This is a genomic window from Arthrobacter sp. 210 2 (genome assembly GCF_059093025.1).
This window is the reverse complement of sequence record NZ_JBNHIE010000003.1, coordinates 337,524-395,194: the sequence shown is the minus strand read 5'-3', so window position 1 is coordinate 395,194 and position 57,671 is coordinate 337,524. Positions and strand designations below refer to the sequence as shown.

Genomic DNA, 57,671 nt, shown 5'->3' with positions numbered 1-57,671 from the left:
GGCTGGACCCCGCCGTAATCGAAACGGGCACCAAAATCCAGGAACTCGTGACTGCGGAAGGCTTCATCAAGGGCTTCTCATCGATCACTGCAGACTCCAACGCGGACCAGGCACTGCTCTTCACGGGCAAGGCAGCCATGATGCTGCACGGGTCGTGGACCTACGGCGCCATGAAGAAGGGCGGCCAGAATTTCGTCCAGGACGGAAAGCTGGGCTTCGTCCAGTTCCCCACCGTTGCCGGCGGCAAGGGCGACGCCAAGAACGGCGTCGGGAACCCTGCCCAGTACATGTCGATCTCCTCGAAGGCGACAGAGGAGGAAAAGGAGTCCGCGAAGAAGTTCTTCAAGGACGGCATCCTGACCGAGACGGTCATCGACACCTACATCAACTCCGGATCCGTTCCCATCGTCAACGGCATCGAGGACAAGCTCAACACCTCTCCGGACAAGGACTTCCTGAACTTCGTGTACGACATGGCCAAGAACGCTCCCAGCTTCCAGCAGTCCTGGGACCAAGCCCTGAGCCCCACAGCTGCCGAGGCCCTGCTGAACAACATCGACCAGCTGTTCCTGAAGTCGATCACGCCGCAGCAGTTCGCCGAGAACATGAATGCCACCCTCGGAAATGAGTAACGCCGTCTCCACAGCTCCCACCACCGCCGCGGCCAGGACCGAGTCGAAGCAGACCGGGAAGCGCCGCGCCGCCCTCGCGTGGCTGACGCTGCCTGCGTTGTTCTTCTTCCTGGTCTTCGCCGTCGTGCCGCTGGCCGGCGTCTTCATTCTGAGCTTCACCAGCTGGGACGGCATCGGCGCCATCGGGGCGGCGGGCCTGGGCAACTGGTTCTCGGTACTTGCCGACCCCGGGCTGTACAACGCCCTGGGGCTGACCTTCCTGATCATGGCCGCCTCCTGGCTCGTCCAGACCCCGATCAGCCTCCTCCTGGGTGTCTTCACTGCGGGAAGCCAGCGCTACCGGGCCGCCCTGGCAGTGCTGTACTTCCTGCCCCTGCTGCTCTCGTCGGCTGCGGTGGCCATCGCCTTCAAGGCCCTGCTGGATCCGAACTTCGGCCTGGCAACCGGCCTGGGACTGCCCTTCCTTGCCCAGGACTGGCTGGGTGTCCCGCATCTGGCCCTTGGCCTGGCCATCTTTGTGATCGCCTGGCAGTTCGTACCGTTCCATACGCTCATCTACCAGGGCGGCGTGCGGCAGATCCCCAAATCACTCTACGAGGCGGCCGAGATCGACGGTGCCGGGACCATCAAGCAGTTCTTCCACATCACGCTCCCCCAGCTGAAGTACACCATCATCACCTCGTCCACCCTGATGGTGGTGGGGTCGCTGACGTACTTCGACCTGATCTTCGTCCTCACCGGCGGCGGCCCGGGTAACTCCACCCGGATCCTGGCGCTGGACATGTACCTGCGGGCCTTCCGGGCCAACCTGATGGGCCCGGCAAGCGTCATCGCCGTCATTCTCGTCCTCATCGGCCTTGCACTTGCCTTGTTCCTCCAACGCCTCGGAGGCAAGGACAAGCAGGGCAGCCAATTGGAAGGCCTGTAGCGTGAGTACCGTCCTGAGTAACAGCACGGAGGAGGCCCGGGTCGGCTCCCCCGCCAATATCGCCGCCCCGAAGCGGGGGTTCGGTTCCCGGCTGAGGCAGTTCAACATCCCGGCCGGCCTCGGCGGCTGGATCTGGCTCGCCATCATCATCATCCCGGTGTACTACGTGGTCATCACCAGCCTGAAGACGCAAGAAGGCTACTTCGGGCAGAATCCGCTGGCACTTCCCACATCACCGACCCTGGAAAACTACCAGCTGGTCCTGGAAGCCGACTTCGCCACCTACTTCATGAACAGCTCCATCGTCACGATCGGTTCGGTGGTTCCGGCGGTGCTGGTTTCCTTTATGGCCTCGTTCGCCATCGTCAGGGGCAGCGGCAGGTTCCTCAAACTGGTCAACGGCCTGTTCCTTATGGGACTGGCCATCCCGCTCCAGGCCACGATCATCCCGATCTACCTGATGATCATCCGCCTCAACCTGTACGACAGCCTGCTGGCGCTGATGCTGCCGTCCGTAGCCTTTGCCATCCCGCTGACGGTGCTGATTTTGTCCAACTTCATCCGCGACGTGCCGAACGAATTGTTCGAGTCAATGCGCCTGGACGGCTGCAGTGAGTGGCAGATCATGTGGCGGCTGGCCCTCCCGCTGACCCGTCCCGCCATCGTGACCGTCGCAATCTACAACGGCCTGCACGTCTGGAACGGATTCCTGCTTCCGCTGGTCCTTACCCAGAGCCCGGACCTGCGCGTCCTGCCCCTCGGGCTATGGACGTTCCAGGGTGAGTACAGCGTCAACATTCCGGCTGTTCTGGCTTCGGTGGTGCTCAGCACGCTGCCCATCCTCGTGCTCTACGTTGTGGGCCGCCGCCAGCTGCTCAGCGGCCTCACCGCCGGCTTCAGCAAGTAGGACCACGATCTTCACGAAAGGAAATCACATGACCACGGCAAAACCCCTGCGGGTCGGCATGGTGGGCTATGCCTTTATGGGTGCCGCGCACTCCCACGCCTGGCGAACGGCCCCACGGTTCTTCGACCTGCCGCTGCAGCCGGAGCTCACCGCGGTTGCCGGCCGGAACGCCGAGGGCGTCCGCCCCGCCGCGGACAAGCTGGGCTGGGAATCCGTCGAAACGGATTGGCGCCGCCTGATCGAGCGGGAGGACATCGACCTGATTGACATCTGCACGCCCGGCGACACCCACGCCGAAATTGCCATCGCCGCCCTTGAAGCCGGCAAGCATGTGCTGTGTGAAAAGCCGCTGGCGAACTCAGTGGAGGAGGCCGAGCGGATGACCCTTGCGGCGGAGACCGCCGCCAAGCAGGGCATCATGTCAATGTGCGGCTTCAGCTACCGCCGTACGCCCGCCCTGGCCCTGGCCAAGCGGTTCGTGGAACAAGGCCGGCTGGGCGACATCCGGCACGTCCGGGCACAGTATCTTCAGGACTGGCTCTCCGATGCCAACGCCCCCATGACGTGGCGGCTGGACAAGAGCAAGTCCGGGTCCGGCTCCCTGGGCGACATTGGAGCACACAGCATCGATGCGGCCCAGTGGGTCACTGGCCAAAACATCAGCGGTGTGTCTGCACTGCTCGAAACGTTTGTCACCGAGAGGCCGCTGGCCGGTGACCTGGTGGGCCTCGGCGGCCACGGGGACGCCGGCAGCGACGCGCCCCGGGGAGCGGTCACCGTGGATGACGCAGCGATTTTCAGCGCAAAGTTCGACGGCGGCGCTGGCGCCACGGGCACGATCGGCGTCTTCGAAGCCACGCGTTACGCGCTGGGCCGGAAGAACGCCATGCGCCTGGAAGTCAACGGCACCAAAGGTTCCCTGGCCTTCGACTTCGAGGACATGAACGCCCTGTCCTTCTACGACGCGGCCGAATCCCCGGACGCCGGCTTCCGCAAGATCTTCGTCACGGAGCCCGAGCACCCTTACGTCGGCAACTGGTGGCCCACAGGCCACGGCCTGGGCTACGAACACGGCTTCACCCACCAGGTAGTGGACCTGGTCACGGCGATCGGCGAGCGCCGCCAGCCCGAACCATCGTTTGCCGACGCCCTGCAGGTCCAGCGGGTACTCGCGGCCGTGGAAGCCAGCGCCGCCAACTCCAGCCAATGGCAAAAGGTCTAGGCATATGACGACAGGACAAGGAACGGCCATGACACGACCCATCACGCTTTTTACCGGCCAGTGGGCCGACCTGCCCTTTGAGGAGGTGGCCCGGCTCGCCGGCGAGTGGGGCTTCGACGGGCTCGAGATCGCCTGCTGGGGCGACCATCTGGACCCGCGCCGCGCCGCCGAGGACGACAACTACCTCCAGGACCGGCTGGACATCCTGGAGAAGAACCACCTGAAAGTCTTCGCCATTGCCAACCACCTCACCGGCCAGGCCGTGTGCGACGACCCCATCGACGAACGCCACCAGGGCATCCTGTCCGCTGGGATCTGGGGCGACGGCAATCCTGAAGGAGTGCGCCGCCGCGCCGCCGAGTCGATGAAGGACACAGCCCGCGCAGCCGCGCGCCTCGGCGTCAGGACCGTTACAGGTTTTACCGGTTCCTCCATCTGGAAGGCCGTCGCCATGTTCCCGCCCGCCTCCGAGGCAATGATCGACGCCGGCTACCAGGACTTCGCCGACCGCTGGAACCCCATCCTGGACGTCTTCGAGGAGGAGGGTGTCCGCTTCGCACTGGAGGTCCACCCCTCCGAAATCGCCTACGACTACTGGACCGCCAAGCGCACCCTGGAAGCCATCGGGCACCGCAAGAGCTTCGGACTGAACTTCGATCCGTCCCACTTCATCTGGCAGGACCTGGACCCGGTGATGTTCCTGCAGGACTTCGCCGAACACATCCTGCACGTGCATGTGAAGGAATCGGTCCGGCAGCTTGATGGCCGCAACGGCCGCCTGGGCTCCCACCTGGCGTGGGCGGACCCGCGGCGCGGCTGGGACTTTGTCACGGCCGGCCACGGCGACGTCCAGTGGAACCGGATCTTCAGGACCTTGAACGCCATCGGCTACGACGGCCCCACCAGCATCGAATGGGAGGACGCCGGAATGGACAGGCTCATCGGTGCACCGCAGGCGCTGGCCATGGTCCAGGAACTCGCCCGGATTGCCCCGCCCGCAGCGGCCTTCGACGCCGCGTTCGCCAGCCGCTGACCCGAACCTCCTGCCGGCCCTCAACGTGCCGGTGGATAAACAAAGGAACTCCTCAATGACAGATCGCAAGAATGCCCTGGTGGTCCGCGGCGGCTGGGACGGCCATCAGCCCTACGAGGCCACCGAGCTCTTCATTCCCTACCTCAAGGACAACGGCTACGACGTGCGCGTGGAGGAATCGCCCAAGGTCTACGCCGATGCAGGCTACATGGCAGGCGTGGACCTGATCATGCAGTGCATGACCATGAGCACCATCGAAAAGGACGAGTTCGCCGGGCTGCGGACCGCCGTGGAAAACGGCACCGGCCTGGCGGGCTGGCACGGCGGGATCGCCGATTCCTACCGGAACACCTCGGACTACCTGCACCTGATCGGCGGCCAGTTCGCCGGCCACCCCGGCAAGCATCCGGACGAGTGCGTTGGGGAGCAGTCCGACAACTATGTGCCCTACACGGTGAACATGCTGCCGGCGGCCGCGGAACACCCCATCACCAAGGGCATCCCGGACTTCGACCTGGTCACCGAACAGTACTGGGTTCTCGCGGATGACTACATCGACGTCCTGGCCACCACCACCCAGAAGGTCCGGGAGTGGGACCCGTGGAACCGCGAAGTCACCTCACCGGCCATCTGGACGCGCCAGTGGGGCAAGGGCCGCATCTTCGTCGCAACTCCCGGCCACCGTGTCGAAATCCTCCAGGACCAGAACGTCCGCACCATCATCGAAAGGGGCCTGCTGTGGGCAAGCCGTTGAAAGTAGGAATCATTGGCTGCGGAGCCATCATCGCGCAGTATCTGGCCAGTTTCCGGAAACTCGGGGACATCCAGCTGGTGGCGGTGGCGGACCTCGACCCCGCACGCGCCCAGGCCGTCGCGGAGCAGTACGAGGGCGTCCGGGCCGTTTCCGTTGAGTCGCTCCTCGCGGCGGACGACGTCGAACTGGTCCTGAACCTGACCATCCCCGCCGCGCACGCCGAGGTGGCGCTGAAGGCCATCGCCGCAGGCAAAAGCGTGTACGGCGAGAAACCCTTCGCCGCCACAACCGGCCAGGCACGCAAGGTGCTGGACGCAGCGCGTGAGGCGGGCGTCGTCGTCGGCTGTGCCCCGGACACGGTGCTTGGCACCGGCATCCAGACAGCGCGCAGGGCGATCGATGACGGACTGATCGGCGCACCCATCTCCGCGAGCGCCACCATGGTGACCCCGGGCCACGAACGCTGGCACCCCAATCCGGACTTCTACTACCAGCCCGGCGGCGGGCCCCTCCTGGACATGGGCCCCTATTACGTGACCGCCCTGGTCACCCTGCTGGGCCCCGTCGTCTCAGTCATCGGCGCCGCAAGCCACACCCGCGATGAGCGGACCATCGGCTCCGGGCCGCGCCAGGGCGAAAAGGTCCCCGTTAATATCGATTCCCACGTGACCGGCGTCCTGGTCCACGCCTCCGGCGCACTCTCCACCCTTGTGATGAGCTTCGATGCCGTGAAGTCCAAGTCGCCGAACATCGAGATCCACGGCGAGCGCGGATCCCTGGTGGTGCCGGACCCGAACCACTTTGACGGCGACGTCCAGCTGTTCGCCCTCGGCGCTGACGCCTGGGAAACCCTTCCCGTCTCCGCCGGATACGTTGACGCCGGACGCGGTTTCGGCATCGCCGACCTGGCCTCCACGCCGCAGGGCACCGAGCCCCGGGCCGGCGGAACCCTGGCCTACCACGTCCTGGAAGTCATGGAGTCGGTCCTCGAATCAGCCCACACCGGCTCGACCGTGCCCATCACCAGCACGGTTGGACGGCCGGAGAGCGTGGAACTGACTGTCCTGGCCGACGATGTGGATGCCCTCCAGCCCCAGGAAGCTTCCTAGGGCATGACCTATACAGCCAACACCTGGCCCATCGCCGCGGCCATGCTGCCGTTCCCGGGAACGAACGCCCAGGGAATGCACATCCACGACGCCGATCCCTCGGCCTGGGCGGAAGCGTTCACCGAGGTCAAGGACGCCGGGTTCGCCAACGCAGACCTGACGGACAGCTGGGTCCGTCCCGGTGACCTCAGCCGGGACCGCCTCGCGGAGTTCAGGCAGGCGGCGGAGAACGCCGGCATCGGCATCCCGGCCATCTCCGCCATCCGCCGCAGCGTCATTGACGAAGCCAACTGGGAAGCCAACCTGGCGTACAGCCACCGCACCATTGACGCGGCGGCCCAGCTGGGCTGCGAGGTTGTCTCCGTCGGACTCCACCAGGCCATCAGGCCGGAGCAGCAGAAACAGCTGTGGTTCTGGACGGTGGACGGCCACAAGGACCCGGTGGGAGACGAGGAAACCTGGACCAACGCCGTGGTCCGCCTCCAGGAACTGGGCCGGCATGCGGCCGAGGTGGGAGTCCTGCTCTCGCTTGAGATGTACGAGGATACGTACCTGGGAACCGCGGATTCATCGGTGCGCCTCGTCCAGGACATTGGCCTCCCGAACGTGGGACTGAACCCGGATCTCGGCAACCTGATCCGCCTTCACCGGCCGGTGGAGGACTGGCGGGAGCTGGTGACCAAGACCCTTCCCTACTCCAACTACTGGCACATGAAGAACTACTTCCGCGACGAGGACGTGGCGCGGGACATGTACGTCACCATGCCCGCTCCCATGGAGAGCGGCCTGATCAATTACCGCGAGGCCTTCAAGCTGGCCTTGTCCGTGGGGTTCCAGGGCATCCTCTGCACCGAACATTACGGCGGGGATGGCCTGAGCGTGGCGGCCAGCAACCAGGACTACCTGCGGCGCCACGTCCTCCCAAAGAAGGACGGCTATGTGCTCGGCAAGAGCCAGGTGGTCCAGGGCCGGCAACAGCCGGCTGCGGAACCCGCCCCCGTGTAACCGGCGCAGGCCCTCACGGCTTCATACCAAGGATTCAACGAGGAAACCATGACCCTGATCTTCGACAACCCTGCCGACTTTGAGCAGGAGGCGCTGGACGGATTTGTCGCAGCCAACCGCGGCTACGTGGCCCGCGTGGACGGCGGCGTGGTCCGCTCCACGGACGTTGCTGCCGGCCAGGTGGCCGTGGTGGCGGGCGGCGGTTCCGGCCACTATCCCGCCTTCGCCGGGCTGGTGGGGCCCGGCCTGGCAGCTGGAGCGGTGTGCGGCAACATCTTCACGTCGCCCTCTGCCGGGCAGGCCTACCGGGTGGCCAAGGCGGCGGACGCCGGCGGCGGAGTCCTGTTCAGCTACGGCAATTACGCCGGTGACCTGATCCATTTCGGCGAGGCGCAGCAGCGGCTGAATGCCGAAGGCATCGAGACCCGCACGGTGCTGGTCACGGACGACATCGCCAGCGCTCCCCTGGACCAGATGGACAAGCGCCGCGGCATTGCCGGTGACCTGACGGTCTTCAAAATTGCGGGCGCGGCGGCCGAAGCGGGACTGGACCTTGACGCCGTCGAACGGCTTGCTGTCCGCGCCAACTACCGCACCCGCTCCCTCGGCGTGGCCTTCGACGGCTGTACGCTGCCGGGCGCTGCGGAACCGCTGTTCCAGGTGCCGGCCGGCAAGATGGCTCTGGGCCTGGGTATCCACGGCGAACCGGGGATTTCCGAGCATCCAATGCCCACGGCCTCCGAGCTGGCCGAACTGCTCGTCTCCCGGCTGCTTTCCGACAAGCCCCAGGACGCCGGGAACCGCGTGGTGGCCATCCTCAACGGCCTGGGCCGGGTGAAGTACGAGGAATTGTTTGTGCTGTTCGGCAAGCTTGAGAAGCTCCTCACCGCCGCCGGCCTTACCGTCGTGGAGCCGGAGTGCGGCGAACTGGTCACCAGTTTGGACATGTCCGGCCTGTCCCTGACCCTGCTGTGGCTGGACGAGGAACTGGAGCACTACTGGGCCGCCCCCGCTGACACTCCGGGGTTCCGCAAGGGCACCATGGCACCGCGCGCACGGCGGGAACTAGCAGGGCCGGAAGATGCCGCGGCCGCCGACCTTGAAGAGACGACGGCGGCAGCGGCCGGGCTGGGCCGGCTGGCAGCCGCCGTGCTCGCGCAGGCGCGGGACGCCGTCGTCGAACATGTTGAGGAACTGGGCAGGCTGGACGCCATTGCCGGCGACGGCGACCATGGGATCGGCATGCGGCGGGGCGCGGTAGCGGCGGCAACTGCCGCGCGGGACGCCGCGGCAGCCGGAGCTTCCGTGCAGCGTGTCCTCTCGGCTGCGGGGGAAGCCTGGAGCGAACGCGCGGGAGGAACGTCGGGGGCGCTGTGGGGCTCCGCCGTGGCCGCTGCCGGCAGGACTCTCGGCACCAAGGACTCGTACCGCGGGGAGGACGCGGCGGCCGCCGTGGCAGCTTTCACGGACGCCGTCACCACCCTGGGCAAGGCGGAACCGGGCGATAAGACCATGGTGGACGCGCTGCTTCCCTTCCGGGAAGCCTTCCTGGCCGCGCTCGACGACGGCGCGCCGGTGACCGGGGCGCTGGCCTCCGCGGTAACCGCCGCACGGCAGGCAGCCGACGCCACGGCATCCCTGCGCCCGCTGAAGGGGAGGGCCCGGCCGCTGGCCGAGAAAAGCCTGGGGCACCCGGACCCCGGAGCGGTTTCCTTTGCCCTGATCGCGACACGGATTTCTGATTACCTCGACTTTTCGCAACCCCTGCCCGATTCCCAATTGGCCGCTTCGGTGGCCGGAACCGGAGCCCAGGAATGAGTGCGGGGGGCGCTGCAGGCTGGCGCATCGTTATCGGCAACGATGAGGCCGGCGTCGAATACAAGGAGGCGCTGAAGGCGCTGCTCGCAGCGGACAGCCGTGTCGCGTCCGTCGTGGATGTGGGGGTCGGTGCCGGCGACACGACCGCCTACCCGCATGTCGCCGTCGACGCCGCCCGCAAAGTGGCGCAGGGCGAGGCGGACCGTGCGCTGCTGATTTGCGGTACCGGACTGGGCGTGGCCATCGCGGCGAATAAGGTGCCGGGGATCCGCGCCGTCACCGCCCACGACGGCTACTCCGTCGAACGGTCCGTGCTCAGCAACAACGCGCAGGTCCTCACCATGGGCCAGCGGGTCATCGGCCTGGAACTGGCCAAGAAGCTGGTGGGCGAATGGCTCGGCTACCGCTTCGACGAAAATTCAGCCTCCGCCGCGAAGGTAGAGGCCATCTGCTCCTACGAGCCCGAATCCACGAAGGCAGTCTGATCATGACCGAAACAGCAACCATCCCAGCATCTGCGAGCGCCCGGAAATTCGCCATCGTCGGCTCGGGCTACATGGGCGGCGGGATCGCACAGGTCCTGGCGCTGGGAGGGGCGCGTGTGGCCCTCTCTGACGTGTCCGCAGAGGTGGCCCAAAGCAATTACGACCGCCTCTTAGTGGAGTCTGACCAGTTCGTGGCCGACGGGCTGTTCCCGGCAGGCTCCACCGAAATCCTGAAGCAGAATCTCTGGGCCGCAAAGGACATCGAGGAGGCCGTGGCCGACGCCGACTTCATTGAGGAAGCCGTCCCCGAGGTTATGGAGATCAAGCACCAGACGCTTTCGCGGATCAGTGCCGCTGCCCGGGCGGATGCCATCATCGGCTCCAACACCTCCACCATCTCCATAGCTGAGTTGTCCCGGCCGGTCAGCAATCCGGAGCGGTTCCTGGGCGTGCACTTCTCGAACCCGTCCCCGTTCATTCCGGGAGTCGAGATCATTCCGCACGCTGGCACGTCTGCCTCCACCGTGGGGGCGGTCCGCGAGCTGGTCCACGCCGCCGGCAAGCAGACCGCCGTGGTCAAGGACGTCACCGGTTTTGTGCTGAACCGCCTCCAGTACGCGCTGTTCCACGAGGCGGCGCAGCTGGTGGAGCAGGGCATCGCGACGGCGGACGACGTGGACACCCTGGTCCGCACCACCTTCGGTTTCCGGCTGCCGTTCTTCGGTCCGTTCGCCATCGCCGACATGGCCGGGCTGGACGTGTACAACTTCTGCTACGAGTCGCTGCAGAAGGATTTCCCGGCGCGGTTCGCCACACCTGCGATTCTGTCCGATCTGGTGGAGGCCGGGAAGCTCGGCACCAAGACCGGCGCCGGGTTCCTCAACGTCCCGGCCGATCGGATTCCCGAGCTGATCGCCTACCGCAACAAGGCCTACGTGGCCATGCAGAAACTGCTGGATGAGCTGGGCCCGGCGCCGCTGGGCTGAGACGGGCGGCTTCCGCTGGTGAAGTGCTCATGGGCCCACCGATCGACTTAGCATTGGAGTCGATTCGTACCCGCAAGAGTTAAAGTGAATGGTCCAACCCAAGGACGGAGGATTCCATGGCCGCCGAGAGTTCCGAAGAGTCCCAGCCTTTGCACGGTTCAATCTACGAAAACGATCAGGAAGTCATCGAAGAGGCGGTGCGGATGCTGCGCGAACTCGACGACACTCCCCTGCATCAGATGACCCCGCTTTTCTACCAACACGGGTACGAGGAGTTGCGCCTTCTGACCCTCGAGCTGCTTCGCATCTTGGGTAGTGACCCCAAGGCGTAGTGGCAAGGTCGGCGGATTCGCCGGGTTCAAGCAGCGAAGTCTTATCGAGCTGCGCCTGGACGTCACGCTTCACCTGAAGTCGGCCCACCAGTTGGTGCGCTTTCAAGTCGACAACGGACCTTATGTAAAGCTGGCGCCGCGAGGGGCTCCCGGAAGGTTTCCTGTGCCACCCCGGAACGACCCTCCAGGTCTTCGTCAACCACGCCAATTCAATTCACCATGTGTTCGGGCAGGGCCTGAACCGTGGCGATCTGAAATTGGCGAAGCTCCAGTCAAATAGCGGTTGACCGGAGCTCCGGTCCATTATGTGCCGGTAAACCTGAGGATTCCCTGTGAGTTCGGCATGGTGGTTGTTATGGTGGTGGCCGTTATGTAAAGCCGGAGCTCCGGCCTTCCCAGCAAAAACTAGGCCTCGATTATCAATCGATTCAACGGCTTCCACAAGCTCGGAGAGGCCGCGACGGAGGTTTCGCGTGACCCTGCCCACTAGCCTGCAGCCGAGGTGATCGTATTGCGACAGAGCCGCCTGCTGTCAGGACTCGCTTTTGATGCAGGCTACTAAATAATTTCGGGTCGGCCTGCTAGGTGAATACTTTAATCTTTCAGTTACTTGCTAATGTGAACGAAAACTGTATCTGGGGGTTTGATTTGGCACGGCGTCGTGGCTTTTTAGCGGAAATGCAGCACCAAGCGAGAGTGGCCGAACAGCGCCAGCGAGCCGCGGCACGGGAACAGGCGGCGTCGGCGCGCCGGGCCGAGCAGGCATGGAAAGCTGAGCAAAGGGCGCAGGCTGCACTGCAGCGTGCTTCCGAGGCGGACCGCAAACGCCTTGAGAAGGAAGCGCATGACGCCCACGTGGCCAGCCGCCAGGCCGAAGTCGAGCAGCTGAACGCCCAGCTTGCAAGCGTTTACGATCAGGTTGACAGCCTCCTTGAATCGACTCTGGCAGTGGATGATTACGTTGACCTTGCCAGCTTGCGCAGAAGGGCTGAGCATCCCCCGTTTGACCGGAAGCTCGAGACCCCAATTCCCGCGCCTGTACCCCTGCCCGATCCCCCGGCCCCGGTGTTCGAACCCCCCGCTCCCCCGACCGGGCTGTTTGGCCGCAAGAAGAAGCTTGCTGAGGCCCAAGCCCAAGCCGAGGCCGCGTTTGCCGAAGCTTATTCGTCTTGGGAGCATGAGATGGCCCAGTTGCCCGGGCGGCGGCAGGCGGTTGCTGATAGGTATGCGGCCGATGAGAACAACCGAAAGCAAAGGCTGGCGGCAGCACAAGCCCGGTACCAGGACGAATGCGCCGCGCGTGAGACCGAGGTTGCTGAGCACAACGCCTCGATCGACCAACTCATCACAAATCTCAGTTACGGTTCCGTGGAAGCGGTCCAGGAATACGTAGGCATCGTGCTCGCCAACTCCGTCTACCCCGACGGATTCTCCGTAGAGCACGAGGCAGAGTTTGAACCTGGCACAGCAGAACTCGCGTTGCGCGTCCCCAGACCAGGTCCCCACGATCAAGTCCTACAAGTACGTAAAGGCCAGCGACGAGATCACGCCGGTAGCGCTTTCACAGAAAGAGTCGAAGGACCGATATGCGGGAATCGTCCACCAGGTCGTACTGCGGACTTTGCATGAAATCTTTGAAGCTGATCGTCGCGCGCTGATACAAAGCATCGCGCTGGAAGTCGGAACACAGACAATTAACCCGGCGACAGGCAACGAAACGTACATACCTTTCGCCGCAGTCGGGGTATCACGTGAGGCCTTTTCTGCCATCGACCTGTCAGCGGTGGTGCCTGCGGCTACTCTGGAACACTTGGGTGCCGCAGTCTCAAAGAACCCACTCGGGCTGGCACCCGCGAATGTCGCAGGAGTTCGGCGCTCCTGATGACGACGGCTGATCTGGTTTTCAATCCGCCTCCTGGCTGGCCCCAGCCCCCCGCGTCCTGGCGGCCACCGACAGGCTGGACGCCGGACCCTTCGTGGCCGGCACCCCCGCCAGGATGGCAACTCTGGCTGCCATCAGGAGATTCGCCCTCCCCGGCCGACACGGAGCCGGGACCTGAATCATCACCGAGCAAAGAGGAACCCACCGTATCTTCAGTGGCTGCACGGGTTGCATTTCTTGAGGCAGAAAATGAACTTCTTCGGCGGCAACTCTCCGATGCTACCGACGCATCCACTCCATACGTTGAACTCGACGACGCGCGAGTGCTCCAGGAAGTCGGCATTTACCGGTATCACCACCCGCTTGAGAATGCTGCATCGTTTCGTGACCGGCTAGACGAGGTGGAAAGGCGAATCGCGGAACTGGTTAAAGCCGGGCAGGCGATCGTGAAGTCGAATCTGTTCACCTTCAACAATTCCCTCGCCAAGGGCCGGCGCATGACCGATGACCTGGCCAAACTGATGCTTCGCGCCTATAACGCCGAGGCGGACAACAGCATCAGATCCTTAAAGCTAGGCAATGTTGTCACGGCGAAGCGTCGCCTCGATGCGTCCCGCATGGCAATCGCAAAACTGGGCGCACTGATGGAAATGCACATCAGTGATGACTTCCACGCTCTGCGCGTCGAAGAAATCGAGCTCACTGCCGACTGGCTCATGAAGAAGCAGGAGGAGAAAGAAGCAGAACGAGAGGAAAAGGCTCGTCTGCGCGAGGAACGCCGCGTCGAACGCGAACTCGCCGAGGAACGGGCCCGGCTCGACAAGGAACGCGCCCACCTCCTTAATGCTCTCAACGCGATGCGAGCATCTGGTCAGGGGGATGCCGATCTCGAGCGGAGGCTCGAGCTTATCGACGAAGCCATCGCTCAGAACGACTTCCGGGCAGCTAACATCCGCGCTGGCTACGTTTACGTGATCTCCAACCGCGGAGCCTTTGGCGATGACGTCGTCAAGATCGGCCTGACACGGCGGCTCGAACCCGCGGAACGCGTCGCGGAGCTCAGCGGCGCATCAGTACCGTTCCGCTTCGACATCCACACTCTTTTCTTCTCTGAAGATGCCGTCACCTTGGAAAACGAGCTCCATAAACATTTCGCGACGAAGGCCGTGAACCAGGCCAATCCACGGAAGGAGTTCTTCTTCGCCACCCCAGCTGAGGTGCGGGACGTACTGGTAGAAAAAGTCGGGAACCTTCTGGAATTCAGCGAACAAGCGGACGCTACCGAATACCTTCAATCCATCAAGCACTGGCCGGACCGGCCTTCCCAAGAACCGACGGTTTCATCACTGCCCATCGCTAAGCAATAGAGACGTTTCCCGCGGCGCTCAGCAGTTGGGCGGTGGCCCTCATTCGCTTGCAACTGCGGCCGCAAAACCAGCTGGTGCACCTCGAAACGGTATCCACAATGCCTTGACTTCCTTCCTGAACGGGCCTAGAACTCAACCTGACAGGACGAGGATAGGAGGCCACGTGAGCGGGCAGCGGATCGGCTACGTGCGGGTGAGCACTTTGGACCAAAATGAGAAGCGCCAACTCGAAGGCCAAATTCTGGACCGGGTCTTCATGGACAAAGCCTCAGGCAGGGATACTGCCAGACCGGAGCTCACGCAACTGCTGCGGTTCGCACGAGATGGGGACACCGTGGTGGTTCACAGCATGGACAGGCTCGCCCGCAACCTCGATGACCTGCGAGCCCTGGTCCAGGGTCTCACCCGCAAAGGCGTGCGGGTGGAGTTCATAAAAGAGAGCCTGGTCTTCACCGGTGAGGACTCCCCCATGGCCAACCTCATGCTCTCCGTCATGGGCGCCTTCGCTGAATTCGAACGCTCCCTCATAAAGGAACGCCAAAAGGAAGGCATCGCCCTAGCCAAGCAACGCGGCGCCTACAAAGGACGGAAAAAGACCCTCACACAGGAACGGGCCGCCGAGCTCGTCCAGCGCGCCGGCGCCGGAGTTCCAAAAGCCCTCCTTGCCCGTGACTACGGAATCAGCAGGGAGACCGTCTACCAGTATTTGCGCCAAGCCAAGCTGGAGTGAGCCGCTCCCCTGCCTCCGCCGTCGATGTGCAATAGTTCGCGCAGCCCTAGCTTGACGGAACGTCGGCTATCGGCACTGCGCAGGTTTGGTGACAAGTGATCATGTTGGGGAAATCGGTGGGGCTGCGTCGGGCAGAATCCTGCGTAATGAGAGCCCCCCTAATAGCAGCCTAAGAATAGGCCATAGCGCGTTTTGCGCCAGTCCTGGAACTCACGCGTGCAAAGATGTCTTAGCACATAAGGAGGCAAACGTGGCCAAAGAGGACTGGGACAACGTCCCGCGAACGTTCCGAGATCTAAGCTGGGGTTTGCAAACCATCGTAGTGGTTTCTTTCTTAGCCGCCCTCGCCTGTATTTTGCTTGGTATCAGCATGGATTCTCAGCAGTGGTGGCGAGAGAGTCCGTTCCTGGTCAACCTAGCGTCCTCAGCAGCAGTAGCTTTCTTCGGCTTTCCTTTAGGGCTGGTTTTAGTAAAAGCCATTTCCGTTCGCCAGGACGAACGCATCGAAAGACTCAGTGCCTACCGGCTAGCATTGGCTTCCGCAAAGGACTTGCGTGAACGCGCCACCCGTCTGGAGCGCGGGAACCTCACAACTGATGCTTTGAAGGATCTGCTTAAAAGGGCAGAGGCCAGCGTCCATTGGAGTCGCCACCTGCTGATTGACGAAAGCGACAGGGGTACTAGCCAAAAAGAAAAGGAAGACCAACTAGCCTATGCTTCCGCACTCGTAACGGAGTCGGAGGAAGCCTTCAAGGAATTCGGGCCGACCGATGACGAAGATAGAAGCGTTCTGGAGCTCGAAGACGCATGGCGATATTGGGACAGGTCTATCCGCCCGCGGTTACTGAGCGCCGGCGTGGATTGGGTGACTAATAAAGCTGATGCGCCAGGACGAAGCCTGCGGTGGACGAACCTTTTCGAAGGCACTCAAAAAATCACACTCAATATGTGGCCTCATTTTGAGAACTTTCGTCAAGGCCGTAGGCCTCTGGAAACAATTGTTGAGGACTTAGAGAGAATTGAAAAGCAACTGCGACCAAGGCAAAGGTCAGTGGACTACGCTATTGCGCTGGCCGACTTTGCTTGTGCCCTTGTAGCGGCCATAGAGTCGCACGAAGAAGCTGACGTCATCAATGGAAGGCAGAGGGCCAAGGTGTAGGCGAGTAGCAAAGCTAAAAGCGTAGGTCGCTTATCACGCGTTTATGCGGCTCTTTCAGTTGCTACTTGACATAATCGCTGTTATCGGCGTTTCGTCTGAATGCTCATTAGATGAGAGAAACGCGCATCTGCTCCAGGGTTTTTCTGCTCCGGCACCTGGGCAATGTCTGCCGAGTCTGCTGAAGCGCGGCCCGGGAGCGGTGTTGGGGTGAGAGGTCGCCGGTGCTTGACCGCAGCTTGTCCCATGTTGGGACAAGCTGCTATTGTCCCAACATGGGACAAAACAAAAGGTTCAGTGAAGTAACAGTTGATGAAGCATCCGCAGCGTGGACACACGTCCGCCAGGCCGACCTCGCCCGCACCCTCGTCCTAAGGGACGTCGTTCACGTTCTTACCAGCAGGGGCTGGACCGTCAGGCAAGTCGCCGACCAATTGGGCGTCAGCAAGTCCCAAGTGAACCGCATAGCAAGGGACCGCCTCCCTCTGGCCATCCCCACCGGCGCTTCGGGAGATCAGGCGCTGGACTTCGCGGACCGCGCTTGGGCCCACGCTGGGGGGCGCCCAACGGGTGTGCCTTGGGGCGATACTGCAGCCCACTCCCCTAGTTGACGGAATATCCGTTATCGGCCTTTGAAAACAGGCGGGGGAGTGCTCCGGTATGGGGCTGCTTCCCGCCGTTATTAGTGACGGTTTCTCCCCAAGCTCTCCCAGTCCAAACTGCCCAGCCGGCGTCCGGACGCCGGGCTCGGCCACGCCGCGAGACGCTCCCTTTATATATCAGGCCGGAATGAGGGAGGACGTCTCGTCGAGGCGGTGGATTTCCAGTTCCGTGAGGGCCAGGGAGGCTGCTGCCATGAGGTCGGGCAGCTGTTCCACGGTGCGGGCGCTGGCGATTGGGGCGGCGATATTGGGTCGGGTGAGAAGCCAGGCGAGGGCTGTTGTCGCAATAGTGGTGCCTCGCTCCTGCGCGATGTCGTCGAGGACGGAGATGACCCGCAGGCCTTCGGTACTGAAGTAACTGCCTGCCATCTGTTCTCGGGGTGTCCCGGTGAGGTCTTCGCGGGTCCGGTATTTGCCTGTGAGGAATCCGCTGGCGAGGGACCAGTAAGGGATGACCCCGAGCCCGTTGGCGGCAGCCAGGGAAGCGAGTTCGCCCTCGAAGTCAGTTCTGTGGACCAGGTTATAGTGCGGCTGCAGGGCCACGGGACGGGCGTAGCCGTTTTCGTCCGCGATCCTGATCCATTCCCTGATCCGGTCCGCGCTGTAGTTTGAGAGGCCGACGTGACGGATTTTTCCGGCGATGACGAGATCATCGAAGGCTCCGACGGTCTCCTCCAGGGGCGTGGTCTGGTCGTCGAAGTGCGCGTAGTAGAGGTCGATGTAGTCGGTGCCGAGGCGTCGCAGGGATGCTTCGGAGGCAGCCACGATGTTCTTTCGGGATAGGCCGGGAAAATCGGGGTGCTGGCTGACTTTAGTTCCGATGATGATCTGGGACCTGTTGGAGCACCGTGTCATCCAGTCTCCGATGATGGTCTCGGATTCGCCTCCGGTGTTTCCCTCGGCCCAGGCCGAGTAGCTGTCTGCTGTGTCGACGAAGTTGCCGCCCTGGCTGGTGAAGGCGTCCAGAACGCTGTGGGAAGTCGGTTGGTCCGAGGTCCAACCGAAGGTGTTTCCTCCCAGGGCGAGCGGGAAGATGTTGAGATCCGAATGTCCGATAGTCGTCATTTGAAGGTCCTTTGATAGTGGGGTGTGTCAGTCGGAGAGCGCGTCGATGAGTTCTATTTCAGGTGGAGCCAGGGCGAACCCGTCCAGGTGGAGGTTTTCGACGATTCGTGCGGGATTGGTTGAGCGCGGGATCGTCACGATCCGCTTTTGGATCATCCAGCGAAGGACGATCTGGGCGACGCTGACGTCATGCTCGTCGGCCAGATGAAGCAGTGTCTTGTTATGCAGGACCGGACCGCCCTGACCCAGCGGTGACCAGGCTGTCGTGACGATGCCGCGTGCGGTGTTTTCCGCGACCAGCCTCTTGCGCTGCCGTAGGGGGTTCAGTTCGATCTGGTTTACCGCGGGGGTGACGTCCGAATTCAGGGCCAGCAGGTCAAGATCGGCGACTTCGAAGTTCGAAACACCGATGGAGCGGACGGTTCCGCGTTCCAGGAGTTTTTCCATGGCCCGCCAGGTTTCGGTGACCAGATGGGAGTCCTGCTGGGGCCAGTGGATGAGATAGAGGTCAATGACGTCGGCATCGAGCAGGCGGCGTGAGGTTTCGAACGCTTTCAGAGTTTGAGCGAAGCCCATGTCGCCGCGCCATACCTTCGTGGTGAGGAAGACGTCTTCGGGGGTTAGCCCGGCGTCGCGGATTCCCTGCCCTACGGCCCGTTCGTTCGCGTAGAAGGTTGCGGTATCAAAGGCGCGGTATCCCGCCCGCGCGGCGGCGGCAATGTCGGCGCGGGAAGTTTGCCAGCACCCGTATCCGACCGGTGGGATGCTCGCTCCGGTATTGAGCCGGATGTTAGTTGCGGAGGTCATGCTGTGATTCCTTTGATTCGGGCCATGACGGGCCGGAGGGTAGTTACGGGGTGGTGCACAGGGCGCCGGTGGAACCCGGATCCCTGGTGACGTATGAGCAGGCATGATTTTTTAGGAGGCGGGCCGCTTCGGCGGCTTGACCTGCTTCGAGGGCTGCCATGATTGCGGTGTGTTCTTCCACCGAGGTGGGGAGGCCTGCCCGGTCGTGGGCGGCGCCTACGAGGGTGAGCATTTCGATTCCCAGGGCGTTCCAGGCCCGGGTAAGTGCGTCGTTGCCGGCGCTTTCAACGATGCGGCGATGGAAGCGTGTGCTGTGAAAGCACAGCGCGATGAGGTCGCCGTTCTCCTGCGCGGCCCGCATTCCGTCCAGAGCCCTGGCCAAGTCCGCTGTCTTGCCCTTCAGATGACGCGCTGCAGAATGTCCGGCGATTTCCTCGAGGGCGGCCCTGACCGGGTGGGCCTGTCGCAGGTCCTCGCTGTCTAGTTCCCGAACGCGGCAGCCCTTGTTGGGTACCGACTCTACAAAGCCCATGCCCGCGAGGTCCCGCAGCGCCTCCCGAACAGGTGTCTGGCTGGTGCCCAGGCTCCCGGCTATCTCCAGTTCTGTCAGGCGCTGGCCCGGGACGTACGTCCCGTCCACGATCCTGGCCGCGATGTGGTCGCGGACGCGGACGCGCAAAGGCGTGGCAACCAAACGGCCGCCGGAAGAAGAGCCCGAATCGTGTTGCTTGACCGTGGACTCCCCCGCTGCCGCTGTCATTTTGGGCTACTTTCCTTAGACGAGCCTTACCAACCTAGATACTAAATTATCGATTATCCATAATTGATGTATGACTACGGAAAAAGAGGAACCCGACGCCCACTGACCACGGTCCCGCGCCGTACGTCCTCGACCTTTAGAGGGCTACGGAGGCAAACCACGACTACAGAAGGACAATCTGGACAGGCGACCGGCTGCAGGTCACTGTCATGGCCATCGCCCCGGGGGACGACATCGGACTGGAAGTGCACCAGGACGTGGACTAGTTCCTTCGGGTTGAGAGCGGACAGGGCAAGGTTCAGATGGGCCCGGCAGCGGAGAACCTGATCCATGAATGGGAGGCACGGGGCGGCGATGATCTTCGTCCCGGCCGGATCCTGGCACAACGTCACAGCCGTGGGCGCTGATCCCTTGAAGCTCTACTCGATCTATTCACCACCGGAACACGCGCACGGGACTGTGCAGACCACAAAATTTGATCCGACTAACTGACCAACCATCAATACGGCCGGACGCCTGCGGCAGATTAACGTCCGACAATGCGGATCCCATCCGAAAGGAACGCCGAGCTATGTCTGAAAGAAGCATCCCCCGGCTGACCGCCGTGGCCGTGACACTGGCTGTCGTCATGGACCTGCTTGATACCACCGTGGTCAATATCGCGGTGCCTACCCTTCAGGAGGAGTTCGACGCCGGCCCCGGTCCGGTCCAGTGGGTCATCACCTCCTACCTTCTGGCCATCGCGGTGTCACTGCCGATGAGTGGTTGGATCAGCCGCCGCCTGGGCCAGGGACGCGCCTTCCAGATCGCGTTGGGAATCTTCGGGACGGCCTCGGCCCTCACCGCCTTGGCATCGTCCCTGCCGGTTCTCATCGCGTTCCGGGCCCTACAGGGTCTCGGCGGAGGGCTGATCCTCCCGATCGGCATGGCCATGCTTTTCGCCGCTTTCCCCTCCGACCAGCGGGCCAAGGCCTCCGCGCTCATGTCGGTGCCGGCGGCCCTCGCCCCGGTCCTGGGCCCACTGATCGGAGGGTGGTTTGTGCAGGACATCGGCTGGCGGTGGGTCTTCTGGCTCAACGTCCCCATCGCCCTCGCCGCCATCCTGACCGGCCAGCGTCTGCCGGCGCAGCGGCCGGCGACCCCCGGTGCCCGGTTCGACGGCATTGGCCTTGTGCTTGTCTCTGCAGGCCTTGTGCTTTTGGTGCTGGGCCTTACCGGTGCCGAGAACGAATCCCCCGCTGCCCTGCCCCTGACCGCCATCGCCGCCGCGGTGCTGCTCCTGGCCGCGTTCGCCGTGCGGCAACTCCGCCGCGCAGAACCCTTGCTCAATGTCCGGCTGCTCGTCAAGCGGGAGATCTGGAGCAGTAACCTCGCCTTCCTCCTCACCGCCCTGGCCTATGGTGGGCTACTGTTCCTGCTCCCGCTGTATCTGCAGGGCCAAGACGGGATGTCCCCACTGGACAGCGGACTCATGACGTCCCTGCACGCCGTCGGCATCCTGCTGGCTACCCCAGTCACCACCCGGTTTACCCGCCGCACGGGCCCGCGCGCGCCGCTGGCTGCAGGGTTGGGTCTCATGGCAACGGGAGCGGGGGCACTGTCACTGACGGGCCAGGCCACGCCGGGCTGGCTGACGGGCGCCGCGATTCTGGTCGCGGGTGCGGGCTTCGGCACAACCATCGTCCCGCTGCAGACAGCTACCGTCACCGGATTGCACGGTCCGGAGCTGGCCGACGGTTCGACGATCGTGAACATGGCCCGGCAAATCGGCATGGCGGTCGGCGTAGCCGCCGCCGCTGCTGCCCTCAATGCCTGGGGCGGCACGGGTGGCCCCGGTTCCGGATATGCCGGCGCCTTTCTCCTTACCGCGGTCCTGGCAGCGCTGGCTATTGTCCCCAGCATTGCCTTCAGGGACCCCAAGCCCGCACCGCGAGATCCAGAACATGCCCCGAAACAGCCTGAAGGGGCGGGCGCCACGAGAGCATCATGAAAGACTGGGCAGATGGCGGTATCAGCAGCATTTGAGAACGAGAGCCTCTCGGAAAAGGTCAAGCGCACCATCGTGGACCGGGTCGTTGACGGCACCTACCCTCCCGGTATGCGCCTCGTGGAGCTCCAGCTCGCTAAAGAATTCGGCGTCAGCCAGGCCCCGGTCCGCGAGGCCCTGCGGGAACTATCCTCCACACGGCTGGTCGAAAACATCCCCCGCCGCGGAACCTTCGTCCGGTCCGCCTCCCAGGACGACCTCGCCGAAGTCTACTTCGTCCGCCTCGCGCTGGAGGGAACCGCCGCCGCCGCCGCGTACCCGGCACTGCACGCCGATCCCTCACCCCTGCGCAATGCGTTGGCGGGTATGCGTGAGGCCGCGGCGACGAACGATGCCCACGGCATCGCCAAATACAGTACGGACTTCCACCGGGCTGTTGTCGTCGCGACCGGGAACCGGTTGATGCTGGAGATCTGGGATTCCCTCTATGTCGAGGCCCGCACCATGGCCACCGTCGTGCGCGGCCACGTCGACCTGCACGCAGCGGCCGAAGCCCACGTCCCGATCCTGGACGCCTTCGAGAGCGGCACACCGGACCTCTGCACCAAGCTCGTCATCGAACACCAGCACGAGTACTCCATCCTCCCCCAGGAATAAGCCCCTTCCTCCTCCCCCGGAAGGTCCCGCACCCCCTCTAAAAGAAATTATCGATAATCGCTTGTGATGCCAGTCACGGTCGTGTAGAGTCATTTCATCAATTATCGATAATCGATTCGAAGGGGAATCACTTTGAAACTCGTTACCTTCCGCCACCAGGGCACTCAGCAGACCGGCGTCCTCAACACCGACGCCACAACGGTGACTGCCGTGCCGGGCGGGCAGGACCTGCTCTCACTCATCGACAGCTGGGACGGCGCCGCGGCTCAGCTGGCCGCCTTTCCCGGGGAAGCAATTCCGGTGGCCGACGTGGAGCTGCTGGCCCCGATCCCGCTCCCCCGCCGGAATATCTTCTGCGTGGGCCGCAACTACGTCGAGCACGCCAAGGAATTCGCCAACTCCGGCTACGACGCAACCGCCAGCGCCAACGCCCAGCCGGAATACCCGGTGGTGTTCACCAAGGCGCCCTCCACGGTCATCGGGACCGGGGCGGACGTGGACCCGCACACCGGCGTCACCTCCGAACTCGACTACGAAGCCGAACTCGGCGTCATCATCGGCACCGGCGGCCGCGGCATCAGCAAGGCCGACGCGCTGGACCACGTCTGGGGCTACACGATCATCAACGACGTCACCGCCCGCGACCTCCAGAAAGACCACAAGCAGTGGTTCCTGGGCAAAAGCCTGGACACCCACTGCCCAATGGGTCCGTGGGCGGTCACACGCGACGAGGTCGGAGACGGGCCCCTGGATCTGCTCTGCACCGTCAACGGGGAAACCCGGCAGAAGGCGACCACGGCCGACCTGATCTTCGACATCCCCACGATCATCGAAACGATCAGCGCCGGCATCACCCTGCAGCCCGGCGACATCATCGCGACCGGCACCCCGGTCGGTGTCGGCATCGGCTTCACCCCGCCGCGGTTCCTGACCAGCGGAGACGTCGTCGAGATCAGCATCAGCAAGCTCGGCACGCTGTCGAACCGGATCGGAGAAGGACGATGAGCACCGCGACCATCCCTGCGGGACTGACAGCGGTCGGTACGAAACACCTCTTCGTCGAAACCACCGGCACCGGCGATGACGTTGTCCTGGTCCACGGACTGGGCGGCACCACCAGCTTCTACGAGCCGCTCGTCGCCTCCCTGGCCGAACGGTTCCGCGTCACCCGCTACGACTTCGCCGGGCACGGCCGCTCGCCCCAAAACGGGGACCTGAGCCTGGAATCCCTGACCGCTGAGCTGGCCCTGGTCATCGAATCCCAGACCACCTCGGGCCGGGCCCACCTCGTCGCCCACTCGATGGGAACCCTCATCGTCCAACAGCTGGCGTCAGCCCGCCCTGACCTGGTCCGTGACGTCGTCCTTCTGGGCCCGGTCCGGGAACAGGCCCAGGCGGCCAAGGACGCCACCCGGGCACGGGCGGCCCTCGTCCGCGAAAAGGGCATGGCCTCGGTGGCCGACACCGTCGCCAACGCCGCTACCGCCGATAAGGCAGCGATCGGGAACCCGCTGGTGCGCCCCTTCGTCCGCGAACTGCTCCTGGGCCAGGACCCGGAAGCCTACGCGCAGGCCTGCGAAGCCCTCGCCGCAGCCACCAACCCGGATCTGGCCAACGTCCAGTCCAAGGTTCTGCTGCTGACCGGCAGCGACGACAAAGTCAGCACCCCGGCCGCCAACGAGGCCATCGCCGCGGAGCTGGGCCAGGCAGAACTCCTGGTCGCCCCGGGCACCGGCCACTGGACCGTTCCCGAGGCGCCGGACTTCGTCACCGCCGCCGTCCTGGACTTCCTCACCGGCTCCACGCTCAAGCCGGACACGAAGAAAACGTGCGCCTGCAGCAGCCCCAGCCCGGGCTGCCAGTCGCGCCGCCAGCAGACCATCACCATGCAGATCCGCAAAGCCCCCTAACAACCGCACCATCTCAAGATAAGGACAACGAAGTCATGTCGAAAACCCTCTTCACCAACGTCAACATCCTCGACAGCACCGGCGCCCAGCCCTTCCTCGGCGAAGTGCTCGTCGTCGATGAGCGCATCACCGACGTCCGTCCCGGCACGGGCAACCTGCCCCGAGACGGCGCCCGGGTCATCGACGGCCGCGGCCAGACCCTGATGTCGGGCCTGTGCGACGCACACACCCACTTCACCTGGAACGACGGGGACCTCAACAGCCTCGAAACCATGCACGTTGAGGAACACCTGCTGCACACCGTCGAGTCGGCCAAGTACTACATCGACTACGGCTACACCATGTGCTTCGGCGCGGCCAGCGCCAAAAAGCGCCTCGACGTCGTCGTTCGCGACGCCATCAACGCCGGCCGGATCCCCGGCCCCCGCTACCTGGCCAACGGCCAGGAAATCGCCACCACCGCCGGGGACCTCGTACCCGGCATCACCCAGATCGCCGACGGCGTCGAGGAAATGCGCAAAGTGGTCCGTGAAACCATCGGACTGGGCGTGGACCAGATCAAACTCAGCATCTCCGGCGAGGAAATCACCGGCACCAAGGCAGCCACCGACACCTACATCACCGAAGCAGAACTCCAGGTCGCCGTCGACGAGGCACACCGCCGGCACGTACGCGTATGCACCCACGCCCGCAGCCGTGACTCCGTCCTCATCTCCCTGAAAACCGGCGTCGACATGATCTACCACGCCTCCTACATCGATGACGAGGGCATGGACCTCCTCGAAGCCGCCAAAGACCGCGTCTTCGTCGCCCCGGCCATCAACTGGCTGGTCGCAACCCTCCAGGACGCCGAAGCCTTCGGCTACTCCCACGAGGCAGCCGAACAGGCCGGATACGCCCGCGAACTCGACATCGCCGTCAAAGCAATGCAAGAGATGCGCCGACGCGGCATCCGTGTGCTGCCCGGCGGAGACTACGGCTTCGCCTGGACACCCCGCGGCACCTACGCCCGCGACCTGGACCACTTCGTGAAGCTCTTCGGCTACACCGAAATGGAAGCCATCATCGCCGCCACCGCTCTCGGCGGGGAACTGTTCCAAAAGCCCAACGAACTCGGCAAGGTCCTGCCCGGTTTCTACGCCGACATGATCCTCGTCGATGGCAACCCCCTCGAAGACATCACCATCCTGCAGGACCTGAACAAGATCACCGCAGTGATGAAAAACGGCGAATTCCACCGCGAACCGGCCGAAAACACCCCGGCCGCCCCCGAAAGCGCCGACCCCGCCGACCTCGCCCTGACCCACCTCTAACAAGCACCCACGCTGTATGGCCCCGGCTTTCCGGCCGGGGCCACACAGCTAAATACGCCCCCGCCAAAAGAACCAACGCCTCTCCCGCAATCTGTGCCCGTAAACAAAGCGTGCACGCTCCCTGAGCTTTCCTTTTCAAAAAGACAATGACGCCATTTTGACCCTTAGGAACCACCCATGAAGCCCCTCGTCATCATCGGAATCACCGCCGGAATCCTTGCCGGCCTCTGGACCCAATTCAGCACACCCCTGGGCCTGATCACCTGGGTCGGATTCCTCTCCTGGGCATGCTTCTTCGCCGCCGGCGGAAAACGCGCCGGACTGCTCAAGACCATCCCCGCCAACCTCTCCGGCGTCCTCTGGGGCGCTGTCATCCTCTGGGCAGCGGCGAACCTGCCCATCCCCGGCGCGCTCGGGATCTCCGTCGCCATCGCAGCCTTCGCCATGTGCGTCCAGGCACGCTGGAGCGTCCTGGGCTTCATCCCCGGAGCGTTTGCCGGATGCGCCGCCTACTTCGGCACCACCTTCGACGCGGCCGGCACCTGCCTTGCCCTGATCGCCGGCGCCTGCCTTGGCTGGCTCTCCGAATACACCGCAGGGCTCCTGACCACCACCGGCAAGAAGGACCAGACGCCCGCACCTGTCGCGGACACCCAACCCGTCGGCTAAAACAATAACAAGGCCGCTCCATCGGCCAACCCCTCCCAGGTGCCACCGGCCCGATCCCCGGCTGTCGGTGGCACCTGAGCCCAACCCTGCCCACCACCTAAGGAACCGTGATGAACGCACTAACAGCCCATGCAGCCGCCGGGTCCTTCCCGATCGGACACAGAACCTTCACCCCCAAGCCAGCACAGGCCTTCCGGGTCGATGACTGGTTCCGCCTCCCCACAGCAACAGTGGAAATCCGCCGAAACGGCACACACATCAGAACCGCACGCGTCGAAGAAGCCACCCCGGACTCCCGAATGCTGTGGCTCTCACCCGAAGGCGTCGACTCACGCATCCTCATCGACAAACTCGACGGATACGAAGTGTGGATCGACCCCGAACAGCACTACTACTACATCCAGCAACACCGGTAACCGAAGGAGGCAGCCATGACTACCATTACCGAACGGCCCACCACCATCGACCCCACCCACGTACGGGCCGTCATGTCCATGGTGCCCACCAGTGTCACCGTCGTCGCCGGACAACCTGAACTCACCGGCGAACGCGCCGCCATGATCGTCGGATCATTCGTCTTCATCTCCCTGGACCCGTGCCTGGTCGGTTTCTTCGTCGGCAACAAGTCCTCCAGCTGGCCACAGCTCAATAAAGCCACCGTGCTCGGCATCAGCACACTGGGCTCCGGACAGGCCGGCTTCTGCCGCAAGCTGGGTAAAAAGGAAGCCGACCGCTTCGCCGAAAATTTCTGGACCCAGGGCGCATACGGTGCCCCACTGGTCGCAGGCGCCGTCGCAACCATGGAATGCCAAATCGAGAACGTCACCCCCATCGGGGACCACGCCTTCGTCCTGGCCCGAGTCCTGGGCCTTAGCACCGGCGGCCTCACAGACCCCCTCGTCTTCCAAAACCACGCATTCTCCGGCCTCCTCCCCCACTGACACCACCAGTTCGGCCCCTGAGAAACGACACGACCGCAAAACCCCGAATAAGAGGCTCACCATGTCCCCGGACACCCCAGGACCAGCAACCGTCACACCCCCGAGGGCCACCGCTGCCACTACCAGCCAGCAGGACGACGCTCTTGAAAACCTGCTGCAAGCACCGGCCAAGTGGTGGACGCCTTCAACCGGGCCAAGAACAGCACGAACGCCTCGGACGTTGACTATGTCCTCACGCTGGGTCCGGCACGCCCAGCCAACTTCGTAATCATCATCGGTACCGCCTCGCCACGGGTCATCGAGGACTTCCTTGGTAGACGGGACGGGCTTCCCACTCAATGAAACGGTATTGCCGGCCGGCGCAAGCTCGGACAGGGGTCCGCAAGGGACCACTCCCCTACTCGGCCAGCTTTACAGAATCATAATTATCGGCTCTTTGGGATAGGTGGGGGAGTACCTGTAAAAGGGGCTGTTGCCTGACCATCGTTCGTGGCGTTTTCTGCCCGGACCCCGGGGATCAGAACTGATCAGCCGGCGGCGCCCGGTTCACGGCGGGAATGTTCAGGAAGGCGGAGTCAAAAGGCAGGATAATCAACCCTTCAGAGTATGGGGACTGGTAGCGTCTATTGCCCACACCATTGAGGATCGGCGGTTGGCACTCGTTCCTCAAAGGTTGCCGGTAGAGTGCCGCTTGCTAGAGGCGAACTATCAATTTTCCTTCATTTTCACCGCTGAAAAGTAGCCGCACGCCGTCGGGTGCGGACTCCAATCCGTTCAAAACGTGTTCACGTAGCTTTAGGCTGCCTTCCGAGAACAACTCGCGAAGGGTGCGGTCGATGCGAGACATCACAGGGGCATAGTCAGGAACGACGTATCCTTCGATCTTTGCTCTTTTGAACAGCAGCATTGGGAGATTTTTGACACCATGGGCCAGCTCTGGGCTTGAGAGGTTGTACTGAGACATTGCTCCACACAGTGCGATGCGGCAGCCCACAGCCATATTGGCGAGTACTGCGTCTAGGACCGTGCCGCCAACGTTGTCAAAGTATACGTCCACTCCACTCGGACTCAACTGGGTCAGCCGTGCAGAAACGTCCTCCGATTTGTAGTCGATGGCGAAATCCGCCTTGAGTTCGTCTACGGTGTAGGTGGACTTTTCATGGCCGCCGGCGATAGCGATTACTCTGCAGCCCAGGCTCTTTGCAAGTTGCACTGCAACGGAACCAGTCGCTCCCGCCGCTCCAGATACCACGACAGTGTCAGAGGGTTTTGTTTGAGCGATTTCGAGAAGGCCGATGGCAGCTGCGCGGCCGACGTGCGAGAAGAGGGATAAATATGCCGTATCAGGGATTGACGAGCCAGCATTGTGCTTCTCGAGCCATGTAGCGCCGACTATCGAGTACTCTTCCCAGCCCCACATCCCGGTCACGAGGTCGCCGACGGCGAAACCTGGGTCTGCGGAGGCAATGACTGTCCCCAACCCGAAACCTATCATCACGTCACCGACCGCCAGGGGTATGTACATAAACTCCGGCTTGAGCGTCAGCCAGTTGCGGGTGGTGGGGTCCAACGACATAAGCACCGTTTTCACGATCACCTCACCGTTCGCCATCGACCTTACTGGACGCTCTTCCAGGCGGAGGCAGCTGGGGTCATATTCTCCCAGCGACGGTTTTGCTATCACCCAGCCTTTGCTGCGGATGGCATTACCGTCGGTGTCTTGGATGGAGTCGTTTGCTACTGAAATTGTTTTTGAGGAGGAATTGATCACGGCTGTGCCTTTCGGTTATTCTCGCGGCGGCATTGCCCCGAATAGTCAGGCTTCCAATGGGTGAATGAAGATCTGGGCCTGCCCATACCTTGCTCGGGAACCGCACCGGGGCGATTGCCGGAGGCTGTGCCTTTTCCGTCACCGCGCGGAACAGCCCAGAGGCCGCGAGTGCATTTTTCGAGTGCACAGGACAAACCGGATTTTTGCCCGTCTCCGAGTGGGTCAGCTTGCGAGCCACACCGCGTGCGAGGGTGCAGCTCGCCCACGTCCTATTGCCCGAACCGTCGACCGGGCCGTGTGTACATCGGCCCGGTCGACTGTTTCTTCAAGATGTTAGTGGGGAGCCGTTTCTATAAGTTCCACATCCTTGGACAGTGATGCCGCGGCAACAATCGCTAGGACTGCGGCTGCTACCCCGATAAGCCATCCCACGCTGTAGTTTCCGGAAGCAGGAATGGGGTTCTCCGGTGTGAGGCCCATCCCGATGACGGCGCCGAACAAGGCCGCGCCGATTGAGGCACCTGTAAGGGCGATGCCAATATATATTGCCGCAGTTCCTGCGCCCTTACCCTCGGGCGCTTCAGCGGCGATCACCGAGAGGGCGATGGTCAGCAGCATGGTGTACGCGATTCCGTAGAGCAGCACGCCGACCAGAACACCCCAGACGTGCTGGTGCATGAAGTACAGCCAGCCAAACGCCAAGAGCAGCAGAACTGCGGCCCCTACAAAGGGAACACGGGGTCGCACCCGACCCAGCATCCCGGGGATCCAGCGGCCGACCAGGATACCTGCGACGGTCATCGGAATGAACAGGAACCCGGCGACGAGCGGACTGAGGCCAAAACCATACCCAGCAAGCGGAAACGGGGTCTGCGCGTAACCCAGAATGAGGTTAAAGGTAATCATTCCCCCGACGCCCATAGCTATGAAAACGGCGTAGGCGGGCAGGAGCCGCCGGCTCCTTAGCAGAATGACATCGACCAGAGGATTCTTACTGCGACGTTCCCGTGCGTACCATGCGGCCAGGCCTGCGAGGCCACCGAAGAAGAAGATTAGCGTGGGGACGGACATCGGGCCCCAGACGGTGCTCTGGCTGATGCCCACACAGACGGCTGTAAGAGACAGGCCAAGAATGCCGACAGACACTACCTCGATGTGCTTCTTGGCGGAGCGGTTGCGGAGGGCCGCGTCGGAATCTGAACCCCAAAGGGCGACACCGAGGAGGCTGATGAGCGTCAGAGCCGCGCCAATCCAAAAGCTGTGGCGCCACGTAGCGCCCAGTTCAATCATCAGCCCGCCAAGCCCGAAGCCCAAGGTGACCCCGATCGCCTGCCCACCGGCAATAACGCCAATCGCCTTCTTCCTGCTCAGCGCGGTCAGCCGGTCGTTCATAATTCCGATGACCAGGGCTTGGCCTGCGGTGATGCCAACGAGGGCCCGACCTATCACGAGAGTTTCGAAGTTCACCGCCAGTGCTGAGATCACGTAACCGATGAAAATTACTGACACGCTGATCAGCAGCAGCTTCCGATGTCCCAGTAGGTCTCCTGCTTTAGACAGGAAGGCTATTGATACCGCGCCCATGAGAAGAGTTGATAGCAATGCCCAGGACACCTGTGTGGGCGTTAGGCCTAGCTCCGCGCTCATGGAGGAATAGAGGGGAATGGCCATGAGGGCCCCAACTTCGTTGAGCATCATGAGGCCGGAGAAGGTTATGCCCATGAGCATTCCTTTGTACTTCCAGTCGAGGATTCCCCTGGTGGGTACTTCCTTCGCTGCGAGTAAGTCTGGGTTCGTGTTCATATTGGTCCTTGGGAATGTAATGCCATTGCAAGCGCTTCTCGACAATGAGACGTGCCGTGAGGCAATGGCTGAGTGAAGTGAGAGATACCACGGGGTCCAAGCAACTTGTATGACGGCTAGACAGCAGACGCTGCGCACTGTGAAAAACGGTAAGTTCTGCCTTGTCCGTAGCTATCCGCTGAAGTCTTTCATGCATTACGAGTGCTGACTAGACATGTGTCTAACTTCTTCAGTAACTTTTTTCACTCGATGTATATGGTCATACATTCTGCGCATGCCGGTGAAGGGTCGCCGGATATTTTTCATGCTGCGATAAAAATTGTGCTATTCGGCTGGTCAGTTAGTCCCTGCCTGACGTGTCCCGAGAACAACAAGGCCCGTTCGATGTCTGCAAACCACCAACTGCAATTGGGCCCGGCAAAGATCAAGGTATCGTGGACAGGAGCAGGCACTTGAAGAATAAGGCAATCAACCTTACGTAATGATCGGCCTTGTCATGGAGGCGGGCGAGTGTGGCGCGTGACGGCACCAGACGCTTAAGCGTGACGGGACCAGGCGCTTAAACAACTGTCCGGACTGCTGCTTTAGCTGGCCGGACAGTTGTTATATTTGGTGCCGCTTCTGGGCGCTAAGGCCTGCTCAGCCGCATGATCTTGTCGCCGTTGACGCTGCCGATGAGGATATCCCCGTCGACTTGAATGGCGGTGGTGGGGCTGGCAAAACCCTTTGATGTACCGGACGCAATCTCTTGGGCGGCGAATTTTTCCGGGTCTATTTTCATGACTTGGTAACCCGGTCGTGGCTCTACCTGGCCAGTCAGATAGCCTTGGAAGGTCTTGAAGCTGTCAATGTCCTGCCCGGTTACCAGCAGCGCGTCGTCGGGGGTCCAGCGCAGATTGTCCGGCATAAAGTCCAGCTTCAGAACCTGGGGGTCGCCGTTGCTCCCGCCCACGGCGAACTTGCGGACGTCCCTACTGCCCCAGCCCGCTACGTACAAGTCGGCTCCGTCTGCTGAAAGGGCTATGCCGTTAGGAGCTGACATCTCGGACCCGGGAACCTTCTGCCATCCGGTCGCGGGGTCCGAGTGCAGAACATATCCGGTGTTATCCCCGGCAAAGGCAGCCTCGAAGCCGGCCATCTGGTTGGCCGGATCAAAGTAGTGCGTCACGTAGAAGCCGTCCGAGGCAGGGTCGGGAACCACACCGTTGCCAAAGGTACCTTCGGGCAGCAGCTCGCAGCCGATCCACTTCACCTTCACCTCCTTGCCCGCTGAGGGCTCGAGCGTGAAGACCTCCACTGATTCCCTGCCGCCGTGATTGACGACGAAGAGCCGGCTGCTGCCATCATCCTGCGGCTGGAGCCCTATGCCGTGCGGGGATGCGATGCCCGGTTCCGGTGGTGCGGGACAATCCTTGTACAGCTCCTCATCTAGCTCGATGCTGTGGTCACGCTCCGGCCAGATTTCGGTGAGTTCCTCACTGGTCTTGTCCATCAGGTAGAGATGTCCGGCGCCGCCGCCCTCCTTGCCGGGATCAGCGGACATACCGCTTACCACCAGAAAATCAGTACCCGGCAGAGCGATCAGGTCCTCGGGTTTGGATGGACCGTCCACCAGCCGTTCACTCCAGGCTTGATGTCCATTGTCAGTTGGGCTAGCCGCTGTTGTCGTAGCGGCGTTCTGGCGGTCCCGCTGGCCAGCCTCCGAGCTGGCGCAACCGGCGGCCAGCAGGGCAATCGACGTGTACAGCATCGCCAGTAAGCCTCGGCGGCTGACTTTTGTAGACGATTTCATGAGGGGCTCCTAATCCAAAATGAGGGCAGAACACGCACGCCGTACCACTTGGCCGGTGGCGCGGAGATAGTTGTGGTGAATTACGTGACTTCAGGCTGTTATGTGACCTCGAACGGCGGCAGGTCGCATGGCCTTCCAGAGACAACGCCCACGTCGCGATGAAGCCGACTCTCTTTCTGCGACAGGCACAAAGGGGCGGTTTTGGAGCTTGCGCGTTCTGCTGGTTGGTAGCTTCCGAGTGCTGCGAGCAAGCCTGCTCGATGGCAGGTCAATCCAGGGCGGCGCTGCGATATCTCGCTCTGTCTAGGGAAGCTGCCGTTGCCACCTGAAAATTTCAGTCTGAAGAAACAACCGGCGCTCGTTCCCGTTGTGGAGTATGACCCAGATGATGGAGCCGTCCGGAGCTACAGCGTCGACGATGCCCGCGTTCCGACGTCCCTCATGGTCGATCAGGACGACGTTAATGCCTGGTTCGAGATCGACCCAGGCATGTTTTGTGAGGGGCGCAAGCACCTCCTTCATACTGAACTGTTCCTGCTGGCTGGGCGGTGTTGGCTGCCTTCTGTACAACGCATAATCCGATTCTTGCTTGTGTTTTGCATCTTGCCCTAACTGCAATGGAGTCGTCGATAGGAAGGGTGCGGAGCCTCGTACTGTCAGCTAACTCGAATCAAGCTCACTGACAGTACGAGGAAAAGTTTGGCTAAGAAAATTCCGCAGCCGTCCGCACGGCGTCCTGGCTGTTCCAAGCCACTTCAAGGTTTCTCCTAATCGGAAGCATCGCCAAGGGCAGGAATTCCTGCGGGGCGTCAGGCACGGCGCGCAGGCTCGGTAACCGCGTGAACAACACCCGCAATGCTGCAGCGCCCTGAGCGCGTCCCAAGGGCTGCCCAAGACAAGCATGACGTCCCTTGGTGAAGGCGTAGTGATCCTCGGGATTTTCTCGATGGATATCCCATTCTTCAGGGTTTTCGACGTGCGACGGGTCAGTATTGGCGCTTGCCAGAGCGAGCCAGAGCATATCGCCCTTAGCGACAGGGACACCCGAAATTTCCACGTCTCGGGTTGCCTGTCGTGATGCGAAGGGGGCCGATGGTCGTCTGCGTACTGTCTCCTCGATGACACGCGACCATAGTGCGGGGTCCGCTTGCGCCTCTGCGAGCTGCTCAGGCGATGCGGAGAGGAACAAAATTGCGTTGGCGATAGCCTGGGCTGTCGTATCGGTGCCAGCTGCCGCAAATTCGGTGAGGTGCATGGCGATACGTTCGGCAGTCAGCGCCGGCTCGCCACTGCGGTTCCGGGCAGTTGCCATAGTCGTGATGATGTCAGTGCCGCTTCCTTCACGACGTTCCTCGACCAATGTCCGCAGTCGCAGTTGAGCCCTGACATAACGGTCCCAGACCTGGGTGCGGCGTGGTTCTTCCATTGGCTCCCGGCCGCTTGCAAGGATGGCAAAATGATCGTCGCGCAGCGTGCGCATCATTTGCTCATCGCCTGCTGTTAAACCGAGTAGTGCCATAAGGGTCTGCGTGGTCAGTTCAAGGCAGTACCCCTCCATGAGGTCTGCGGAACCTGCGCTTGCGAATTTGTCGATGATGCGGTGCGCACGCGTTTCGATTTCGGGGATCAAGGCGTCAATGGCGGGCTTAAGAAAACCTCGCTGTGCTACCTTCCGGGCCTCCGTGTGCTCCGGCGGATCCATGCTGATCATGATCTTGGACATTAGAGAGGACGGAACAATTTCTGCGAACTCGTCCGGCACTGGAATGCTTCCGCCGTTGCCTCGGCAGGAAAAAGACTCCCAATCCATGAGAATAGCGTCTACGTCTTCACGGCGGGTGACGATCCATGTATGCAGCTCAGTAGACCAAAAGACGGGGTTGTCTTTCCTTGCTTGCTTGTACATGCTGGCAGGATCACGTAAGGCCGCTGTCCCGGTTGGGTCGAATTCCGGCGGTGCCGCCGGCCGATCATAAGTTGGGGTTGTCAAGATTGCTCCTCGAGTAAGTTTTCTGACCGGTCGACGGGTCAGACCGCTGCTGCAGCAGCCATCGTGGAGAGGCGCTGGAAGCGGATCACGTTGTCGCCTTCGTCCATAACGCCCGCCGTCAGGCAGGAAAAAGTCAGGTCGAGTTCCGGGTCCACCCAGAACAAGGTAGAGCCGGCCCCGTAGTTGCCATGGGTCCGCGGGCTGGTCGTGGATCCGAAGAAGGAGGCATGGGTCCCTGTGCCAGACAGAGCGAATCCCAGACCGAAGTTCCCTGGCGGCACTTCCCACCCGCGCGCGATGGCGATGCCAGCATAGAGGCTATTAGGGGAGGTGCCGGTCTGGTTCGTCGTCGCCAGATCAAGCATGGCCGGAGACAGGATCCGCTGGCCGTCCAGTTCGCCTCCGCGCCTTAGCATCTCAGTGAAGCGGTGAATGTCTCCGACGGTTGAAACGGCCCCCACCCACGGCATCTCTGCTTCTTCTGTGATGATTTCTTCCATGACCTCCACGTCGTATGCATTCAGCCATCCTCCGTCAGGGAAGCTTGCACGCACCGGAACCATCCGCTCGCTCCATGCCCTGGGTGCGCCAAGAGCCGTCTGTGTCATCTTCAGAGGCTGGAATAGTTCGCGAGACATCAACTCCCGGAACGACGCGGCGCCCGTCGCGCGCCGGACCATCTCACCAAGAAGCGCATGGTTCAAAGCGGGTGAGTAGTCGAAACTTCCTCCCGGCTCTCCTACGACGTCCAGCTCGCTGATTGCGCGAATCACGTTATCCAGGTTGCCCAGTTCTGCATAAGGCAGCGGGTTTGGCGTAACGACCAGACCAGCCCGGTGCGTCAACAAATGTGCCACATTAATCCGGTCCTTCTTCCCCTGACGGAAACGGTCACCGGCGGCAAACTCCGGTATGAGTTCCACCACCCTCGTCGTGAGATCCATCTGGCCGCGGTCGATCGCTTGCAGCACCAGGACATTGGTGAATGCCTTTGTCATGGAAAAAATCCGAAAAATGTCGTCGGCGCTGGCTGTCCTGCCGGCTTTGCGGTCGGCGAAACCGATCGAGGCTTCCAGCCCTACTTGACCTCCACGAGCGATGACGATGTTGGCACCGTCGTAGTGCCCGGCGGCAATATCGTTCTCGATGCGCTGTTCGATCCGTGACAAGGCAGCGGAATCGAATCCTGTGTGAGCTTCATTGATCAAGGCAAAATCCTTCTAGATGTGGCCACAAATGAGCCGATGACTTCTGAACCGTGCGTTGTGAGGTGCACCACGGATGAGGACTAGACTCACACACAAGTAGACACGTGTCCAGTTTTTTTGCGCCGCACCGACCAGGTGGCTCTAAGTCCATCCACCCTCTTACTAGAATTGGACGCACTATGACGATGCTCCCGTTGCCGCTCGCCAGTTCAGCACCCCTTCCCGTTGGCAAGAAACAGCGGACACGGGACAAAATCACCGACGCCGCCCTGCGCGCCTTTCGGGATCAAGGCTATGAACTGGCTACGGCAGAGCAGATTGCGCGCATGGCAGGGATTAGCCGGTCAAACTTCTACCTGCACTTCAAGAGCAAAGCTGAGCTCGTCGTCAGCATGCTGGAAAACTTGGAGCCAGAGGTCATCGGCATGTACTCAAGCTTGGACAAGTTGCTCAATTCTCCGGCCGCAGATGTACGGGGCTGGGTGTTTGAGACCGCCAAGCTGTGGGACCGCGATGCACAACGATTTGAAACTTTGGAACGAGCGTTAGCAGTCGAACCCCTCGTCTCCGAGCGGTGGGCCCTAACGCTTCAGCATGCAGCCGACGCCATGCCGCAGTATCTCTCTAGATTTGAGGAGGGTGCTGCTCGCACCCGCGCACGCAGTCGCCTATTGACGTTGATGTTCCAGTATGAACGCTCCATGTATTTCACCGTCGTTCGCGAGACAGGCCTGGACCGCAAGGAAATGATAGCGGCCCTTGCGGATCAATGGGCTGAGCTTCTTGGACGGGGAGCGCCGGACGGTCGGTAATTAGTTGCGCCCGTCGATTTGGGCGTGCCGCTCGTCGTGTTGCTTCACGGGCTGATCAATCCGGCGGCTCCAAAGCCGGCTCGAGCCGCCGCAGGCCGCGCAGCTCCTCGGCTTTGGGAATGCCTGGTCACCGACGGGCGGTTGCTACAACGCCTGGACCAGCAGCAATGCGGTCTTTGGGTGGGAAGCACTAACGCAGCGGTCAGTCGTGGACGTTACTTTGTGGAGCCTGACCAGATGAACAGCTCCAGATAAATCCCGGAGTCCATGTCGCTTGACAGGTCTAGGCTAATGCAGCTGGACCTGTCATGCGGCAAGTGCGCACGGCCCAGCACGCGGTGCTCCTGCCCAATTTTCCGCACCCCCAGTTCCGTCCAAACATGATTTCCCCGTGGAACGATGCGGCAGGAAGACCGCGGTGCCGGCGTACGGGCAGACCTGAATCGGCAAAAATAAAAAAACTGGACACGTGTCTATTTTTGCTGGCATAGTGGTGGCATACATCACCCTCCGAGGTGCCAAATGTCACAGCAAGGACGATCATGAATTTTGAAGGCAAAGTCGCTTTTATCACCGGTGCCGCCTCGGGCATCGGACTTGCAACAGCGAAGGCTTTTTCAGAGGCAGGCGCCAGTGTCGTGGGCGTGGACCTGTCTGCCGACTCTCTGGCCCGGGAGTTCAACGCCATTCCCCGCTCGATGGGCATCGCGTTGGATATCTCCGACAGTGCCGCCGTAAATGACGCCTTTCTCAAGCTCGACGCCGAGTTCGGGCGGCTTGACGCTGTGATCAACGCTGCCGGCGTCAATGCTCCGACAAAGTCTGCCAACGAAAAGATGGTGGAGACCAATGTGAGGGCTTTTCATGCCGCCCGGAACGGTGAGGCTTTTTTCGCAGAGTATCTTTCGGATACCTCCGATGAAGACTTCCGCCGAGTGATGGAAGTGAATTTGTTCGGTCAGTTCTATGTCATCCGTGCAGCAGCCCCACTCTTGAAGAAGACGGGCGGCGGAGCGATCGTGAACGTCTCCAGCGCTGCAGCACTTGTCGGAGTGACAATGCCTCTGTACTACCCAGCCTCAAAGGCGGGAATTCTGGGGCTTACCCGCGGTGCGGCATCCGAGCTGGCCCCCTTCAATATCCGAGTCAACGCAATAGCTCCCGGTGCAGTCGACACTCCACTCTTTCGGCAGCAGCCAGAGGACTTCAACGAAGGACTTATCGCCATGCAACCGCTGCGGCGTATCGCGCAGCCTGGCGAAATCGCGCAGACATTGCTGTTCCTGGCCAGCGACGAAGGGTCCTACTACACGGGACAAACCATTTCCCCGTCCGGTGGCATCTACATGTGACCCCCTTAGGACAACTTCCCCAACTCTCTCCTCGGAAAACTCCCTTTCACTACAATCCCCGCAAAGAAGCGAGATGATCATGAGCAACCACTCCCCCGCCTTGCAGGCTGACAGACTTAGCGACGATGGTGACACTGACGCTCTTTTCCGCACGGAAGTTCATGCTCCCGAGGCGGACAGCACATCCAAGCGTGCGTCCTCCGGCGATCCCCTGGCGCGACTGACTGTTGCGGTCGTAGACCGGAGCGAAGCCTCGGACGGGGTGGTGACGTTGACCCTTGCCGATCCAGACGGCCTTCCCTTGCCCGAGTGGTCCGCGGGCGCGCACATCGACGTCCACCTCGATGATGAAACTGTGCGGCAATATTCGCTCTGTTCGATTGCTCCAGAACAGGAGCGCTGGCGGATCGGCGTCCTGCGAGAGGCTAACGGCCGGGGCGGATCCAAAACAATTCACGACTCAGTGCAGCTCGGAAACCATCTGACAGTGGGTCACCCCCGGAACAACTTTGCACTCGTTCAGTCCAAAAAATACATCTTTATTGCAGGCGGCATAGGTGTCACGCCAATACTTTCGATGATCGGCCAGGCCGAGCGAGACGGTGCAACCTGGTCACTCATCTACGGCGGCCGTTCACTTAGCACCATGGCTTTCAGTGAAGAATTGTCCGCCTACGGAGACCGTGTCCGGCTTGTACCGGAGGACACCGAAGGTCGGGTCAACTTCGCAGAACTTCTCCGTGAAGTACAGAATGAAACTTTGATCTATTGCTGCGGACCAGAGCCGCTGCTGAAGGCAGTGGAAGAAGCGAGTGCCCACTGGCCGGTGGATAGTCTCCACACGGAACGCTTCGTTCCAAAAAAGATAGAAACCGCAGCCGATACAGAGTTCGACGTTGAGTTCGTCGACAGCGGCGTAACGCTTCGCGTCCCTGCTGACCAGTCGATTCTGGAAGTTGCCGAGCAAGCGGGCTTGCCAGTCCTGTCTTCCTGCGGAGAGGGCACATGCGGGACCTGCGAAACAACCGTCCTGGAAGGTACTCCTGACCACCGCGACTCGATCCTGACGGCCAGCGAAAAAGAGCGAGGTGACACCATGTTCATTTGCGTTTCACGCTCAAAGAGCGGATGCCCTCTCAAATTGATGCTCTAAGAGGCCGGGCAGGATCGCCTCATCACCTCGACTGACCGAAGCCCTTACTGGAGCAAGAGCGGCGTCACTGATGCCGAAATGGGCGGACGGTGAAGCGCTAGAAAATGATCTACAACAACGAAGTGACGGAGCAATGAAACACATGTCCTTCGAGGAGCCCCTCGAAATTTCCGTACAAACACGGTTTGAACTTGATGAGCTCTTGGACAGGGCCGTAGGGCGCCTTATTCCAGTGGCGAAAGCCCGCCAGGTCGGAATTGCGGTTACACGCCGTGGAGCAGGCCGGTATGCAGTGGCGTTATGTCAAGACGTACCCTGCGGAATCACGCGGCAGTACTGGTGAAGCCGATCGGCCACATTCGTAGCGCGTACGTAGTCCTCATCGAGAACAAAACGGCCAGCCGCCTTTTTGCTGAAGTATCCCCCTGTTTCATGAAGGAGCAATGTGATGCCAAAACATGTACAGCCCGATGACATGCCGGAACCTTCCCACGGCTGTCCCCTATTGAGAGAAGCAAGCTGGCCCCAACGTCCCAGCTCCCTTGCAGCAACTCCATGGGAAGGCCTCTATGACGGTGCCGCTGTAACGGTAGGCAATGAAGTACATCCGTCTGGGGAGGCTGCCCCTGCTCGAGCGATATCGGCCCGTCGATACCTGGTCGCGTTTAGACCTAGCGGCTATTCCAGTAATTGACATACAGTAGGACAACCTGTTTCCCATCTGCTCGTCCGCCCTTCCGAGCGCCAAGGTTCATTGTCTTCAGTGGTTCGCTGCTACCCTAGTGCCCCTTCTACGGGGAGGTGTTGCGGGTGTGTAGTGCTAGACAGGGGCGGGGCGGAACCACCTGCGGGCATGATTTCTTGTAGGCGCATGTAGTGGACATCACCGGCATGTATCCTATTTACTTGGATTGTATGACGATCCTTCCGGCGGTAATGTGCGTGTTGGACCGCTGCGACATCGAATAGCACGCCGAGCTACCCCTGCCCGCAAGGAAGCGGACGGGTCGAAAGGTGGAGTATCAATGAATGACCAGACCGTACTGATCGCGGGGGCAGGTCCAGTTGGCGTGCTGAATGCCTTGGGCTTGGCGCAAGCGGGAATTCGCGTCACGTTGATGGAACGAGGGTCGAGCGTCGTCCAATCACCTCGGGCGATGGTCTATCACTGGTCCGTGCTCGAGGGACTTGAAAACCTGGGAATTCTGGAAGAGGCCGTTTCCAGGGGCTTCACTAAGCAGGACTACACCTACAAGGTCTACAAGACTGGCGAAGAGATATCCTTCGGACTCCAGCCTTTGGAGAACATCGTAAAACACCCCCATAACCTTCATCTGGGACAGAACGCCCTAGTGGAGATCGCGCTCGAAAAGCTTAGAAACTTCCCCAACGCCGAAGTGCTCTGGAATACCTCAGTCCAGGCTGTTGACCAAAGCCCAAGAGGAGTGCAAGTGTCGGTTATCCGCAATGGCGCACCGGAGGTTATAACCGGCTCATGGCTCATCGGAGCGGACGGCGCAGGCAGCACAGTACGATCTGCGATAGGCCTAGAATTCGAGGGCATTACATGGCCGGAACGCTTTGTAGCCACAAACCTCCGCTTTGACTTCGAAGAGCATGGATGGGGCCAAACGACTCTACTAATCGACGATCAGTACGGTGCCATCGTCACGAAGATCGACACCTCAGGTCTGTGGCGTTACACGTACTGCGAGGACGCAACGCTCCCCGTGGACGGCGTCGCGGCGAGAATGCCCGCGTTCTTTGACGCTGTGTTTCCCGGTCTCGAAGGTATAGAGGTTGAGGCTTTTTCGCCGTACAGCATGCATCAGCGCGCCGCCACGAGCTTCCGCAAGGGCCGCGTTCTTCTTGCCGGCGACGCCGCACATGCGACAAATCCCACCGGTGGATTAGGCCTGACTTCAGGACTCTTCGACACATACGTCCTATACGAGGCCCTGGCCGCTGTTATTTGCGGGGACGCCCCTGAAGGGGTCCTGGACCGATATGCCGAGGAGCGACGGAAGGTGTTCCTTGAAATAGCCTCTCCCACTGCCAGTAACAACAAGCGGCTTGTTTACCACTCGGACGATCCGGTCCGCTTGGAGGAAGACCTGGCGGCTCTACGCCAACTTACCGTGAATCGAGAGGCCCTCATGACACGGTTAATGTTCCCCAAGTCATTGGAAACGCCCTCCCTCATCAGCACCTCGGCAAACCCAGAATCGTCCGTAGCATGAAAAATTTTAGGGATTCCGTGGCAGTAGTCACTGGCGGCGCGAGCGGCATCGGGTTCGCTATGGCGGAAAAATTCATCGCTGAAGGAATGAAGGTCGTTGTCGCCGACATCGAAATCCAGGCTTTGGAATCTGCCGTAGACAAGCTTTCCATAAATGGGGCAGAAGTCCTCGGCGTGCAGACAGACGTAAGTGACGCAGAAAGTGTCCGCCGCCTCGCTGAAGAAACTATTTCTGCCTACGGGCAGGTCAACCTCTTGTGCAACAACGCTGGCGTTGAGAGCGGTGGTACGTTCCAGAACATCCCCGCCCGGACCTGGGAATGGGTCATGGACGTAAACTTTTTCGGCATCATCAACGGATGCCAAGCATTCCTGCCGTATCTGGAACTCCAACCCGAGGCACACATCGTCAACACTGCTTCGCTTGCGGCTTTCGCAACAGGTACACCCACGATGAGCCCCTATTGCGCTTCAAAATTTGCCGTCCTGGGCGTAAGCGAGTGCCTTGAGGTTGAACTTCGCTCGGCCGGCAGCACCGTTGGAGTATCTGTATTGGCGCCGGGGCCAGTGAAAACCCGGATGCCCGACGCTGAAAGAAACCGGCCCAGCGACGTGCCACCCGCCTCTGAGGAAACCAGGCTCGCAATGATGCGGCAACTCGCAGAAAAGGCCGCCTCAAGCGGGCTTGAACCGTCCGTCGTAGCCGATATGGTGCTGGACGCGGTACGAGACAACCAATTCTTCATTCTTCCGCACCCAGAGGCCGCACTGGCAGCGGTCCGTCGCAGACTGCATTGGATGGAGTCCAACGAAGCTCCCCCACCAAGGGTAGCGGGCACCTAAGCGGGGGGACTCGCGTCCAGGCCCTGCTTCCCACCCGAATAGCAAAGTCGACAAAGGAAACAGCCATGACGAAAACTTTCGTTTCCATCCCGGTCAAAATTAGCCATATCACGGACGTCTTCCCAACCCTGCGTCCGCTATGAGCGCCGTCGATAGCGGCGTGCGCCACGCGCCACCTCACCGCGACGCGCCCGCTGCGAACATCCGGCGGGGCAGCTTTTGGTTGACCGGAGACGTGGTCGAGGGTACTCGAGGCCCACGGTTATTCGGTTCCTCCTACGTTCAGTGGGAGGCCCCCGGCGAGCAAAGCTCCGCTCTACCCGTCGTACTCATCCACGGAGGAGGCGGCCAAGCAACCGATTGGCTGATCACTCCGGACGGCAGACCCGGATGGGCTCCTCTTCTGGTCGAAAGAGGGCACCCAGTTTATGTCGTCGACCGCCCTGGTTATGGCCGTTCAACGTACCTCCAGGACCTCCAAGGGAGTACCTTGCCACCCTTGGACTATGCCGGAGCCGCTGAGTTGTTCGTCCCCAAGGGGCGCGATGCCATAGGTCACTCGGCTTGGCCTTGGGACAGAACACCCGGCACTCCTGAACTGGATGCAGTTGTTGCTGCCGCCCAGCCCTTTCTCGCCGATACGGAACTCAGCAACCAGTTGGACCAGGCCAGAGTAGTGGACCTGCTGGACCGCATCGGACCCGCCATCATAATCACTCATTCTGCAGGTGCACCTGCAGGCTGGCTGGCGGCGGACGCACGTCCCCATCTTGTCGCTGCTCTCATTGCCGTCGAACCGTTGGGCCCGGTTTTCAAGGACTTGGGCGCCCGAGGAACTCTCAAATGGGGCCTAACCGCTTCACCCATAACCTTCGACCCGAAGGTCGATGATCCCGACAACCTTCGAAAGTCCTTTTCTCACACTCTTGTCAGACTAAAAGACGTTCCTGTTGCCGTTGTCAGCGCTGACACATCCGGCCGCAGAGCCAACGACGAAGTCACTGCCGCTTTCCTGCAAAAGTCCGGAGTCACGGTCGACCATATCCTCCTTTCAGACCACGGAGTCCAGGGCAATGGACACGGTGTGATCTTTGAAGCCAACAACCAAGAGGCGCTGCGCGTCCTTCTCCGCTGGACGGACGGCGTCCTTAGTAATCCATGCAATCTCCAAATTAACGACAATCGCCCAATGACGGGCGAGAAGGGGCGGCGGCCATGAATACGCGAACCGCGACTGCCAAAAGGCTCTGGGCGCTCGATGCCCCAACCATGAACTTGGACGCAGGACAACTTGTAGTAGGTGCAGAGGGAACCATCACGTTTCCCCTCCCTGCCTTCCTTATTGAGCACGAACGGGGGCTCATTCTCTTCGACACCAGCTTCACACCAGCTCTGAACGACGATCCGTACTCTGTTTTCGGAGAACTGGTAGATGTTTTGGGCATCAAGACCAACCCCAGCCACCGGATCGATACACAAATCGCAAAACTGGGATTCCGCGTTGAAGACGTCACTCACGTCATCCTTTCGCACACGCACTCCGACCACTCCGGCGGCCTTTTCCTCTTCCCCAGTGCCAAATTCTTAGTTGGGCCTGGGGAATTTAACTGGGCAGAGAATCCAAGTCCTGCGCAGGCTCACCTCTTCCGCGCTGAAGACATAAATCCTGTTCGTCACTTGGACTGGACAACACTACGCGGACCCGAGCTGGATCTCTTTGGAGACGGCTCCATCAGGATTCTGCACACCCCCGGGCACACTCCAGGTGAGCTGTCCTGCGTAGTAGCGTTGCCGTCGCAATCAATTGTGCTCACAGGGGATACTGTGCACCTGCGCGAAGCTCTGGACTGGGAAGCCCCTGACCCGCATGACTGGAACCCCGAGGTCGGGAAGCGAAGCATCCAGCTACTCAAGAAAATCAGGGACACGGAAAACGCCAGGATCTGGATCGGCCACGATCCTAACGACTGGTTGGAATTTGGTGGCCCAATGACGCCCCAGGAATAACATGATCCTCGTTGACTACAGGTGCCGGCACTGCGGAGAAAAACAAGAGTCATTGGTTACCTCACCGCCGCCCGGCTCGCTTAGTTGCTCCCGGTGCGGCAACGAAGCGCGCCGCCTTTTTACCACTGCCGGCCTCCTGCGAAAGGGCGCCGCGGCAAGCGAACGAAGCACCCGCTGCCTCGACAACCCTGATGTACCGGGCCTGTGCCATGTAGGAGAAGCAGGGAAGAAGAGCCTGATCGCAAGATTCCGTGGTGATGACGACACTCTGGAACGGGAAAAGCGGCATCAAACTATACAGTTCGAGCGGACAGGACCCCCATCACCGGAGCAAGTCTTTGCCCACCAGCACTCTTCAAAGGATTCAGATGCACACTAACCCGCATCTGCAGCAAAGCCCCGCCGTTCATGGGTCACCTTGGAACACCGCCGACTTGGTCGTATATGGGGTCCATGGCCGCGGGCAGGATGCTGACTACATGGCCGCCTTAGCAGATCGAATCGGAGTTCCCGGGATCAGCTATGTTCTTCCTCGAGCCGCTAATCACAGCTGGTACCCCCACGGGTTTATGGAACCAAAGGCGAAGAACCAGCCGAACCTGAACGAAGCGCTTGCAGCTGTTCAAGAGCATCTCGAACTACTTGAGGACCTTGGCGTCCCCGCACGCCGGACCGTCCTACTCGGTTTCTCCCAAGGCGCATGTCTGCTCTCCGAGTACATCCTGCAGAGCCAGAGATCTTTCGCTGCGGCAGTCCTGTTGACCGGCGGATACTTAGGACCGGACGACGATGCGTGGGCAGGTAAGGGCACGGGACTCGAGAGGATGCAGGTTTATATGGCCACCGCAGCCGAGGATGCTTGGGTACCCGCGCATCGAGTAGAGGCGACGGCAGCTGCACTCAAAAGACACGGGGCACAGGTTGAAGTTCGCATCTTTGACGAGCCGGAACACCACGTCAATGACGACTCTGTTCAGCGCATCGCCGATTTGCTTCGGCGGCTGCAGTTGGAGAATTCCGGAACGCACTCCGCTTTGGGCGAAATTCCCGACGCAACTGTCGGTGGCGGCTCAGGACGACTTAGCGAAAGGACCTCCCAATGAGTGACACGCACTTCCCCCAAACGCTCAGGCCAGCCGAGGATCCGGAAACACCTCCCGAGGGACTCACCTGGGGAATAAAACGGAGCTTCATCCGCTACATAAGCACCGTCCCCGATGGGGGACACGCCATCGGGGACGGTGCGTCCCTTGCACACACCAGTTTCTTTACCTTCGCCCCGGCACCAGGCAGCACATTTGACCCAGTGACAGCCACTGGCACTCTCAAGTTCAAGGGTCAAGTTCGGCTTACAGGGCATCACAACATGCTCTTCGTTATGGTGGCGGATCCATGGATCGAACTCGATCACGAGAATGCGGTCCTGACTGTAGTCGACGCGACGGCCTGGCCGGACAGAACCAGGCGCATTCATCTAGCGACGCTCACCCCCGGTGCCCACCAAGTGCTTCCTGGAGGCTCCATCGTCTTCCCCTCCGTCCAGGCCAGGTTGGCGGAATCAGGTGCCGCCACCTTCGGGGGCAACTACCCCGCAGGAGAAGAAATGGATCCCCTGTTCGTGTTCCACCCGCCCACTGTCGCTGCTAGGGGTGAAAGCGGATTGTAGGCGCCACGGCAAGACTCCAGCCGCTATCGTCCCAGCTGTGCTCGCTGGGTCTATCCCTTACTTCAAAAATCAGACAGAATAATATTGTATGACGAGCATATCGTCTGTCGTTTAGATACAATCGTAGTGAACCGGTCTAGTTCAGATCAACCAGCCCGGTGAGCGTGGAGTCGAAACGGCGTAGCAAAAGATAGGGGCTATGACGGAAGGACTCTGCATGGAGTGGCTCGTGGACCATGAATGGGCACCGTTTCGTCATCTGCAAAGTACTCCGTTTTCGAAAGTCCCATCGGCTCCACCGGCAGCAATACGCCGGCAGCTTTGGGGCGGGTTGGGCTATTTCTTGTTCTGCCCGCATCAGGGCACTTCCTGAGCCAACTCCCCACAGAGAACCAGCCGCAAAGAAGCGAGAAACCCATGAGCAATTACACGAATGACCTTCAGGCCGAGGCAACTCCCAGTCCCAAGAACACCATCGGCAGCGCCGCCTTCGGGGAAGCGCACCTCACCGGCAGTGATCCTGACCATGGACGTTTGGTTCCTAACGATCCGCTTGCCCGCCTGGGGGTAACCGTCGTGGAACGCCTGGACGCTGCCGAGGGTGTCGTAGCCCTGACGCTTGGGGCTGCCCCGGGAACTACCTTGCCACCTTGGACCCCGGGGGCCCACATCGACGTACATGTAAGCGATGAGATCGTCCGTCAATACTCCCTCTGTTCAGCCGAACTCCTTCAGGACCAATGGCGCATCGGCGTTCTGAGAGAGCCTGCGAGCCGAGGGGGATCTCAGGCTGTTCACGAAAAAGTCAGCGTGGGGCAGCAGCTATTGGTCAGCCATCCACGAAACAACTTCCTTCTCTTGCCATCCAAGAGGTACCTTTTCATCGCAGGCGGGATAGGCGTAACCCCTATAATCTCGATGATCGGACAGGCAGAACGGGATGGTGCAGACTGGAGCTTGGTCTACGCTGGACGCTCCCTCAAGACCATGGCGTTCGTTGACGAACTCTCCAGGTACGGAGATCGCGTCCGTTTTGTCCCGGAAGACACGGACGGCCGGGTCGATTTCGCAGCCTATCTTCAAGAACCCCAGGACGCCACGCTTGTCTACTGCTGTGGCCCGGAGCCCCTGCTCAATGCCGTCGAAGAGGCAACCGCGCACTGGCCGAACGAAAGTCTACATACAGAGCGTTTCATCCCTAAGAAAATTGATGCCGGTGGAAACGTCCCCTTCGAAGTGGAGTTTGTTGAGAGCGGGCTCGTAATGCAGATCCCGGCGGACAAGTCGATTCTCGAAGTTGCCGAAGAGGCCGGACTACCTGTCATTTCATCTTGTGGCGAGGGGACCTGCGGAACCTGCGAAACCCAGGTAGCAGAGGGCACCCCTGACCACAGGGATTCCATTCTCACAGACTCCGAGAAAGAGAGAGGCGACACCATGTTCATTTGTGTGTCTCGCTCCAAGGGAGGCTGCCCGCTTAAGCTGATGATCTAGGTGCACCTGGACTGATGGCGGCGCCGGCGGCAGGGAAACATGTCTCCGTCTTCCGTGAGTTCAACTGCTTCCCTCCGCACCTAAGCACCAAGAGTCATGGGCATAAATGACCCTTCGGCGAAGGCATTGCCGTGGCCAGTACAAGCTAAAGCGCGCAGACTGCCTTGAGTCAACTTTTGCAGGTCGGGTTCCCTGGACGCCAGGATGGCCGATTCTCTTGTATCCATGACCACACCCGGACGCCGTTCCGACGGCCGATGATAGCAGCGAGCATCATTTGCACACCGGGATGGTCGACCACATCCTGGTGCTTCCACGAAGCCGAACCATCGGGGCGCAGCGAGAGGGCTCATACCAGCTATCCCGGCTCGTTGAGCGCTCCGAGCCGGATTGGTGATGAGGTCAAGCCCGAGTGAGGCTTGCGTGTCGCTGCTACTGGCAGGCCCCTGCGGGTGGGCGTTCCCCGTAATCGGGTTGCTTGACGGAGCGCCGGATATCTAGCCAAAACCTGACGGCTTGTACCTTCTCTGTCCAGTCTCCCGGCAGCCTCCCCGACGTTTCCCTGCCGACGTCGAGGCGAGGCGATACATCGATCCCGGAATTACAGATCCCTAGGATGGGACGGGTGAGCCTGCATCAGGAGATGTCGATGGTTACCACCGCTTTGCTGCCGGCGGGTTGAGAAACAGCCCTGGAGACGCAGCAGCACATTTTTTCTGCGGCTTTTTGCTGCCGTGTGCTGTAGAAGACGTCACGGTGATCAATAGACCCTTGGAGATCTAGCACCCGGACTTCGCACAGGCCACACTCGCCTTTGCGGCAGTCAAACATCATATCCAGCCCTGCCCCCTCCAGGGCTTCCAACATCGATTCGCCGGGGCGCACGGAGGTCTCAAATCCCAAACGTGGGACTCGTACCAGGAACTCTTCCGGGTCGTACCAGCCGCTGTTCCCGAAGGTTTCATACCTGAGGTTGGCTGCAACAAGGTCCCGGGCATCCCAACCCCGCTTTACGGCGTCCATCAAGCGGATAGGTCCGCACATGTAGAGCTCGGTGTCATCGTCCACCGCATCAAGGAGTTTATCGACGCTCAGGGCAGTGCCTTCGTCATCGACGTGTAGTTCCAGGGCGTCTTTGTGCAGGTCTTCCAAGTGCGTCAGGTAAGCCATGGAGGCACGGCTGCGGCCCGCGTAAACGAGCGTGTAGTCAGCCTTGAGATTCCGCAGAACCCTGGCCATATTCAGAATTGCAGTAATCCCGATTCCCCCTGCCAGGAGCACATATCGGGGTGCCCCCACGCGGAGTGGAAAGTTCTGAAGGGGCTGTGTGATTTCCAGCTTGTCGCCGGATCTCAGGGTTTGCATGAAGAGTGATCCGCCCCGGGATTGCGGAGCCTTAAAGACACTGATGGCTACGCGTCCCCCGTCCTCCGTAGAGTCCACCACGGAGTAGGACCTCCGGTGTCTTTCCCCATCGATGTCGACCAGCACATCGATGTGTGAACCTGGTTCAGCTTTCTTTGGCGAGGGCTGCTCGAACACTATTCGTTGAATATCAGTCGCGATCGGCTCGGACGACACGACCGTTCCAAGCTGCCAAACCTCTATATTTGTTGCTGCCATATCTACTTCTCAGTTCTCATCATTTTCGGCATGGACGTAGTGCGAGTCGGCTTAGGTCGTGGGGACCAGACGGCCTTCGGTTTCGAGTTGGCGCTCAATCAGTCTCCTGACCCACATTCCGCCCGCGTCAATGTTGAGGTTGTAGAACTCGTAGTCCGGATTCGCGTCAATGGCTTCCTGCTGGGCCTTGAGCATGGCTTCATCCTCACCAAAGACGCCGTGAACGCCATCTCTGAGCTGGGTGGTGATCAGCTGACTGTCCAGGCGATAGTTGCGCATGAAAGCCCAGAAGTAGTGGCAGGTCTTCGCTGTTTCCGGGGTAATTGTGTTCATAACAAAACCGTTAACGCCTTGGCTGCGATCCCCTTCCGGGGCGCCAGTGCCGGCCTTCGCCACTCCTACGTCGATATTGATGGTGGACGGGGAATAGAAAGTGATGATCTGCCAACGGTCCACCTTTCCACTGAATCCAGGGAACTTGTCGCGCATGTTCTTGAGCCAGAATGGCGGGGCATCGATGTTCAGCATCCAACGGGACACCGTGACCGTGTTACCGTCCTGCGTGACAACGAAGTCGGAATCGCTGAGTTCGTCTTGGCCAATCGAGGAGGAATGCACGAACTCCTCGTGCGTGAGATCCATAAGGTTGTCCAGCACAAGCTGATAGTTGCAGGGGGCCAAAATTGTCTGTCCGTCTCCCGCCCATTCCGGTGACGTCATCTGATGCATGTCCGGAACAAGGTCCGGATCGGCCAAGGTCGCATCACCCAGCCACACCCAGACATACCTGTACCGTTCAACTACTGGAAACGACGGAACAGTGGCACTGGGGTTGATCGTTTCCTGCGCCGGCATAGAAACGCAACGGCCCGCCGAGTTGTAGACGATGCCGTGGTAGGGGCACTGAATGCCATCCTTACCGACAGCTTTCCCCAACGACAGGGGCGCAAGCCGGTGCCAGCACGCGTCGGCCAGCGCGACGGCCTTTCCATCTTCAGTGCGGTACAGGGCAAGTGGCCGGTCCGCTACTCGACGGGACATAGGCTTACGCGTCACTTCGTAATCCCAGGCTGCTACGTACCAGGCGTTCAAGGGATAACCCAGAACCTTATTGGTAGTACTACTGCGCGTGGCGGCGATGCTCACAGACTTTTCCTTTCGGTACCGGTTGCCGCTGTCGGCTATGACAGCGGCGGACTGGAGGAGAACGGGAACTATCTATGTAGATAGTTAGTAATGGAGCTCACAGACTATCTATGGATATAGTGATTGGCAACACTAAGCTGCAGAAAGATGGACTGTGAGTCTTCGGTACGCCCTACTGGCCCTATTGAGCGCGGAACCCATGACGGGCTACGACCTCTTTAAGCAGTTCGAATCATCCGTGGGATACGTATGGCATGCTCCGGATTCGCAGATTTATCCTGAGCTCCGCCGCATGGCGCGTGAGGGACTGCTCGAGGGGCACGAAGTGCCCTGGGGTGCCCGCGGGAAGAAGGTTGAGTATCACGTAACGGAGCGGGGACTGGAGGACTTCAAATCATGGATGAATCAAGACCTTGAATACTCGCGGGAGCGCGATCCTGCGCACCTGAAGGCTGCCTACATGGAGTGGGCTGAGCCGGATTCAGCACGACGGCAAATGCGCGCCCACAGGGACTACTACGCGGCGCGGCGCGCGCAATGGGTGGAGAAGGTCCGCGAAATCGATGAGGGGACAAGTGCGATGCTCAACAAAAGACTGGCGGGCCTTGCAGAAGCGGACAGGCCCCGAGCAATAGCCTTCAAGAGGTACACATACCAAGGCTTAGTGGCCCGCGCTGACCAAGAAATCTCCTGGGCTGAGCAGGGGTTGGATCTAATCGACGCCTTGGATGACTCCCATCTCTAGTGATCCGGGCCCCCGCAGCGATAGTGCGGGGGGCGACGCGTGCTCGTAGTCGCGTAAGTACGACTAGGAGCAACTCTCCGTTCGTACTATGATCATACAAAGTTCTGCGGCAGGCTCGGCAGGCTCTGGAAATCGAAGTCGACACATGGAGATTCTGATGGCAATTACTCAGGTGCGCGAAAGCGCCCTTTTGGCCTCTGTTCCCACCGGCCTGCTTATCAATGGTGAGTGGCGGGCTGCCACTTCGGGCAAGACCTTCGACGTCGAAGACCCGGCGACGGGCAAGGTGCTGTTGAGCATTGCCGACGCCGGTCCTGAAGACGGTGCCGCTGCCCTGGATGCCGCCGCTGCCGCGCAGGAGTCCTGGGCGAAGGTCCCGGCGCGTGAACGCGGCGAAATCCTGCGCCGCGCTTTTGACCTGGTTACCGAACGGGCCGAGGACTTCGCGCTGCTGATGACCATGGAAATGGGCAAGCCCCTGGCCGAAGCCCGGGGCGAGGTCACCTACGGCGCCGAGTTCCTGCGCTGGTTCTCCGAAGAGGCTGTCCGTGCCTTCGGCCGCTACTCCGTCTCCCCTAACGGCAAGTCCCGGCTCCTGGTCACCAAGAAGCCCGTGGGCCCCTGCCTGCTGATCACCCCGTGGAACTTCCCGCTGGCCATGGCCACCCGCAAGATCGCCCCGGCCGTGGCCGCGGGCTGCACCATGGTGCTGAAGTCCGCAAACCTCACGCCGCTGACCTCCCAGCTGTTCGCCGCCGTCATGATGGAAGCCGGCCTGCCCGCCGGCGTCCTGAACGTCATCCCCACCTCAACGGCCGGTGCCACCACCGGTCCGCTGATCAAGGACTCCCGGCTGCGCAAGCTCTCCTTCACCGGCTCCACCGAGGTGGGCCGCCGCCTGCTCTCCGACGCGTCCGAAACCGTGCTGCGCACCTCCATGGAGCTCGGCGGCAACGCCCCGTTCGTCGTCTTTGAAGACGCCGACCTGGACGCCGCCGTCGCCGGCGCCATGCTCGCGAAGCTGCGGAACATGGGCGAGGCCTGCACCGCGGCCAACCGCTTCATCGTCCACGAATCAGTCGCGGCCGAGTTCGCGGAGAAGTTCGCCGCGAAGATGAAGGAGATGACCACCGCCCGGGGCACCGAGCCCGAGTCCAAGGTGGGCCCGCTGATCGACGCCAAGAGCCGGGACAAGGTCCACGAACTGGTTTCCGACGCCGTTGCATCCGGCGCCACGGCCATCCTGGGCGGCGGACCGGTGGAGGGCCCGGGCTACTTCTACCAGCCCACCATCCTTTCCGGCGTCACCGAAGGCACCCGGATCCTGTCCGAGGAAATCTTCGGACCCGTGGCCCCGATCACCACCTTCAGCAGCGAAGACGACGCGGTGCGGCTGGCCAACAACACCGAATACGGTCTGGTGGCCTACGTCTTCACCAAGGACCTCAACCGCGGCATCCGGATGGGCGAAAAGCTCGAAACCGGCATGCTGGGTTTGAACGCTGGTGTCATCTCCAACGCCGCCGCACCTTTTGGCGGCGTCAAGCAGTCCGGCCTGGGCCGCGAAGGCGGCCTCGAAGGCATCGAGGAATACCTCTACACCCAGTACATCGGCATCGCCGACCCCTACGCCGGATAAGCTTCCCGCGCGCCGCGCGGGCTAGCTTTCGCCGGGCCCGAAAGGTTAGGCCCTCACAAGGGGGGAACCTGCTTGTAGCCCCTCGCGCAGCCGCCGCAGGTGAAGGGTTCCCTACGCGGCGTTGTACCCACAGTATCTTCAGTTAGGCTCGCATCAGTGGTCTTCCTCGCGCCTCAGCTGGACAAAGCCCGCGGCTCTAACACAGCGCATTGGGAAGCGGCCGGGGCGCAGGGCTGGATGGTATGCCGCTAGTTGGTGGCCCTACTCAAGGCCGCGCCCCGGCTAAGCCTGACTTAGGCTTGAAGTGGACTACAGCGCCGTCGGGGTAACCCTGACGGGAATCAGGTCATGTCCAAACGCCTGGAAGTTTATGGCGTGCCGCGGTTCCGCTGTGAGTTCAATATTCTCCATGCGCGAGAGCAGCGCCTTCAGGATTGATCGGCCTTCCATACGTGCGACGGCTTGCCCTGCGCAAGTGTGGATGCCGAATCCAAAGGAGAGGTGACCGCTTGCTGCCGGCCGATCGATGATGAACTGGTCCGGATTTTCCCACTTGCGGGGATCGCGGCCGGCTCCCAGCCACATTACGAGAATCTTGGCGCCGGCCGGAATCCTGATGCCCCCTACTTCGGTATCTTTCATAGCGACGCGACCACCAAAACGCGACGGCGCGTAGTAGCGGACCGCTTCTTCGAACGCGGACTCGATAAGTTCAGGGTTTCGCCGCAACTTTTGCCACTCGTCCGGGTTGTCCGCAAACGCGCGCAGCATTCCAGCGATGCTGAAAACTGTCGTGTCAAAGCCAGCTCCGAACACTGCTGTCAGGAGTTGCTCGGCCTCGGCCTCGCTGATTATTCCCTCGTCCGCAGCTTGATACAACTGCCAGCCAATGCCACCCTCCGACTGCTTTTCGCGCTTGGTATTGGCGCCGACCCATTCCAGGGCAGGTTGACCGGCCTCCATCTTTTTGAAGTGATGCTCGTTGTGAGGACCGAAGGCATTGAAGACTGCATCGCCAAAACGGAGCAAAAGTTCTCGTCCCTCCTTAGGCAGGCCCAAAATATCGGGGAAGACCTTCAAGACATAGGCCGCAGCAATATCCTTGTACGCATCAACTTCTACAGGGCCGTCAGCGAGGAGCTCTTCCACCATCTTCTCGGCATGCTCCATAAAGTAGCTTTCCATCTTGGCCATATTTTCGGGAGAGAAGATTCGGAGCATCACCGACTTAGTCTGGGTATGTTCTGGCGGATCCTGCATAAGGGGTGCATTCGGCCTGAAGGGGTTGGGCACATAGAACGGACGGTCCGTGGACGAAAATACCCGCCAATTGCGCAAGACCTTCTGAATGTCCTCAGCCCGGGTTATGGCATAAAAATCATATTTTTCGATGTAAACCACTGGAGCGACCTCCCGCAGAATCCCATCGTGGTATAGGACATCAGCGAGCACCTCCGCGGCAAAGGGGTCATACTGTGAAACCGGTGCTTCGATCAACGTCTCCGACATTGGAGCCTCTTTCTAGGTAGTAGTACGAAACCTGGTTGTGCGCTGGCGCAGTGCTGCGTCCGGCACGAGTCGGCGAGACGCGGGGGTCCTCCGGTCAGTGCTCACAAAATGCGTCCGACCATAGTTCCCTCCCAAGTGTTGTCAACCCGTGGGTATGCTGCGTCAACTTTCACGTAGCCAGCGAAGATTTGGGTGCAGTCGCGATTTGGCCTACGAAGTGCACCATCTGCCACCAAACAAGACACCGCCGCTTCAATCATATACATCGTCATACAAGCACACAAGAATGCTGAAGGCTTTATCCACCGCATAGTTCCCGCGCAGGGGACCCCCCAGTCGGCCAAGCGACATAGCCCCATGAGGCGGCAGCGACCATATTGGCTGAACACCAACGGATTGTCGTACAATTAGCAGGACACTTCACTCCGATGCCCGAGAGTGCAGCAGTCCTTCCCTGACAACTAAGGAGTGAAAGCATGGATCTGGAACGCACACGGAAAGAGACATACGAGGACGGTATCGAGATGCGAAAGGCGGTGTTGGGCGCGGAGCACGTCGAGCGTTCCCTTAGTGCAGCGTCGGAGTTTTCGCGGCCGATTCAGCAGCTAGTTACCGAATATTGTTGGGGAGCGGTTTGGAAGCGTGATGGGCTGGAACTCAAGACCCGAAGCCTGATCAATTTGGCGATGCTTACGGCACTTAACCGCCCACACGAACTTTCGGTGCACGTCCGAGGAGCCGTAACAAACGGATGCACTGACGAAGAGATCCAGGAAGTACTCCTACAGACGGCTATATACGTGGGTGTCCCTGCAGCGTTGGACGCCTTCCGGATCGCGGAGAAAACGCTGAAGGAGACTCGTGCCCGTGACTAAGGGGAGCGAACGTAAAAAGATAGCGTTTGTTGGGTTGGGCAACATGGGCTCCCCTATGGCAGCCCGCCTCGTCTCCGCCGGCTACGACGTTGCAGGAGCGGATTTGGCGCCTGCAGCTCGGACGGCACTGACCGATTCTGGTGGCCGTGCCTTCGAAAACGTCGTAGACGCGGTGCAGGACGCCCAAATTGTGATCCTCATGCTTCCCAACTCCGATGTAGTGGAGAGCGTTTTGTTGGGGCAACCAACGATGAGCCGCGTCGCCGCCGACGCTGTCGTCGTCGACATGAGCTCTTCGGAACCGCTGCGCACCCGAAAGCTTGCCGAAACCCTACGCACGGATTTCAACGTCGGCTTGATCGACGCCCCTGTCTCAGGGGGAGTTAAAGGTGCCGTAAACGGGACGCTGACCATCATGACCGGCGGCACGCAGGAACAGGTGGAACTCGTATCCGAGTGCTTGACGCATCTGGGCACCGTTCGGCACACCGGACCTGTGGGTTCCGGACATGCAATCAAAGCATTCAACAACTTGTTGTCGGCAACCCACCTTCTGGTCACCAGCGAGGCACTGCTGGCCGGCGAGCGATTCGGGCTGGATATGGAGATTATGCTCGAGGTAATCAACAGCTCCAGCGGACGAAGCGGCTCAACGGAGAATAAGTGGCCGAACTTCATTCTTACGGAATCGTACAATTCAGGTTTTGGCCTGCAACTTATGCTCAAAGACATGAAGATTGCCACCAATTTGGCAGCGCAACTGGGGCTGCCCAGTCTGCTCGGAGAGGACTCCGCCCGGTTGTGGGAAAGGGCCGCTAAAGCCTTGCCCGCAGGCGCGGACCATACGGAGATTGCACGCTGGCTCCGCGATCAGTGAGAGCCCGCAGATTTCATGGCCAGTTGCACGCAGGAATCTTGGATGTCCGATACAGCTCGTTCGTCCAGGTCGCTGAACGACCCCTTAAGGTGAGCCCCGGGATTTAGGGATGTCGAGGCACCGCACCCAGCCCCCGCGGAGAGGCGAATAACAGATCGCTTGTCCGGATACCGCCTGCCGATCTTTCAAAAGCGTGTTGTTTAGGAAGCATTCATGGGATTCCGATCTCTCGGAGAACTGAAGCGGCCACATGGAGTGCGGGGATGCACCTTTGTCGTGCCGCGCTTCGTTCAGCCCGATTCAAGGAGGGGCAACGGTTGACGGCTAAGTATCAAATCAGCATCGTCAAATTTGGGACTAGGCAGACCGCTATGAGCGAGGTCTACCTCAACTACCATCTGTACGGCCGACCTGATGCCCCGTTACAGATGGACTACTTTTTCTGGGTGATCCACAACCGGGAACGTATGGTCATTGTTGACACGGGCTTCTCGCCGGAAGGTGGAGCATCTCGTGGTCGGACCCTGCTGATACATCCAGTCGACGCCTTAGCTGAGCTGGGCGTTTTTCCCGGCATGCAGCCTAACGTGGTAATTACCCATGCCCACTATGATCACATCGGAAACCTTTGCCACTTCGCAGATTCGCAGGTGTTCATTAGTGAAACTGAATGCAGTTTCTGGCTTAGCGACATGGCAAATCGCAGGCAGTTCTCCTACCTCACCGAACGCTCCGAGCTGCAGCATCTAGCCGATGTCCAGGACGAAGGACGACTGACAACCTTTACTGGGACAATGCAGCTCGCCCCAGGCATCGACCTGCTGGAAGTAGGCGGCCACACCCCAGGTCAAAGCATCGTGCTAGTGAACACTGACGAAGGCAGGGTCGTCTTAGCTTCCGATGCGATCCATTATCTCGAGGAGTTCGACCAGGACCAGCCATTCCTCCACGTCGCCGACCTGCCGAAGATGTATGCGGGGTTCGACCGGATCCGGGGCTTACTAGCGGAGCGCAAAGGCATCCTGGTTCCAGGGCACGACCCTGGCACTCTCAACCGCTTTCGACCCGTTGGCTCAGGCCCTCTGCAGGGGTTGGTTGCCACTATCGGGTCCATATGACTTACCTGTGCTCGGCCCCTTCCCCCAACGCTGACGATGGCCCGGCAACGAACTTCCAACGGCTCTAGCGGCCGGGAATGCGGGCTGATTTCGCGCGCATAGTTCTTCTTTTTCTCCCTTCCGCCCGGGGGATACCTCCGGGCAGGAGGGCGGTGAGCCGGCAGGACATGGGAACACTGAATGCGGCCAGCCACATCAGGGGTCTCTTGGCTAATCATGTCCACGCTCACAGGCGGGGGCCATCTCATCGTCCACACATTCCTACGGAAAGTGATTCCCACCCGCGACCGGGTGCCTGAGCAATTGAGGCAGGTGCCCGGCAGATACTTCCAGCCGAGCACCTGCCCACTGCCAGGATTATCCTGGCTTACTCTTTACAGTTTTCCGGAAGGGGCACCGTCACGGTTGCCAAGTCCAGTTTGTCCGGAACAACACCCAGTTCATGCATGATGTCGGGGACTATCTGCATCTGCTCCACATCGTTGGCCGCGGGAAAGGTCACCTTTGTTGTCGCCGCAATGGCGGCATCATCCCAGCCCAAGTGTTTTTTTAGCCCGGCCTGGTACAGGTCCTGATCCGACTGGGCAAGGGTAGCGCCCTGAAGGACGACAGCGCACTGAAAAGCCGCGACCGCATTAGGGTTCTTGTCAACGAACTGGCCGCTCATCACCCACTGCAGTGCGGGAAAGTCCTTATAGGGCTCCTTGCCGTAGTCCATCACTGTGGTGGACTTGAGCTTTTCCTTGGCCAGCTTCAGGCCCGTGCCTACGAACACGCCTGCGTCAATGGCGCCGGTTTCCAGAGAGCTACCCATCTGTCCAAATGGCAGGTCCACGAACTGGGGACCATTGGGGTCGAGTCCCTTGAGCTTCAAGGCGTACTTGATCCGAAG

The 57,671-nt window shown here is 60.9% G+C and carries 53 protein-coding genes (2 of these 53 cut by a window edge); 41 read left to right on the top strand and 12 right to left on the bottom strand.

Features of this window, described 5'->3' with window-relative positions; genetic code table 11:
* The 17 genes from AC5RWA_RS09120 to AC5RWA_RS09040 form a co-directional block, all read left to right on the top strand.
* Window positions 1–632: the end of an extracellular solute-binding protein gene (locus AC5RWA_RS09120; protein ID WP_494057351.1), read on the top strand. It extends 700 nt beyond the left edge of the window; the window shows 632 of its 1,332 coding nt (coding positions 701–1,332); the start codon falls outside the window, past its left edge; it ends in the stop codon at window positions 630–632.
* The gene (locus AC5RWA_RS09115) at window positions 625–1,560 is read left to right on the top strand and encodes a carbohydrate ABC transporter permease (RefSeq protein WP_494057350.1); all 936 of its coding nucleotides are present in this window, start codon (window positions 625–627) and stop codon (window positions 1,558–1,560) included. Before AC5RWA_RS09120 ends, AC5RWA_RS09115 begins: the two co-directional genes overlap by 8 nt.
* Before the next feature lie 58 nt (window positions 1,561–1,618).
* The gene (locus AC5RWA_RS09110; RefSeq protein ID WP_494057410.1) at window positions 1,619–2,467 is read left to right on the top strand and encodes a carbohydrate ABC transporter permease; all 849 of its coding nucleotides are present in this window, start codon (window positions 1,619–1,621) and stop codon (window positions 2,465–2,467) included.
* A 28-nt stretch (window positions 2,468–2,495) separates the two neighbouring features.
* Window positions 2,496–3,689, top strand: coding sequence for a Gfo/Idh/MocA family protein (locus tag AC5RWA_RS09105; protein WP_494057349.1), 1,194 nt, complete (start codon window positions 2,496–2,498; stop codon window positions 3,687–3,689).
* Between the two features lie 28 nt (window positions 3,690–3,717).
* A complete protein-coding gene (locus tag AC5RWA_RS09100) occupies window positions 3,718–4,722 on the top strand; it encodes a sugar phosphate isomerase/epimerase family protein (protein ID WP_494057348.1) in 1,005 nt (334 codons plus the stop codon).
* Between the two features lie 55 nt (window positions 4,723–4,777).
* Window positions 4,778–5,476, top strand: a complete 699-nt coding sequence (locus AC5RWA_RS09095; RefSeq protein ID WP_494057347.1) for a ThuA domain-containing protein — start codon at window positions 4,778–4,780, stop codon at window positions 5,474–5,476.
* Window positions 5,461–6,585: a Gfo/Idh/MocA family protein gene (locus AC5RWA_RS09090; RefSeq protein ID WP_494057346.1), complete on the top strand. Its 1,125-nt coding sequence runs from the start codon at window positions 5,461–5,463 to the stop codon at window positions 6,583–6,585. The genes AC5RWA_RS09095 and AC5RWA_RS09090 overlap by 16 nt, the downstream gene beginning before the upstream one ends.
* Window positions 6,586–6,588: 3 nt before the next feature.
* Window positions 6,589–7,590 (top strand): sugar phosphate isomerase/epimerase family protein, encoded by a 1,002-nt coding sequence (locus tag AC5RWA_RS09085; protein WP_494057345.1) that lies wholly within the window; start codon window positions 6,589–6,591, stop codon window positions 7,588–7,590.
* Between the two features lie 48 nt (window positions 7,591–7,638).
* Window positions 7,639–9,408: a dihydroxyacetone kinase family protein gene (locus tag AC5RWA_RS09080; RefSeq protein WP_494057344.1), complete on the top strand. Its 1,770-nt coding sequence runs from the start codon at window positions 7,639–7,641 to the stop codon at window positions 9,406–9,408.
* Window positions 9,405–9,893, top strand: coding sequence for a ribose-5-phosphate isomerase (locus AC5RWA_RS09075; RefSeq protein WP_494057343.1), 489 nt, complete (start codon window positions 9,405–9,407; stop codon window positions 9,891–9,893). Before AC5RWA_RS09080 ends, AC5RWA_RS09075 begins: the two co-directional genes overlap by 4 nt.
* A 2-nt stretch (window positions 9,894–9,895) precedes the next feature.
* A complete protein-coding gene (locus AC5RWA_RS09070; protein ID WP_494057342.1) occupies window positions 9,896–10,879 on the top strand; it encodes a 3-hydroxyacyl-CoA dehydrogenase family protein in 984 nt (327 codons plus the stop codon).
* Between the two features lie 116 nt (window positions 10,880–10,995).
* Window positions 10,996–11,211, top strand: a complete 216-nt coding sequence (locus AC5RWA_RS09065) for a hypothetical protein (RefSeq protein WP_275730092.1) — start codon at window positions 10,996–10,998, stop codon at window positions 11,209–11,211.
* Window positions 11,212–11,907: 696 nt separating this feature from the next.
* Window positions 11,908–12,840, top strand: coding sequence for a hypothetical protein (locus AC5RWA_RS09060; protein ID WP_494057341.1), 933 nt, complete (start codon window positions 11,908–11,910; stop codon window positions 12,838–12,840).
* A gap of 252 nt (window positions 12,841–13,092) precedes the next feature.
* The gene (locus tag AC5RWA_RS09055) at window positions 13,093–14,460 is read left to right on the top strand and encodes an SNIPE associated domain-containing protein (RefSeq protein WP_494057340.1); all 1,368 of its coding nucleotides are present in this window, start codon (window positions 13,093–13,095) and stop codon (window positions 14,458–14,460) included.
* Between the two features lie 163 nt (window positions 14,461–14,623).
* Complete coding sequence (locus tag AC5RWA_RS09050) at window positions 14,624–15,190, top strand: recombinase family protein (protein ID WP_494057339.1); 567 nt, start codon at window positions 14,624–14,626, stop codon at window positions 15,188–15,190.
* Between the two features lie 250 nt (window positions 15,191–15,440).
* Window positions 15,441–16,349, top strand: a complete 909-nt coding sequence (locus AC5RWA_RS09045; protein ID WP_275730082.1) for a hypothetical protein — start codon at window positions 15,441–15,443, stop codon at window positions 16,347–16,349.
* A gap of 272 nt (window positions 16,350–16,621) precedes the next feature.
* On the top strand, window positions 16,622–16,957 hold the full coding sequence (locus AC5RWA_RS09040) for a helix-turn-helix domain-containing protein (RefSeq protein ID WP_494057338.1): 336 nt from the start codon (window positions 16,622–16,624) through the stop codon (window positions 16,955–16,957).
* 168 nt (window positions 16,958–17,125) lie between these two features.
* On the opposite strand, the gene AC5RWA_RS09035 is transcribed toward AC5RWA_RS09040, so the two are convergent.
* The 3 genes from AC5RWA_RS09035 to AC5RWA_RS09025 are packed head-to-tail and all read right to left on the bottom strand — an operon-like array spanning window position 17,126 to window position 19,640.
* Window positions 17,126–18,073 carry an aldo/keto reductase gene (locus AC5RWA_RS09035; protein ID WP_494057337.1) on the bottom strand — a complete coding sequence of 316 codons (948 nt, stop codon included), beginning with the start codon at window positions 18,071–18,073 and terminating at the stop codon, window positions 17,126–17,128.
* Between the two features lie 27 nt (window positions 18,074–18,100).
* On the bottom strand, window positions 18,101–18,880 hold the full coding sequence (locus tag AC5RWA_RS09030) for an aldo/keto reductase (RefSeq protein ID WP_494057336.1): 780 nt from the start codon (window positions 18,878–18,880) through the stop codon (window positions 18,101–18,103).
* A 43-nt stretch (window positions 18,881–18,923) separates the two neighbouring features.
* Window positions 18,924–19,640 carry a GntR family transcriptional regulator gene (locus tag AC5RWA_RS09025; protein WP_494057335.1) on the bottom strand — a complete coding sequence of 239 codons (717 nt, stop codon included), beginning with the start codon at window positions 19,638–19,640 and terminating at the stop codon, window positions 18,924–18,926.
* A gap of 571 nt (window positions 19,641–20,211) precedes the next feature.
* Between AC5RWA_RS09025 and AC5RWA_RS09020 the strand changes: the two genes are divergently transcribed.
* The 9 genes from AC5RWA_RS09020 (at window position 20,212) to AC5RWA_RS08980 (ending at window position 27,459) form a co-directional block, all read left to right on the top strand.
* Window positions 20,212–21,630, top strand: coding sequence for a DHA2 family efflux MFS transporter permease subunit (locus AC5RWA_RS09020; protein WP_494057334.1), 1,419 nt, complete (start codon window positions 20,212–20,214; stop codon window positions 21,628–21,630).
* Between the two features lie 12 nt (window positions 21,631–21,642).
* Entirely contained in the window at window positions 21,643–22,284 is a 642-nt protein-coding gene (locus tag AC5RWA_RS09015; protein ID WP_494057333.1) for a GntR family transcriptional regulator, read from the top strand.
* A 132-nt stretch (window positions 22,285–22,416) separates the two neighbouring features.
* Window positions 22,417–23,289 carry a fumarylacetoacetate hydrolase family protein gene (locus AC5RWA_RS09010; protein ID WP_494057332.1) on the top strand — a complete coding sequence of 291 codons (873 nt, stop codon included), beginning with the start codon at window positions 22,417–22,419 and terminating at the stop codon, window positions 23,287–23,289.
* Window positions 23,286–24,194 (top strand): alpha/beta fold hydrolase, encoded by a 909-nt coding sequence (locus tag AC5RWA_RS09005; RefSeq protein ID WP_494057331.1) that lies wholly within the window; start codon window positions 23,286–23,288, stop codon window positions 24,192–24,194. The genes AC5RWA_RS09010 and AC5RWA_RS09005 overlap by 4 nt, the downstream gene beginning before the upstream one ends.
* 35 nt (window positions 24,195–24,229) lie before the next feature.
* Complete coding sequence (locus tag AC5RWA_RS09000) at window positions 24,230–25,507, top strand: metal-dependent hydrolase family protein (RefSeq protein ID WP_494057330.1); 1,278 nt, start codon at window positions 24,230–24,232, stop codon at window positions 25,505–25,507.
* A gap of 177 nt (window positions 25,508–25,684) precedes the next feature.
* A complete protein-coding gene (locus tag AC5RWA_RS08995) occupies window positions 25,685–26,176 on the top strand; it encodes a DUF1097 domain-containing protein (RefSeq protein WP_494057329.1) in 492 nt (163 codons plus the stop codon).
* A gap of 110 nt (window positions 26,177–26,286) precedes the next feature.
* The gene (locus AC5RWA_RS08990) at window positions 26,287–26,592 is read left to right on the top strand and encodes a hypothetical protein (protein ID WP_494057328.1); all 306 of its coding nucleotides are present in this window, start codon (window positions 26,287–26,289) and stop codon (window positions 26,590–26,592) included.
* Window positions 26,593–26,607: 15 nt separating this feature from the next.
* Window positions 26,608–27,117 (top strand): flavin reductase family protein, encoded by a 510-nt coding sequence (locus tag AC5RWA_RS08985; protein ID WP_494057327.1) that lies wholly within the window; start codon window positions 26,608–26,610, stop codon window positions 27,115–27,117.
* A 171-nt stretch (window positions 27,118–27,288) separates the two neighbouring features.
* A complete protein-coding gene (locus AC5RWA_RS08980; RefSeq protein WP_494057326.1) occupies window positions 27,289–27,459 on the top strand; it encodes a hypothetical protein in 171 nt (56 codons plus the stop codon).
* 352 nt (window positions 27,460–27,811) lie between these two features.
* On the opposite strand, the gene AC5RWA_RS08975 is transcribed toward AC5RWA_RS08980, so the two are convergent.
* The 5 genes from AC5RWA_RS08975 to AC5RWA_RS08955 all read right to left on the bottom strand — a co-directional run bounded on the left by AC5RWA_RS08975 (window position 27,812) and on the right by AC5RWA_RS08955 (window position 35,681).
* A complete protein-coding gene (locus AC5RWA_RS08975) occupies window positions 27,812–28,888 on the bottom strand; it encodes an NADP-dependent oxidoreductase (RefSeq protein WP_494057325.1) in 1,077 nt (358 codons plus the stop codon).
* Between the two features lie 333 nt (window positions 28,889–29,221).
* Window positions 29,222–30,691, bottom strand: coding sequence for an MFS transporter (locus AC5RWA_RS08970; protein WP_494057324.1), 1,470 nt, complete (start codon window positions 30,689–30,691; stop codon window positions 29,222–29,224).
* A gap of 628 nt (window positions 30,692–31,319) precedes the next feature.
* The gene (locus AC5RWA_RS08965; RefSeq protein ID WP_494057323.1) at window positions 31,320–32,483 is read right to left on the bottom strand and encodes an SMP-30/gluconolactonase/LRE family protein; all 1,164 of its coding nucleotides are present in this window, start codon (window positions 32,481–32,483) and stop codon (window positions 31,320–31,322) included.
* 703 nt (window positions 32,484–33,186) lie between these two features.
* Window positions 33,187–34,389, bottom strand: a complete 1,203-nt coding sequence (locus AC5RWA_RS08960) for a cytochrome P450 (RefSeq protein WP_494057322.1) — start codon at window positions 34,387–34,389, stop codon at window positions 33,187–33,189.
* A gap of 122 nt (window positions 34,390–34,511) precedes the next feature.
* Window positions 34,512–35,681, bottom strand: a complete 1,170-nt coding sequence (locus tag AC5RWA_RS08955; RefSeq protein ID WP_494057321.1) for a serine hydrolase domain-containing protein — start codon at window positions 35,679–35,681, stop codon at window positions 34,512–34,514.
* A 179-nt stretch (window positions 35,682–35,860) separates the two neighbouring features.
* Between AC5RWA_RS08955 and AC5RWA_RS08950 the strand changes: the two genes are divergently transcribed.
* The 10 genes from AC5RWA_RS08950 to AC5RWA_RS08905 all read left to right on the top strand — a co-directional run bounded on the left by AC5RWA_RS08950 (window position 35,861) and on the right by AC5RWA_RS08905 (window position 47,247).
* Window positions 35,861–36,493, top strand: coding sequence for a TetR/AcrR family transcriptional regulator (locus AC5RWA_RS08950; RefSeq protein WP_494057320.1), 633 nt, complete (start codon window positions 35,861–35,863; stop codon window positions 36,491–36,493).
* A gap of 542 nt (window positions 36,494–37,035) precedes the next feature.
* On the top strand, window positions 37,036–37,845 hold the full coding sequence (locus AC5RWA_RS08945) for an SDR family NAD(P)-dependent oxidoreductase (protein WP_494057319.1): 810 nt from the start codon (window positions 37,036–37,038) through the stop codon (window positions 37,843–37,845).
* Between the two features lie 79 nt (window positions 37,846–37,924).
* Window positions 37,925–38,998 carry a PDR/VanB family oxidoreductase gene (locus AC5RWA_RS08940; protein ID WP_494057318.1) on the top strand — a complete coding sequence of 358 codons (1,074 nt, stop codon included), beginning with the start codon at window positions 37,925–37,927 and terminating at the stop codon, window positions 38,996–38,998.
* 1,025 nt (window positions 38,999–40,023) lie between these two features.
* On the top strand, window positions 40,024–41,238 hold the full coding sequence (locus tag AC5RWA_RS08935) for an FAD-dependent oxidoreductase (RefSeq protein WP_494057317.1): 1,215 nt from the start codon (window positions 40,024–40,026) through the stop codon (window positions 41,236–41,238).
* Window positions 41,235–42,080: an SDR family NAD(P)-dependent oxidoreductase gene (locus tag AC5RWA_RS08930; protein WP_494057316.1), complete on the top strand. Its 846-nt coding sequence runs from the start codon at window positions 41,235–41,237 to the stop codon at window positions 42,078–42,080. Before AC5RWA_RS08935 ends, AC5RWA_RS08930 begins: the two co-directional genes overlap by 4 nt.
* A 139-nt stretch (window positions 42,081–42,219) precedes the next feature.
* Window positions 42,220–43,299 (top strand): alpha/beta fold hydrolase, encoded by a 1,080-nt coding sequence (locus AC5RWA_RS08925; protein WP_494057315.1) that lies wholly within the window; start codon window positions 42,220–42,222, stop codon window positions 43,297–43,299.
* The gene (locus AC5RWA_RS08920) at window positions 43,296–44,087 is read left to right on the top strand and encodes an N-acyl homoserine lactonase family protein (RefSeq protein WP_494057314.1); all 792 of its coding nucleotides are present in this window, start codon (window positions 43,296–43,298) and stop codon (window positions 44,085–44,087) included. Before AC5RWA_RS08925 ends, AC5RWA_RS08920 begins: the two co-directional genes overlap by 4 nt.
* Window positions 44,088–44,455: 368 nt before the next feature.
* The gene (locus AC5RWA_RS08915; RefSeq protein WP_494057313.1) at window positions 44,456–45,190 is read left to right on the top strand and encodes an alpha/beta hydrolase; all 735 of its coding nucleotides are present in this window, start codon (window positions 44,456–44,458) and stop codon (window positions 45,188–45,190) included.
* The gene (locus AC5RWA_RS08910) at window positions 45,187–45,753 is read left to right on the top strand and encodes an HtaA domain-containing protein (RefSeq protein ID WP_494057312.1); all 567 of its coding nucleotides are present in this window, start codon (window positions 45,187–45,189) and stop codon (window positions 45,751–45,753) included. The genes AC5RWA_RS08915 and AC5RWA_RS08910 overlap by 4 nt, the downstream gene beginning before the upstream one ends.
* A 417-nt stretch (window positions 45,754–46,170) precedes the next feature.
* Window positions 46,171–47,247 carry a PDR/VanB family oxidoreductase gene (locus AC5RWA_RS08905; RefSeq protein WP_494057311.1) on the top strand — a complete coding sequence of 359 codons (1,077 nt, stop codon included), beginning with the start codon at window positions 46,171–46,173 and terminating at the stop codon, window positions 47,245–47,247.
* A 636-nt stretch (window positions 47,248–47,883) separates the two neighbouring features.
* On the opposite strand, the gene AC5RWA_RS08900 is transcribed toward AC5RWA_RS08905, so the two are convergent.
* Window positions 47,884–48,870, bottom strand: coding sequence for a PDR/VanB family oxidoreductase (locus AC5RWA_RS08900; RefSeq protein ID WP_494057310.1), 987 nt, complete (start codon window positions 48,868–48,870; stop codon window positions 47,884–47,886).
* Between the two features lie 51 nt (window positions 48,871–48,921).
* A complete protein-coding gene (locus AC5RWA_RS08895) occupies window positions 48,922–50,016 on the bottom strand; it encodes an aromatic ring-hydroxylating oxygenase subunit alpha (protein WP_494057309.1) in 1,095 nt (364 codons plus the stop codon).
* Between the two features lie 154 nt (window positions 50,017–50,170).
* Here AC5RWA_RS08895 and AC5RWA_RS08890 point away from each other — a divergent pair, with 154 nt between their 5' ends.
* Both AC5RWA_RS08890 and AC5RWA_RS08885 read left to right on the top strand, forming a co-directional pair.
* Window positions 50,171–50,761 carry a PadR family transcriptional regulator gene (locus tag AC5RWA_RS08890; protein ID WP_494057308.1) on the top strand — a complete coding sequence of 197 codons (591 nt, stop codon included), beginning with the start codon at window positions 50,171–50,173 and terminating at the stop codon, window positions 50,759–50,761.
* 157 nt (window positions 50,762–50,918) lie between these two features.
* On the top strand, window positions 50,919–52,400 hold the full coding sequence (locus AC5RWA_RS08885; protein ID WP_494057307.1) for an NAD-dependent succinate-semialdehyde dehydrogenase: 1,482 nt from the start codon (window positions 50,919–50,921) through the stop codon (window positions 52,398–52,400).
* A 309-nt stretch (window positions 52,401–52,709) separates the two neighbouring features.
* Here the strand turns inward: AC5RWA_RS08885 and AC5RWA_RS08880 are convergent, their stop codons facing one another.
* Window positions 52,710–53,909, bottom strand: a complete 1,200-nt coding sequence (locus AC5RWA_RS08880; protein WP_494057306.1) for a cytochrome P450 — start codon at window positions 53,907–53,909, stop codon at window positions 52,710–52,712.
* 476 nt (window positions 53,910–54,385) lie between these two features.
* Here AC5RWA_RS08880 and AC5RWA_RS08875 point away from each other — a divergent pair, with 476 nt between their 5' ends.
* The 3 genes from AC5RWA_RS08875 to AC5RWA_RS08865 all read left to right on the top strand — a co-directional run bounded on the left by AC5RWA_RS08875 (window position 54,386) and on the right by AC5RWA_RS08865 (window position 56,779).
* Entirely contained in the window at window positions 54,386–54,784 is a 399-nt protein-coding gene (locus tag AC5RWA_RS08875; RefSeq protein ID WP_494057305.1) for a carboxymuconolactone decarboxylase family protein, read from the top strand.
* A complete protein-coding gene (locus tag AC5RWA_RS08870) occupies window positions 54,777–55,661 on the top strand; it encodes an NAD(P)-dependent oxidoreductase (protein ID WP_494057304.1) in 885 nt (294 codons plus the stop codon). The genes AC5RWA_RS08875 and AC5RWA_RS08870 overlap by 8 nt, the downstream gene beginning before the upstream one ends.
* 371 nt (window positions 55,662–56,032) lie before the next feature.
* Complete coding sequence (locus AC5RWA_RS08865) at window positions 56,033–56,779, top strand: N-acyl homoserine lactonase family protein (RefSeq protein ID WP_494057303.1); 747 nt, start codon at window positions 56,033–56,035, stop codon at window positions 56,777–56,779.
* Window positions 56,780–57,146: 367 nt separating this feature from the next.
* Here the strand turns inward: AC5RWA_RS08865 and AC5RWA_RS08860 are convergent, their stop codons facing one another.
* Window positions 57,147–57,671, bottom strand: partial view of an ABC transporter substrate-binding protein gene (locus AC5RWA_RS08860; protein WP_494057302.1) — the 3' portion only. The gene runs 519 nt beyond the window's last position; the window shows 525 of its 1,044 coding nt (coding positions 520–1,044); its start codon lies beyond the right edge, outside the window — the gene reads right to left on this strand; its stop codon occupies window positions 57,147–57,149.

Bases quoted from the DNA above. Each gene is read 5' to 3' on its own strand.
- AC5RWA_RS09115 (WP_494057350.1), top strand. From the start codon at position 625: ATGAGTAACGCCGTCTCCACAGCTCCCACCACCGCCGCGGCCAGGACC.
- AC5RWA_RS09105 (WP_494057349.1), top strand. From the start codon at position 2,496: ATGACCACGGCAAAACCCCTGCGGGTCGGCATGGTGGGCTATGCCTTT.
- AC5RWA_RS09100 (WP_494057348.1), top strand. From the start codon at position 3,718: ATGACACGACCCATCACGCTTTTTACCGGCCAGTGGGCCGACCTGCCC.
- AC5RWA_RS09095 (WP_494057347.1), top strand. From the start codon at position 4,778: ATGACAGATCGCAAGAATGCCCTGGTGGTCCGCGGCGGCTGGGACGGC.
- AC5RWA_RS09085 (WP_494057345.1), top strand. From the start codon at position 6,589: ATGACCTATACAGCCAACACCTGGCCCATCGCCGCGGCCATGCTGCCG.
- AC5RWA_RS09080 (WP_494057344.1), top strand. From the start codon at position 7,639: ATGACCCTGATCTTCGACAACCCTGCCGACTTTGAGCAGGAGGCGCTG.
- AC5RWA_RS09075 (WP_494057343.1), top strand. From the start codon at position 9,405: ATGAGTGCGGGGGGCGCTGCAGGCTGGCGCATCGTTATCGGCAACGAT.
- AC5RWA_RS09070 (WP_494057342.1), top strand. From the start codon at position 9,896: ATGACCGAAACAGCAACCATCCCAGCATCTGCGAGCGCCCGGAAATTC.
- AC5RWA_RS09065 (WP_275730092.1), top strand. From the start codon at position 10,996: ATGGCCGCCGAGAGTTCCGAAGAGTCCCAGCCTTTGCACGGTTCAATC.
- AC5RWA_RS09055 (WP_494057340.1), top strand. From the start codon at position 13,093: ATGACGACGGCTGATCTGGTTTTCAATCCGCCTCCTGGCTGGCCCCAG.
- AC5RWA_RS09040 (WP_494057338.1), top strand. From the start codon at position 16,622: ATGGGACAAAACAAAAGGTTCAGTGAAGTAACAGTTGATGAAGCATCC.
- AC5RWA_RS09035 (WP_494057337.1), bottom strand. From the start codon at position 18,073: ATGACGACTATCGGACATTCGGATCTCAACATCTTCCCGCTCGCCCTG.
- AC5RWA_RS09030 (WP_494057336.1), bottom strand. From the start codon at position 18,880: ATGACCTCCGCAACTAACATCCGGCTCAATACCGGAGCGAGCATCCCA.
- AC5RWA_RS09025 (WP_494057335.1), bottom strand. From the start codon at position 19,640: ATGACAGCGGCAGCGGGGGAGTCCACGGTCAAGCAACACGATTCGGGC.
- AC5RWA_RS09020 (WP_494057334.1), top strand. From the start codon at position 20,212: ATGTCTGAAAGAAGCATCCCCCGGCTGACCGCCGTGGCCGTGACACTG.
- AC5RWA_RS09015 (WP_494057333.1), top strand. From the start codon at position 21,643: ATGGCGGTATCAGCAGCATTTGAGAACGAGAGCCTCTCGGAAAAGGTC.
- AC5RWA_RS09005 (WP_494057331.1), top strand. From the start codon at position 23,286: ATGAGCACCGCGACCATCCCTGCGGGACTGACAGCGGTCGGTACGAAA.
- AC5RWA_RS09000 (WP_494057330.1), top strand. From the start codon at position 24,230: ATGTCGAAAACCCTCTTCACCAACGTCAACATCCTCGACAGCACCGGC.
- AC5RWA_RS08995 (WP_494057329.1), top strand. From the start codon at position 25,685: ATGAAGCCCCTCGTCATCATCGGAATCACCGCCGGAATCCTTGCCGGC.
- AC5RWA_RS08990 (WP_494057328.1), top strand. From the start codon at position 26,287: ATGAACGCACTAACAGCCCATGCAGCCGCCGGGTCCTTCCCGATCGGA.
- AC5RWA_RS08985 (WP_494057327.1), top strand. From the start codon at position 26,608: ATGACTACCATTACCGAACGGCCCACCACCATCGACCCCACCCACGTA.
- AC5RWA_RS08970 (WP_494057324.1), bottom strand. From the start codon at position 30,691: ATGAACACGAACCCAGACTTACTCGCAGCGAAGGAAGTACCCACCAGG.
- AC5RWA_RS08965 (WP_494057323.1), bottom strand. From the start codon at position 32,483: ATGAAATCGTCTACAAAAGTCAGCCGCCGAGGCTTACTGGCGATGCTG.
- AC5RWA_RS08960 (WP_494057322.1), bottom strand. From the start codon at position 34,389: ATGTACAAGCAAGCAAGGAAAGACAACCCCGTCTTTTGGTCTACTGAG.
- AC5RWA_RS08950 (WP_494057320.1), top strand. From the start codon at position 35,861: ATGACGATGCTCCCGTTGCCGCTCGCCAGTTCAGCACCCCTTCCCGTT.
- AC5RWA_RS08945 (WP_494057319.1), top strand. From the start codon at position 37,036: ATGAATTTTGAAGGCAAAGTCGCTTTTATCACCGGTGCCGCCTCGGGC.
- AC5RWA_RS08940 (WP_494057318.1), top strand. From the start codon at position 37,925: ATGAGCAACCACTCCCCCGCCTTGCAGGCTGACAGACTTAGCGACGAT.
- AC5RWA_RS08935 (WP_494057317.1), top strand. From the start codon at position 40,024: ATGAATGACCAGACCGTACTGATCGCGGGGGCAGGTCCAGTTGGCGTG.
- AC5RWA_RS08930 (WP_494057316.1), top strand. From the start codon at position 41,235: ATGAAAAATTTTAGGGATTCCGTGGCAGTAGTCACTGGCGGCGCGAGC.
- AC5RWA_RS08925 (WP_494057315.1), top strand. From the start codon at position 42,220: ATGAGCGCCGTCGATAGCGGCGTGCGCCACGCGCCACCTCACCGCGAC.
- AC5RWA_RS08920 (WP_494057314.1), top strand. From the start codon at position 43,296: ATGAATACGCGAACCGCGACTGCCAAAAGGCTCTGGGCGCTCGATGCC.
- AC5RWA_RS08915 (WP_494057313.1), top strand. From the start codon at position 44,456: ATGCACACTAACCCGCATCTGCAGCAAAGCCCCGCCGTTCATGGGTCA.
- AC5RWA_RS08910 (WP_494057312.1), top strand. From the start codon at position 45,187: ATGAGTGACACGCACTTCCCCCAAACGCTCAGGCCAGCCGAGGATCCG.
- AC5RWA_RS08905 (WP_494057311.1), top strand. From the start codon at position 46,171: ATGAGCAATTACACGAATGACCTTCAGGCCGAGGCAACTCCCAGTCCC.
- AC5RWA_RS08900 (WP_494057310.1), bottom strand. From the start codon at position 48,870: ATGGCAGCAACAAATATAGAGGTTTGGCAGCTTGGAACGGTCGTGTCG.
- AC5RWA_RS08885 (WP_494057307.1), top strand. From the start codon at position 50,919: ATGGCAATTACTCAGGTGCGCGAAAGCGCCCTTTTGGCCTCTGTTCCC.
- AC5RWA_RS08880 (WP_494057306.1), bottom strand. From the start codon at position 53,909: ATGTCGGAGACGTTGATCGAAGCACCGGTTTCACAGTATGACCCCTTT.
- AC5RWA_RS08875 (WP_494057305.1), top strand. From the start codon at position 54,386: ATGGATCTGGAACGCACACGGAAAGAGACATACGAGGACGGTATCGAG.
- AC5RWA_RS08865 (WP_494057303.1), top strand. From the start codon at position 56,033: ATGAGCGAGGTCTACCTCAACTACCATCTGTACGGCCGACCTGATGCC.